Source organism: Planctomyces sp. SH-PL62 (assembly GCF_001610895.1).
In the GTDB taxonomy this organism is placed as follows: Bacteria; Planctomycetota; Planctomycetia; order Isosphaerales; family Isosphaeraceae; genus Paludisphaera.
Genome location: NZ_CP011273.1, coordinates 6,040,745 through 6,097,385, shown reverse-complemented (window position 1 = coordinate 6,097,385; position 56,641 = coordinate 6,040,745). Strand labels below are relative to the sequence as shown.

The 56,641-nt window shown below is 68.4% G+C and carries 50 protein-coding genes, 1 tRNA gene and 1 pseudogene (2 of these 52 cut by a window edge); 23 read left to right on the top strand and 29 right to left on the bottom strand.

Annotated features, from left to right (window positions below):
* The 3 genes from VT85_RS23850 to VT85_RS23840 all read right to left on the bottom strand — a co-directional run.
* On the bottom strand, nt 1-549 hold the 5' portion of the coding sequence (locus tag VT85_RS23850; RefSeq protein WP_082858851.1) for a DUF1559 domain-containing protein. The gene continues 471 nt to the left of window position 1, outside the view; only the first 549 of its 1,020 coding nucleotides appear in the window; the start codon lies at nt 547-549; its stop codon lies beyond the left edge, outside the window.
* Nucleotides 550-1,046: 497 nt separating this feature from the next.
* Nucleotides 1,047-1,256, bottom strand: coding sequence for a hypothetical protein (locus tag VT85_RS23845; protein WP_068420575.1), 210 nt, complete (start codon nt 1,254-1,256; stop codon nt 1,047-1,049).
* 58 nt (nt 1,257-1,314) lie between these two features.
* Complete coding sequence (locus VT85_RS23840) at nt 1,315-2,328, bottom strand: DUF1559 domain-containing protein (RefSeq protein WP_068420573.1); 1,014 nt, start codon at nt 2,326-2,328, stop codon at nt 1,315-1,317.
* A 519-nt stretch (nt 2,329-2,847) separates the two neighbouring features.
* On the opposite strand from VT85_RS23840, the gene VT85_RS23835 reads away from it, so the two are divergent.
* Entirely contained in the window at nt 2,848-3,570 is a 723-nt protein-coding gene (locus VT85_RS23835) for a tetratricopeptide repeat protein (protein ID WP_068420572.1), read from the top strand.
* A 255-nt stretch (nt 3,571-3,825) separates the two neighbouring features.
* On the opposite strand, the gene VT85_RS23830 is transcribed toward VT85_RS23835, so the two are convergent.
* On the bottom strand, nt 3,826-4,296 hold the full coding sequence (locus VT85_RS23830; RefSeq protein WP_068420569.1) for an Rrf2 family transcriptional regulator: 471 nt from the start codon (nt 4,294-4,296) through the stop codon (nt 3,826-3,828).
* 170 nt (nt 4,297-4,466) lie between these two features.
* Between VT85_RS23830 and VT85_RS23825 the strand changes: the two genes are divergently transcribed.
* The 3 genes from VT85_RS23825 to VT85_RS23815 all read left to right on the top strand — a co-directional run bounded on the left by VT85_RS23825 (nt 4,467) and on the right by VT85_RS23815 (nt 7,700).
* Entirely contained in the window at nt 4,467-4,916 is a 450-nt protein-coding gene (locus VT85_RS23825) for a group III truncated hemoglobin (protein ID WP_197490975.1), read from the top strand.
* A 102-nt stretch (nt 4,917-5,018) separates the two neighbouring features.
* Nucleotides 5,019-7,316 carry a nitric-oxide reductase large subunit gene (locus VT85_RS23820; protein ID WP_068420565.1) on the top strand — a complete coding sequence of 766 codons (2,298 nt, stop codon included), beginning with the start codon at nt 5,019-5,021 and terminating at the stop codon, nt 7,314-7,316.
* Nucleotides 7,317-7,355: 39 nt separating this feature from the next.
* On the top strand, nt 7,356-7,700 hold the full coding sequence (locus VT85_RS23815) for a cupin domain-containing protein (protein WP_082858849.1): 345 nt from the start codon (nt 7,356-7,358) through the stop codon (nt 7,698-7,700).
* 37 nt (nt 7,701-7,737) lie between these two features.
* Here the strand turns inward: VT85_RS23815 and def are convergent, their stop codons facing one another.
* The gene (def, locus tag VT85_RS23810; protein WP_068420560.1) at nt 7,738-8,268 is read right to left on the bottom strand and encodes a peptide deformylase; all 531 of its coding nucleotides are present in this window, start codon (nt 8,266-8,268) and stop codon (nt 7,738-7,740) included.
* 196 nt (nt 8,269-8,464) lie between these two features.
* Between def and VT85_RS23805 the strand changes: the two genes are divergently transcribed.
* The 6 genes from VT85_RS23805 to VT85_RS23780 all read left to right on the top strand — a co-directional run bounded on the left by VT85_RS23805 (nt 8,465) and on the right by VT85_RS23780 (nt 15,182).
* On the top strand, nt 8,465-10,135 hold the full coding sequence (locus VT85_RS23805; RefSeq protein ID WP_068420558.1) for a glycoside hydrolase family 9 protein: 1,671 nt from the start codon (nt 8,465-8,467) through the stop codon (nt 10,133-10,135).
* A 187-nt stretch (nt 10,136-10,322) separates the two neighbouring features.
* Nucleotides 10,323-11,351, top strand: a complete 1,029-nt coding sequence (locus VT85_RS23800; protein WP_068420556.1) for a GMP reductase — start codon at nt 10,323-10,325, stop codon at nt 11,349-11,351.
* A 96-nt stretch (nt 11,352-11,447) separates the two neighbouring features.
* Nucleotides 11,448-12,011, top strand: a complete 564-nt coding sequence (locus VT85_RS23795; protein ID WP_068422568.1) for a YqgE/AlgH family protein — start codon at nt 11,448-11,450, stop codon at nt 12,009-12,011.
* Nucleotides 12,012-12,154: 143 nt separating this feature from the next.
* Entirely contained in the window at nt 12,155-13,507 is a 1,353-nt protein-coding gene (locus tag VT85_RS23790) for an NAD(P)/FAD-dependent oxidoreductase (protein WP_231871433.1), read from the top strand.
* Nucleotides 13,508-13,683: 176 nt separating this feature from the next.
* Nucleotides 13,684-14,775 carry a glycoside hydrolase family 99-like domain-containing protein gene (locus tag VT85_RS23785; protein WP_068420554.1) on the top strand — a complete coding sequence of 364 codons (1,092 nt, stop codon included), beginning with the start codon at nt 13,684-13,686 and terminating at the stop codon, nt 14,773-14,775.
* 134 nt (nt 14,776-14,909) lie between these two features.
* Nucleotides 14,910-15,182, top strand: coding sequence for a hypothetical protein (locus VT85_RS23780; protein ID WP_068420552.1), 273 nt, complete (start codon nt 14,910-14,912; stop codon nt 15,180-15,182).
* Nucleotides 15,183-15,363: 181 nt separating this feature from the next.
* On the opposite strand, the gene VT85_RS23775 is transcribed toward VT85_RS23780, so the two are convergent.
* On the bottom strand, nt 15,364-17,847 hold the full coding sequence (locus VT85_RS23775) for an ATP-binding protein (protein WP_197490973.1): 2,484 nt from the start codon (nt 17,845-17,847) through the stop codon (nt 15,364-15,366).
* A 594-nt stretch (nt 17,848-18,441) separates the two neighbouring features.
* Nucleotides 18,442-19,341, bottom strand: coding sequence for a spermidine synthase (locus VT85_RS23770; RefSeq protein WP_068420549.1), 900 nt, complete (start codon nt 19,339-19,341; stop codon nt 18,442-18,444).
* A 345-nt stretch (nt 19,342-19,686) separates the two neighbouring features.
* On the opposite strand from VT85_RS23770, the gene VT85_RS23765 reads away from it, so the two are divergent.
* Nucleotides 19,687-20,115 carry a hypothetical protein gene (locus VT85_RS23765; RefSeq protein ID WP_156513058.1) on the top strand — a complete coding sequence of 143 codons (429 nt, stop codon included), beginning with the start codon at nt 19,687-19,689 and terminating at the stop codon, nt 20,113-20,115.
* A 134-nt stretch (nt 20,116-20,249) separates the two neighbouring features.
* On the top strand, nt 20,250-21,425 hold the full coding sequence (locus VT85_RS23760) for a nuclear transport factor 2 family protein (RefSeq protein WP_068420544.1): 1,176 nt from the start codon (nt 20,250-20,252) through the stop codon (nt 21,423-21,425).
* Nucleotides 21,426-21,450: 25 nt separating this feature from the next.
* Here VT85_RS23760 and VT85_RS23755 read toward each other — a convergent pair whose 3' ends face one another.
* The 4 genes from VT85_RS23755 to menC form a co-directional block, all read right to left on the bottom strand.
* Nucleotides 21,451-22,578, bottom strand: coding sequence for a cellulase family glycosylhydrolase (locus tag VT85_RS23755; RefSeq protein WP_068420541.1), 1,128 nt, complete (start codon nt 22,576-22,578; stop codon nt 21,451-21,453).
* Between the two features lie 118 nt (nt 22,579-22,696).
* A complete protein-coding gene (locus tag VT85_RS23750) occupies nt 22,697-23,506 on the bottom strand; it encodes a hypothetical protein (protein WP_197490972.1) in 810 nt (269 codons plus the stop codon).
* Nucleotides 23,507-23,531: 25 nt separating this feature from the next.
* Nucleotides 23,532-24,671 carry a M20 family metallopeptidase gene (locus tag VT85_RS23745; protein ID WP_068420539.1) on the bottom strand — a complete coding sequence of 380 codons (1,140 nt, stop codon included), beginning with the start codon at nt 24,669-24,671 and terminating at the stop codon, nt 23,532-23,534.
* Nucleotides 24,672-24,692: 21 nt separating this feature from the next.
* On the bottom strand, nt 24,693-25,805 hold the full coding sequence (gene menC / locus VT85_RS23740; protein ID WP_068420537.1) for an o-succinylbenzoate synthase: 1,113 nt from the start codon (nt 25,803-25,805) through the stop codon (nt 24,693-24,695).
* A gap of 357 nt (nt 25,806-26,162) precedes the next feature.
* On the opposite strand from menC, the gene VT85_RS23735 reads away from it, so the two are divergent.
* The 3 genes from VT85_RS23735 to VT85_RS23725 all read left to right on the top strand — a co-directional run bounded on the left by VT85_RS23735 (nt 26,163) and on the right by VT85_RS23725 (nt 29,239).
* Nucleotides 26,163-27,353 carry a heparan-alpha-glucosaminide N-acetyltransferase domain-containing protein gene (locus VT85_RS23735; protein WP_197490971.1) on the top strand — a complete coding sequence of 397 codons (1,191 nt, stop codon included), beginning with the start codon at nt 26,163-26,165 and terminating at the stop codon, nt 27,351-27,353.
* Nucleotides 27,354-27,758: 405 nt separating this feature from the next.
* Entirely contained in the window at nt 27,759-27,998 is a 240-nt protein-coding gene (locus tag VT85_RS23730) for a hypothetical protein (RefSeq protein ID WP_068420533.1), read from the top strand.
* Between the two features lie 128 nt (nt 27,999-28,126).
* Nucleotides 28,127-29,239 carry a DUF1559 domain-containing protein gene (locus VT85_RS23725; protein ID WP_068420532.1) on the top strand — a complete coding sequence of 371 codons (1,113 nt, stop codon included), beginning with the start codon at nt 28,127-28,129 and terminating at the stop codon, nt 29,237-29,239.
* A gap of 80 nt (nt 29,240-29,319) precedes the next feature.
* Here the strand turns inward: VT85_RS23725 and VT85_RS23720 are convergent, their stop codons facing one another.
* The 11 genes from VT85_RS23720 to VT85_RS23670 form a co-directional block, all read right to left on the bottom strand.
* Entirely contained in the window at nt 29,320-29,802 is a 483-nt protein-coding gene (locus VT85_RS23720) for a hypothetical protein (RefSeq protein WP_197490970.1), read from the bottom strand.
* Between the two features lie 326 nt (nt 29,803-30,128).
* Nucleotides 30,129-31,292 (bottom strand): DUF1559 domain-containing protein, encoded by a 1,164-nt coding sequence (locus VT85_RS23715; RefSeq protein ID WP_082858846.1) that lies wholly within the window; start codon nt 31,290-31,292, stop codon nt 30,129-30,131.
* 615 nt (nt 31,293-31,907) lie between these two features.
* Nucleotides 31,908-32,852 (bottom strand): sugar phosphate isomerase/epimerase family protein, encoded by a 945-nt coding sequence (locus VT85_RS23710; protein ID WP_068422556.1) that lies wholly within the window; start codon nt 32,850-32,852, stop codon nt 31,908-31,910.
* A gap of 196 nt (nt 32,853-33,048) precedes the next feature.
* Nucleotides 33,049-33,804, bottom strand: a complete 756-nt coding sequence (locus VT85_RS23705; protein ID WP_082858845.1) for a lysophospholipid acyltransferase family protein — start codon at nt 33,802-33,804, stop codon at nt 33,049-33,051.
* Nucleotides 33,801-34,454 (bottom strand): (d)CMP kinase, encoded by a 654-nt coding sequence (gene cmk, locus VT85_RS23700; RefSeq protein WP_068420529.1) that lies wholly within the window; start codon nt 34,452-34,454, stop codon nt 33,801-33,803. Before cmk ends, VT85_RS23705 begins: the two co-directional genes overlap by 4 nt.
* A 197-nt stretch (nt 34,455-34,651) precedes the next feature.
* Nucleotides 34,652-35,110: a DUF2203 domain-containing protein gene (locus VT85_RS23695; protein ID WP_068420526.1), complete on the bottom strand. Its 459-nt coding sequence runs from the start codon at nt 35,108-35,110 to the stop codon at nt 34,652-34,654.
* A gap of 347 nt (nt 35,111-35,457) precedes the next feature.
* Nucleotides 35,458-37,212, bottom strand: a complete 1,755-nt coding sequence (gene polX, locus VT85_RS23690) for a DNA polymerase/3'-5' exonuclease PolX (RefSeq protein WP_068420523.1) — start codon at nt 37,210-37,212, stop codon at nt 35,458-35,460.
* Nucleotides 37,213-37,710: 498 nt separating this feature from the next.
* Complete coding sequence (locus VT85_RS23685; RefSeq protein ID WP_068420522.1) at nt 37,711-38,934, bottom strand: Gfo/Idh/MocA family oxidoreductase; 1,224 nt, start codon at nt 38,932-38,934, stop codon at nt 37,711-37,713.
* A 257-nt stretch (nt 38,935-39,191) separates the two neighbouring features.
* Complete coding sequence (locus VT85_RS23680) at nt 39,192-40,991, bottom strand: ATP-binding cassette domain-containing protein (protein ID WP_068420520.1); 1,800 nt, start codon at nt 40,989-40,991, stop codon at nt 39,192-39,194.
* An 83-nt stretch (nt 40,992-41,074) separates the two neighbouring features.
* Entirely contained in the window at nt 41,075-41,281 is a 207-nt protein-coding gene (locus VT85_RS23675) for a hypothetical protein (RefSeq protein WP_068420518.1), read from the bottom strand.
* Between the two features lie 16 nt (nt 41,282-41,297).
* Nucleotides 41,298-41,969, bottom strand: coding sequence for a hypothetical protein (locus VT85_RS23670; protein ID WP_197490969.1), 672 nt, complete (start codon nt 41,967-41,969; stop codon nt 41,298-41,300).
* A gap of 179 nt (nt 41,970-42,148) precedes the next feature.
* Between VT85_RS23670 and VT85_RS23665 the strand changes: the two genes are divergently transcribed.
* The gene (locus VT85_RS23665; protein ID WP_068420517.1) at nt 42,149-42,499 is read left to right on the top strand and encodes a hypothetical protein; all 351 of its coding nucleotides are present in this window, start codon (nt 42,149-42,151) and stop codon (nt 42,497-42,499) included.
* Nucleotides 42,500-42,800: 301 nt separating this feature from the next.
* A complete protein-coding gene (locus tag VT85_RS23660) occupies nt 42,801-45,959 on the top strand; it encodes an efflux RND transporter permease subunit (protein WP_068420514.1) in 3,159 nt (1,052 codons plus the stop codon).
* A gap of 270 nt (nt 45,960-46,229) precedes the next feature.
* Here VT85_RS23660 and VT85_RS23655 read toward each other — a convergent pair whose 3' ends face one another.
* From VT85_RS23655 to VT85_RS23635, 5 genes are all read right to left on the bottom strand, one after another.
* Complete coding sequence (locus VT85_RS23655; protein ID WP_082858844.1) at nt 46,230-47,687, bottom strand: sulfatase; 1,458 nt, start codon at nt 47,685-47,687, stop codon at nt 46,230-46,232.
* Nucleotides 47,687-48,151: a DUF1569 domain-containing protein gene (locus VT85_RS23650; protein ID WP_068420511.1), complete on the bottom strand. Its 465-nt coding sequence runs from the start codon at nt 48,149-48,151 to the stop codon at nt 47,687-47,689. Before VT85_RS23650 ends, VT85_RS23655 begins: the two co-directional genes overlap by 1 nt.
* A 96-nt stretch (nt 48,152-48,247) precedes the next feature.
* Nucleotides 48,248-49,297 (bottom strand): DUF1559 domain-containing protein, encoded by a 1,050-nt coding sequence (locus VT85_RS23645; RefSeq protein WP_068420506.1) that lies wholly within the window; start codon nt 49,295-49,297, stop codon nt 48,248-48,250.
* A gap of 261 nt (nt 49,298-49,558) precedes the next feature.
* Complete coding sequence (locus tag VT85_RS23640; RefSeq protein ID WP_197490968.1) at nt 49,559-49,732, bottom strand: hypothetical protein; 174 nt, start codon at nt 49,730-49,732, stop codon at nt 49,559-49,561.
* 264 nt (nt 49,733-49,996) lie between these two features.
* Nucleotides 49,997-50,710: a methyltransferase family protein gene (locus tag VT85_RS23635; RefSeq protein WP_082858843.1), complete on the bottom strand. Its 714-nt coding sequence runs from the start codon at nt 50,708-50,710 to the stop codon at nt 49,997-49,999.
* A gap of 162 nt (nt 50,711-50,872) precedes the next feature.
* Here VT85_RS23635 and VT85_RS23630 point away from each other — a divergent pair, with 162 nt between their 5' ends.
* The 6 genes and pseudogenes from VT85_RS23630 (at nt 50,873) to VT85_RS23605 (ending at nt 55,373) form a co-directional block, all read left to right on the top strand.
* The gene (locus tag VT85_RS23630; protein ID WP_068420502.1) at nt 50,873-51,736 is read left to right on the top strand and encodes a hypothetical protein; all 864 of its coding nucleotides are present in this window, start codon (nt 50,873-50,875) and stop codon (nt 51,734-51,736) included.
* Nucleotides 51,733-52,899 (top strand): hypothetical protein, encoded by a 1,167-nt coding sequence (locus tag VT85_RS23625; RefSeq protein WP_068420498.1) that lies wholly within the window; start codon nt 51,733-51,735, stop codon nt 52,897-52,899. The genes VT85_RS23630 and VT85_RS23625 overlap by 4 nt, the downstream gene beginning before the upstream one ends.
* A gap of 61 nt (nt 52,900-52,960) precedes the next feature.
* Nucleotides 52,961-53,033: transfer RNA gene (locus tag VT85_RS23620), tRNA-Val, on the top strand.
* Between the two features lie 869 nt (nt 53,034-53,902).
* A pseudogene (locus tag VT85_RS27090) lies at nt 53,903-54,302 on the top strand (integrase core domain-containing protein); the annotation flags it as partial.
* 345 nt (nt 54,303-54,647) lie between these two features.
* Entirely contained in the window at nt 54,648-54,893 is a 246-nt protein-coding gene (locus tag VT85_RS23610; protein WP_068420494.1) for a hypothetical protein, read from the top strand.
* Between the two features lie 120 nt (nt 54,894-55,013).
* Nucleotides 55,014-55,373, top strand: a complete 360-nt coding sequence (locus VT85_RS23605) for a hypothetical protein (RefSeq protein WP_068420489.1) — start codon at nt 55,014-55,016, stop codon at nt 55,371-55,373.
* A gap of 21 nt (nt 55,374-55,394) precedes the next feature.
* Here the strand turns inward: VT85_RS23605 and VT85_RS23600 are convergent, their stop codons facing one another.
* Both VT85_RS23600 and VT85_RS27990 read right to left on the bottom strand, forming a co-directional pair.
* Nucleotides 55,395-56,543, bottom strand: coding sequence for a hypothetical protein (locus VT85_RS23600; RefSeq protein ID WP_068420482.1), 1,149 nt, complete (start codon nt 56,541-56,543; stop codon nt 55,395-55,397).
* Nucleotides 56,530-56,641: the 3' portion of a hypothetical protein gene (locus VT85_RS27990; protein ID WP_156513057.1), read on the bottom strand. The gene runs 2,087 nt beyond the window's last position; the window shows 112 of its 2,199 coding nt (coding positions 2,088-2,199); the start codon falls outside the window, past its right edge; the stop codon is at nt 56,530-56,532. The genes VT85_RS23600 and VT85_RS27990 overlap by 14 nt, the downstream gene beginning before the upstream one ends.

Sequence of the window (56,641 nt, the reverse complement as noted above, 5' to 3'; positions counted from 1 at the left end):
GAGCGAGATCTCGGCGCGGGAGAACGGCTGCAACGCGGGGTCGCCGTCGTTCATGACCCGGCCGAAGACGCCGTCCCAGCTCTGGGTGCGGGGCCACCAGGTGCCGCTGTTCCAGGCGTAGTTGGCCGCCCAGGTGTCGTAGCCGTCGCTGGCGCGGTCGCTGTAGACTTCGGAGGGGCAGCTGTAGGTCGCGACCCGTCCCCGGAGGGCGGTGAAGTTCTCGGCGAAGGTCCAGAGGCCGCCGCCGTTGTTGATGCCCGTGTTGAAGGCGGAGAACAGGGCCTGCTGCTCCATGTGGGGCAGGATCGAGAGGTGCGGCGACAGGCCGCCGTAATTCTCGCCCGGGGGCAGCAGGTTCCAGGTGTCGTGGTAGTTGTGGACGCCCAGGCCGATCTGCTTCAGGTTGTTGACGCACTGGGAGCGTCGGGCCGCCTCGCGGGCCGACTGGACGGCCGGGAGGAGCAGGGCGATGAGGACCGCGATGATGGCGATGACGACGAGCAGCTCGATCAGGGTGAAGCCCTGTCGACGACGAATCGGGGTGGACATGAGACGATCGCTCCACGAAGGGGCGCGCCCGGGATCGACGGAAGACCACGAAAAAACATGGTTATGCACACGACTGCATGTTCTTGGCGTCGATGGTCCGGCGCCCGCCCCGGGGGACGACGTCGGCCGCGCGATCGAATGCGGCGCGGGCCTCGACGTCGACGAGACGAGATGCCAAGGCAGGGGAATTCAGGGTGGAAGTCGGCCGGGCGTCTGGAGAGGACTTTCGACCATCAGAACTTGCGTCCGCCGACGTCGGAGTCGATGTGACGCAATCCGTGCCCGGCGTCGGGCGGTCGAGCCGCCTGCGGAAAAGCGGAACGACCACCTTAAGAGTTTAAGATACTCTCGGACGGGCGTGGCGTCAACCGTTCGAGTCGACGAAAAAGGTGGGATCGGTCGGTCGCGTCGAAATGTGTTGATGGGGGCGTGGAGGCGTGCGGGGGCGAGGGAGGGGGCCGCCGCCGCGCGGGGGCGCGGCGGCGGTCGTCTTCGATTCAGGACTTTTTGGCGCCGGACTTTCCGGCCTTGGGGCCGTATTCCTTCTGGATGATCTCCTGCTGCTTCTTCTGGAGGGCTTCGAGATCGTCGGCCTGGATCGGCGGGGGCTCGGCCTCGCCGCCGCAGCCGGGGACCAGCGGCGCGAGGAGCAGGGCGGTCGCCAGGGCCAGCATCGCCGCGGAGGCGGAGGCGGAACGATTCTTCAAGGGGGAGTCTCCTCTCGCGAAAGGGGATCGAGGATGCGGGGCGTCGCCGCCCGGTCGATCAGTAGGAGTCGGACGAGAGGACCTCGCTGCCGGCGCGGGTGCTCAGGCCCATCCAGACGGCCTGGCTGACCGAACTCTTGAACGCCTTGACGCTGCCGTCGCAGAGGGCCGCGTTGACCACGCCGGGGTGGTACGACGAGGCGGGTTTCATGATGTACCACCACGACTGGTCGTCCATCGTGAGGCAGGTCTGGTTGGGGGTGCGGATGGTGTTGAACCAGCTCCGCCACATGCTCCCCTCGACCCAGGGATAGCCCTTGTACCGCCAGCCGCCGGCCCAGGGGATCGGACCTTGGGCCCAGTCGACGGCGTTGGCGGCGGCCGTCGCCTGCGCGACGGTGGAGGTGCGGGTCAGGCCCCGGACCTCGTAGCAGTCGGAGACCCGGGTCCGCGCCGCGCCCGCGTTCAACGGGCCGTTGGCGACCTCGGCGCAGAGCAGGGTGTTGCTGGAGCCGTCGGGGATCGAGGCGAACGTGATGTTGGTCCGCGAGAACGGCTGCACGGCGCCGTCGTCGTCGTAGGTCCGGCCGAAGACGCCGTCCCAGCTCTGGGTGCGGGGCCACCACGTGCCGGCGTTCCAGGCGTAGTTCACCGCATACGTATTCCAACCGTCGCTGGAACGGTCGGTGTAGACCTCGGACGGGCAGTTGTATCCGGCCACCCGGGCACGCAGCACGGTCGTGTTCTCGGCGAGCGTCCAGAGCCAACGGTTGTCGATGCCCGAATTGAACGAGGCGTACAACGCCTGCTGCTCCACGTACGGCAGCATCGCCACGTTCACCGCGATGGCGCCGTAGCCCTCGCCCGGAGGGAACACCCCCCAGGTGTCGTGGTAGTTGTGCAGCCCCAGCCCGATCTGCTTCAGGTTGTTGACGCACTGGGCCCGTCGCGCCGCCTCCCGCGCCGACTGCACGGCCGGGAGCAGAAGCGCGATGAGGACGGCGATGATCGCGATCACCACCAGCAGCTCGATCAGCGTGAAGGCCGATCGATCTCGAGACGTTCGGCGCATGACGAATCACTCCACTTGACGAGGACGAGTGACGTGACGAGAAAACGGCGTGCGGAAACGTTTGGGAATGGACGGGAGAGGAGCCGGGCCGGGTCGACGGCCCATGTCCTGCGGTGCAGCCCAATTATAACACGGTCGGCGCGCGGCTTATCAAGGACTTTCCTCGACGCCCGAAGATTTTGTCGGTCGTCTGTAAACTCTTTTTAAAACCAAAGATGCGCCGAATTCGCGCGGTCGTCCGGACGGGGTCGGCGTCGAAATTCCGAGACCGTATTTATTAGGCCGATGGAATTAGGTGAAGACGCGTGGATGTAAAACATCGTTGATGCGTGGGCGTGTGGGACGCTCGGGCTCGTGAGGATTTTCGACCCTTTTTCAACGGCCGGGAAGGTGCCTGCGCCTTGACAAGCCCACCCGGCGCCGAGGATGATAAGATCTCATATTGAGACTGAATCTCAATTGCAATGCCCGCGGCGGCGGGATCGGGATGGGGAAATCGTGACCAGGGGGACGTCAGCCATGAGCCAGGGCGGGGAGATCCTGAAGCGTTGCTTCGAGCTGGCGGGGGCCGGGGAGATGGACGAGGCCGGCGATCTGGCGGAGCAGGCGCTGGCGAGGGAGGGGGAGAACGGTCTGCTCTGGCGGTTCGTGGGGCTCTTGCGGCATCGCGCCGGGGACTTTTCGGGGGCTCGCGACGCGTTGGAGACGGCGCAGGCGCTGGTCCCGTTCGATCCGTCGACGAGTTGCATCCTGGCCGAGACCCTGGCGAGGACGGGCCATCCCGGCCCGGCGCTGGCGGTGTATCAGGCGTTGGCGGAGGACGACCGATGCCCGGAGCGGCTGATGCCGGCTATCGCCGCCGGCCTGGGCTACCTGGGCGAGTACGGCCCGGCCCTGGACGTCTGCCTGGAGCTGATCCGCCGCCTTCCCGAGCACGCCGAGGCCCATTTCGGCGCGGCGTTCTACGTGCGGCGTCTGGGACGTCCCGCCGAGGCCGCCCTGCCGTTCGTCGCGAGGGCGTGCGAGTTGGCCCCGGATGTGGCCCTGTACCGGATCTCGCTCGCCACGCTCCTCGATCACGCGGGACGTCGCGAGGAGGCGTACGACCTGCTTCGGGGCATCGACCTCGACGGCGTGTCGTGCCGCTGTTGCCTGCGCCGGATGACCACCATCTTCCTCGCCGCCGGCGATTCCGCCCGCGGCGCCGTCTGCCGTCGCAAGGTGGGCGACGAGCCCTGCTGACCGCTCCGCGCCCGAGCCGCCCCCCTCCGGCGAAGAGGCGACCCCGCGTCCTCACGTCCTCGCCCGCGTCGACGGGCGGCCGTTTCCCGAATGCGACGAAGTCCTGGAAGCCGAGGGCGACGCGCGTGAAGGCCGTCGCAGCCTCGCGTCGTCCGCGACGAGGGGCCCCCTCGTCCGGCCCTCCGGACCACCTTCCCCCATCAGGTGTGAAGGAATGCTTGCGCAGGCATGATGTGTTTCGTCCGGTCCCGACGCTCAGTCTGCGTCGGGCTTCGGCTCGGGCTTGCGAGCCAGGGCGAGGTCGAGGAGGGGGATCAGCTCGTCCTTGCGGGTCAGGAACTGGTCGAGCGTGTATTCGTCGAGGACGGCGAGGAACGCGTCGCGCGCCCGATGCAGGGCCCCCTTGAGGCCGCATGCGGGGGCGATGGGGCAGGTGTTGGACTCGGGACGGAAGCATTCCACGATGTCGAAATGGGGCTCGGTGCTGCGGATCAGCCAGCCGATGTTGATCGCCGAGGGCTGCATGGCCAGGCGCATCCCTCCGCCGCGGCCGCGTTGGGCCGTCACCACCCCCAGCTCCGTCAACGTCTGGGCCACCCGCACCAGATGATGCCGGGAGATCCCGTAGGCGCGGCTGATCTCCTCGACCGACGCCAATCGGTCGCCGCGACTCCCCAGGTACAGTACCGCTCTCATGGCGTAGTCCGAGAACTGCGTCAAGTGCATGGTCGACCGTCGCTCCTTCGTCTCCAGTCCGGGCTCGCGCCCCAGCGCCCGATTGACACGGCCCCGCCGGCTCAATAATATGCATGTCGAATGCAGATTAAAAGGCTCGGCCGGCACGTTCGCGACGAGTGCGAGGCGATCGGGGCGGCCTGAGCGGGGAGGGCGAGGTCGTGACGACATCATACACACCAGGTCTGTACGCGCGAGCGGCGGGGCCGGGTTCGGAGCCGGTCGCCGGGGTGACGGAGGCTCGGATCCGCGAGTTGGTGGGCGAATTCTACCGTCGGGCGCAGGAAGACGTTGTTTTAGGCCCGATCTTCGCCGAGCATATCGACGACTGGGACCGGCATCTGGGTCGGATGGTGGACTTCTGGTCGGCGGTGATGCGCGGGACCGGTCGCTACCAGGGCCGGCCGGTGCAGGTCCATCAGGGGATCGACGGGCTGACCGGCGGGCATTTCGACCGCTGGGTGACGCTTTTCGAGGCCACGACCCGCGACGTCTGCTCCCCCGCCGAGGCCGAGGCGTTCCTTGAGCGTGCCCGTCGGATGCGCGAGGCGATGACGAGGTCGCTGGGGCTGGTCGGGCCGAAGGCTCGGCTCGATTCCGAGCGGAGCTGAGCTGGGCAGGGCTGAGGATTCACGGTGGAGCGTCAGCCATCAACGTGAACGTCGAGGCGGCCGGGCGAGGGCTCGGGCGCGGCGGTCGAAAGGGGAGCGAGCATGCGCTATGGCAGGTTGTGGCTGGGGTTGGCGACGGTCATCATCGGATCGTTCGCGGTCCTGATTTATTACGGGACCGAGCTGTATCGGATGGCCCCGCCGGTCCCGGAGCGGGTGGTGACGACGGAGGGGAAGGTCCTCTTCACGGGCGAGGACGTGAAGGAGGGGCAGAACGTCTGGCAGTCGATGGGGGGCCAGGAGGTGGGCTCGGTCTGGGGCCACGGCGCGTACGTCGCGCCGGACTGGTCGGCCGACTATCTCCATCGCGAACTGACGTGGATGCTGGACCACTGGGCCGTGGAGAAAGGGGCCGCGAACTATGAGGCGCTCGACGCCGAGGCTCGCGCGGGCCTTCGAGAGCGGCTCAAGGGCGAGATCCGCCGCAACACGTACGACCCGGCGACGGGCGACGTGACGGTCTCGCCGGTCCGGGCCCAGGCGATGGCGGCGGTCGCCTCGCACTACGACGCCCTGTTCGGCGACGACCCGGAGCTGCACGAGCTGCGCGACGCGTACGCGATCCCGGCCTCGTCGATCAAGACGCCGGAGCGTCGGGCGCAGTTGGCGGCGTTCTTCTTCTGGGCGGCCTGGGCCTGCTCGACCGAGCGCCCGGGCGAGACGATCACGTACACGAACAACTGGCCTTCGGAGACGCTGATCGAGAACCGGCCGTCGGGCCAGATCATCGTCTGGTCGGTCGCCAGCTTCGTGCTGCTCCTGGCCGGCATCGGCGCGCTGGCCTGGTACTTCGCCGTCGAGCGCGGGCGGGAGGATCTGGACCGCCACGAGCCCCCCGAGCGGGACCCGCTCCTGGCCCTGAACCCGACCCCCTCGATGCGGGCGACGCTCAAGTACTTCTGGGTGGTCATCGCGCTGGCGGTGGTGCAGGTGGGCCTGGGGGCGGTGACGGCGCACTACGGGGTGGAGGGCTCGGGCTTCTACGGCTTCCCCCTGGCCGAGTGGCTCCCCTACAGCGTGACGCGGACCTGGCACACGCAGCTCGGCATCTTCTGGATCGCGACCGCGTGGCTGGCCACGGGGCTGTTCATCGCGCCGGCCGTCTCCGGCCACGAGCCGAAGTTCCAGAAGCTGGGCGTGGACTTCCTGTTCGTCTGCGTGCTGATCATCGTGGTGGGCTCGATGTTCGGGCAGTGGTTGGGGGTGCAGCAGCGGCTGGGGAACACCGCCAACTTCTGGTTCGGGCACCAGGGTTATGAATATGTGGATCTCGGCAGGTTCTGGCAGATCTTCCTGACGGTCGGGCTGTTCCTCTGGCTGGCGCTGATGGTCCGCGCCATCGCGCCGGCGTTCCGCCACCCCGACACCAACCGACACCTGCTCGGGCTCTTCCTGCTGGCCTCGGCGGCGATCCCGCTGTTCTACACGCCGGGCCTGATGTGGCACCGGCACACCAACCTGGCGATCGCCGAATACTGGCGGTGGTGGGTCGTCCACCTGTGGGTCGAGGGCTTCTTCGAGGTCTTCGCGACGGTCGTGATCGCGTTCCTGTTCACCCGGATGGGCCTGCTGCGGACGTCGACGGCGGCGGCGGCGGTCCTGTTCTCGACGTCGATCTTCCTCTCCGGGGGGATCATCGGCACGTTCCACCACCTATACTTCACCGGCACGCCGACGGTGGTGACGGCCCTGGGGGCGATCTTCAGCGCCCTGGAGGTCGTGCCTCTGGTGCTGATCGGCTTCGAGGCTTATGAGAACCTGTCGCTGAGCCGGGTGCGGCCGTGGGTCTCGGCCTATCGGATGCCGATCCTCTTCTTCGTCTCGGTGGCGTTCTGGAACCTGGTGGGGGCGGGGCTGTTCGGCTTCTTCATCAATCCGCCGATCGCCCTCTACTACATGCAGGGGCTGAACACGACCCCCGTCCACGGCCATACGGCGCTCTTCGGCGTCTACGGCATGCTGGGGATCGGCCTGACGCTGTTCTGCCTCAAGGGGCTGACGATCCACCGGGCCTGGAAGACGGGCGTGCTCTCGTTCGCCTTCTGGTCCATCAACATCGGCCTGGCGCTGATGGTCCTGCTCAGCCTTCTCCCGGTGGGGCTGCTCCAGACCTGGGCGAGCGTCGAGCACGGGATGTGGTACGCCCGCTCGGCCGAGTTCATGCAGACGCCCACCATGCACACCCTCCGCTGGATGCGCGTGGTCGGCGACACGATCTTCGCCGCCGGGATCGTGGCCCTGGGCTGGTTCGTCCTGGGCCTGAAGGGGGGCTGGTCGCTCGAACCCGGGCCCGACGCCGTGGGTCGCACTTACCCCGTCGAGGAGGCGGCCGTCCGCTGAGCCGTCTCCGATTCCCCCAGCACCTGAAATGAGGTCGTCATGTCCGCGCATTCCGAACCTGGACCGTTTCTCGGCGTGATCGACCTGCTCGGGGGGGCCGCGGCCCCTCCGGGCGGACGCAAGGTCGAGACCCTGGCGAAGACCGAAGCCTTCGAGCTGAAGCGGCTGTCGCTGGCGAAGGGCGCCGACGTCCCGGAGCACCACGCCCCGGGGCCGATCACCGTGCATTGCCTCTCCGGCCGGGTCGCCTTCAAGGTCGGCGGGGTCGACCACGACCTCGCCGCCGGTCATCTGCTCCACCTCACCCCGCGCGAGCCCCATTCGCTCGTCGCGGTGGAGGACTCCGTCGTCCTGGTCACCAAGCTGGCGTCCGCCGGCTCGTGATCCGATCGACTCCGACCTGAATCGAACCGACGCCCGGTCAGCCGGGCGCGAGCCGTCTCCGGTACTCGCGCTCGGCGACCACGTCGCGGGGGCTTTCCAGGCGGTCGAGGAAGACCAGGCCCCGCAGGTGGTCGTCCTCGTGCTGGAAGATGCGGGCGACGAAGTCCTCGAACTCGCGGACGACCTCCGCGCCGTGGACGTCCCGATACCGCGCGACGATCCGCCGATGGCGGGGGACCTCGCCGCGGAGGCCGGGGATGCTCAGGCAGCCTTCCCAGCCCTTCACCATCTCGTCCGAGCGCTCCACGATCTCGGGATTGATCGCGACGATCGGGGCCTCCTCGACCGCGTCGGGATAGCGCGGGTTCGGCTTCGGCGCGACCAGGAAGATCTGGAGCGGTTCGTGGACCTGGGGCGCGGCGATCCCCACGCCGTCGGCCTCGCGAAGCGTCGCCAGCATGTCGTCGATCAGCTCCCGCACCTCCTCCGAGAGCGGGAACGCGACCTCCTCGGCCGGCGTCCGAAGGACCGGGTTTCCCAGTTGCGCGATCTGTCTCAGCACGGGCATCGGCCGTCGTCCTCCACGGTGGCGTCCCCAAATTTCGTCGAGGCCGAGAGCCGTCGAGCCCCCCTGGTTCTCGCCTTTCCCCGATGATGGCCCGACGAGACGCCCGGCACAAGGCGAGTCGCCGCGCGGGGGGCGTGGTATCCTCGAACCTGCCGAACTGGGTGAACACCGGGGAGAGGAAGGGGGGGGATTCGTGATGAGGCATCTCGCCGAGCGGAAGTTCGCCGTGGCCGTGGCCGTGTTCGTGGTGGCGTCATCGGCCGTCTGCGGGTCGCTCCACGCCGAGCCCCCCGCGCCGGGGCCGGGCCCGTGGCTCCGGGTGAATCAGGTCGGCTACCTGCCGGACGATCCCAAGATCGCGGTCCTTTCCGGGCCGGAGCCGCTGGCGGGCTCGTTCCGCGTGGGCGACTTCGCGGCGGAGATCGGGCCGGACCAGGGGGCGTGGGGGCCCTTCGCGCACAATTATCGGCTCGACTTCTCGGCCGTCCGCGGACCGGGGCGGTACCGGGTCCGGTTCGGCGCGGCGGAGTCGGCCGAGTTCGCGATCGGCCCCGACGCCTACGCTGGGGTCCCGGACGCCTTGCTCCGCTTCATGCAGATCCAGCGCTGCGGGGACGACCCGATCGCGGGTGAGCCGAAGTGCCACTTGCAGGATGCGATCGACGTCAACACCGGGGAGAAGGTCGATCTCGTCGGCGGCTGGCACGACGCAGCCGACCGGCTCAAGCATATGATCACCACCTCGTACTGCGTCGCCGCGCTCCGGCTCGTCGAGCACGAAGGGGCGCAGGCCGAGGCCCGCCACGGCGCGCCGCTCATCAAGAAGCTGCATCCGAAGCCCGACGTCATCTACGTCCAGATCGGCGACGATCGCGACCATCGCCCGCCCCAGACGCTCTGGCACGACGACCGTTCCGACTACGGCTGGGGCCCCGGCGGGCCTCGCTCCGCCTGGCCCGCGACCGGCAAGCCCGAGGGGCCGAAGTACAAGAACGCCTCCACCGGCAAGGCCAGCCTCGCGGGCCGATGCGCCGCGACGATGGCCCTGATGGGGGACCTCGACGCGGCCCGCTCGATGTACAAGCTCGCCCAGGACAGCCCCGGAGTCGCGATGTCCGTCCCGGTGCTCGCGCCCCATTATTACGGCGAGAGCACGTATCTCGACGACCTCGAATGGGGGGCCGCCGAGTTGTACCGGGCGACCCGCGAGCCGAAATACCTGGCCGAAGCCCTCGACTACGCCGACCAGGCCGGCGACAACGCCTGGATGGGCCGCGACGCGCACGGCCACTACGAGTTCTTCCCGTACGTCAACCTCGGCCACTGGCGGATCCACGAGTTCGCCGACGAGGCCGCGAAGGCGAGGCTCGCCGGCTACTACCGCACGGGGCTGGAGCGGATCCGCGACCGGGCCATGAAGAACCCCTATCGCATCGGCACGCCTATCGTCTGGTGCTCCACCAACGACGTGATCGCGTTCGCCACCCAGGCGCGGCTGTACGAGAAGATGAGCGGCGACGACCAGTTCCGGAGCCTGGCCGCCGAGGCCCGCGACTGGATCTTCGGCCGCAACCCCTGGGGCGTCTCGTTCGTCATCGGCGTCCCCGAGGGGGGGGTCGCCTCCAGCCGGCCGCATCATATGTTCCACCGCCTCGCCAACCGGTCCCCCGTCGGCGGCCTCGTCGACGGCCCGGTCACGAAGGCGATCAACGACTCCCTGAAATTCTCGGCCTTCGAGAACGACCCGCTCGCCCCCTTCCAGTCGGACTTCGCCGTCTACCACGACGAGTTCGCCGACTTCTCCACCAACGAGCCGATCATCGACGGCACCGTTTCGCTGTGGCTGCTGCTCGACGTCTGGCGCTAAGAACCCTCGACCCTCACGGATTTTCGGGGGACCTCATAACGTCCTTCCCCCGCGAGGGGGGAGACCGTTCGCGTCGACGTCCCCCAAAGATCCGTGACGTTCAGGAAAGCGAGGAGGCCGGCGCGGTTCGGCCCGGAATTCGCTGTTACCCCGCCGGCCCGATTGGGGGCCCGAGGACTCCTCTTCCATGCGCATCGACAATGATCCCAAGCTCGATTTCGACGACGTGCTGATCCGTCCCAAGCGGTCCGAGGCCCCGAGTCGGGCGTCGGTGGAGCTGGAGCGGGAGTATCGCTTCCTGAACGGCGGGACGTGGCGAGGGGTGCCGATCGTCGCGTCGAACATGGACACGGTGGGGACGTTCGCGATGGCCCGGGCGATCGGCCCTCCGATGCTCACCTGCCTGCACAAGTATTACCCGGAGGACGCGCTCGTCGACTTCTTCGGCGACGAGGCCCGCGCGCGTTCGACCTTCTTCACGGTCGGGCTCAAGGACGACGAGTTCGACAAGCTCGTCGCGGTGAAGAGGAAGGCCGACGTGCGGATGGCCTGCGTCGACGCGGCCAACGGCTACACCAAATACTTCGTGGAGCGGGTGAAGCGGATCCGGGACACGTTCCCGGAGCTGACGATCATGGCCGGGAACGTCGCCACGCCGGACATGGTCCAGGAATTGCTGATATCAGGGGCGGCCGATATCGTGAAGATCGGGATCGGGCCGGGGAGCGTCTGCACGACCCGGCGGACGACCGGCGTCGGCTACCCGCAGCTCTCGGCGATCATCGAGTGCGCCGACGCCGCCCACGGCCTGCGCGGGCACGTCTGCGCCGACGGCGGCTGCCGATACCCCGGCGACGTCGTCAAGGCGTTCGCCGCCGGGGCGGACTTCGTGATGCTGGGCGGGATGCTGGCCGGGCACGACGAATGCGAGGGGGAGTGGGTCGAGGAGGACGGCCGCCGCATCGCGCTGGAATTCTACGGGATGTCCAGCCGGGAGGCCCTCGACAAGTACGCCGGCGGCCGTCGAGACTACCGCGCCTGCGAAGGTCGCGCCGTCAGCGTCCCCTACAAGGGACCCGTCGCCGAGACCATGCAGGAGGTCTGCGGGGGCATCCGAAGCGCCTGCGCGTACGTCGGCGCGACGCGGCTGAAGGACCTGTCGAAATGCACCACGTTCGTCATCTGCCAGCGGCCCCACGGCAGCATGTTCTCCTAGCGGAGGCGGTGGACGGACGAACCCATCCAGGAGCCTCGACGTAGAAGGGGGATGGAACGCCTTCCTCGCTTCTCCACGTCGGGACGACGCATGAACATGAACCATAAATCGCTCAAGGGACGACTGCTGATCGCCTCGCCCGACCTCCAGTCGCCGATGTTCGCCCGCTCGGTCGTGCTCGTGCTGGAGCACTCGGAGGGGGACGGCGCCCGGGGGATCATCCTCAACCTCCCCACCAGCGCCACGATGGCCGACCTGGCGGGAAAGCTGTTCGACGAGGACTTCGCCTGGGACAAGCCGCTCCACCTGGGAGGCCCCGTCGCCGGCCCCTTACTCGTCCTCCACACCAGGCCCAAGCTGGCCGACCTGGAGGTCGCCTCCGGCGTCTACATCGCGCTCGACTCCGCCAAGTCGCAACACCTGATCACCCAGGAGATCGAGCCCTCGCTGGTCATCGCCAACTTCTCCGGGTGGGCGCCGGGCCAGCTCGAACAGGAACTGGCCGACGACGCCTGGGTCGTCGCCCCCGCCAACATGGGCCGGATCTTCGACGGAGCGGACCAGGACCTCTGGTGGACCACCCTGCGCGACTTCCGGACTTCCGTCCTCACCGACATCCTGAACCTTCGCAACCTTCCTGAAGACCCCAGATTGAACTAGGGGTCGGATGTTTTCGTTGATTCCGAACAATCCGTAGGGATTGCCCTCTGTAAAAGCCTTGGTCCGGCTCTATGATTGGGTGAGACGGCGGCGGGGCTCGACCGGGTCCTGGAGCGTCGTCGGCTCTCAAGGAGGCAGCGACCGTGTGCATCTGGGGCCGGAAGTCGGATGAGCGGACCTTTGGGGACCGCCCGCGTCGGATCGTGGTGATCGGCGCGGGGTTCGCGGGGCTGGCGGTGATCAAGGGGCTGCGGAAGTCCTCGGCGTATGTCTCGGTCATTGATCGCCAGAATCACCACCTGTTCCAGCCCTTGCTGTATCAGGTGGCGACGGCCTCGCTGAACCCCAGCGACATCGCCGGGCCGATCCGTCGGATCGTGCGAGGGCGGAAGAACACGGAGACCTTGCTGGCGGACGTGACGGGGATCGACCTCGACCGCCGGGTGGTGACGCTGGCCGACGGCGAGGCGCCGTACGACGTGCTGGTGCTGGCCTCCGGGGCGACGCATTCGTACTTCGGCCATCCCGAGTGGGAGGAGCACGCGCCGGGCCTGAAGTCGGTGGAAGACGCGCTGGAGATCCGCCGTCGGATGCTGCTGGCGTTCGAGATCGCCGAGCGCGAGACCGACGAGACGCTGAGGCGCGAGTGGCTGACGTTCGTGGTGGTCGGCGGCGGGCCGACCGGGGTGGAGTTGGCCGGCGCCCTTCGCGACGTGGCCCGGATGACGCTGGCGAAGGACTTCGTCCACATCGACCCCGCGACGGCGCGGGTGATCCTGGTGGAGGGCTCGCCGCGAGTTCTGACCCCCTATTCGCCCAAGCTCTCCGAGAGCGCCAGGAGGCAACTGGAAGGGCTGGGCGTCGAGGTGCGCACCGGCTCGATCGTGACTCACATCGACGCCGAGGGGGTCCATATCGGCGACGAGCGGATCGCGTCGCGGACCGTCTTGTGGGCGGCCGGCGTGGCGGCGTCGCCGCTGGGTCGGACGCTGGGCGTGCCGCTCGACCGCGCCGGGCGGGTGATGGTCCAGCCCGACCTGACCATCCCCGGCCATCCCGAGGTCTACGTCATCGGCGACCTCGCGCACCTGGAGCAAGACGGCAAGCCGGTCCCCGGCGTGGCCCCCGCCGCCGCGCAGATGGGCAAGCACGCGGCCGCGAACATCATCCGGACGTTCCGTGGCCAGCCGACGGAGCCGTTCCGATACGTCGACAAGGGCTCGATGGCGACCATCGGCCGAGGCGCGGCGGTGGCCCATCTCGGCAGGTTCCAGTTCTCCGGCTTCCCGGCCTGGATGCTCTGGCTGTTCGTCCACGTCCTCTTCCTGATCGGCTTCCGCAACCGGCTGCTGGTGGTGATCCAGTGGGCCTGGTCCTACCTCAGCTACGACCGCGGGGCTCGGCTCATCACCGGCCGCGCCGAGGGTCCGCTGGTCCGGGGCCTGACCGACAGCCGCCTCCCCTCCACGAGCGAGGCCGAGGCGATCCAGGGCTGACCGCGTACGCCGCACGCCGGGGCGGGGGGTTGTCCTCGGCCGGGGCGCGCGTTATCCCGGAAGTCGGTTCGAGGTCGACCGATCGCCGGGGCGCATCGCGCGACCGGCGTCTGGGGACGAAGGCGTCTCCGCCGGCGGGGGTCGGCCGGCCTCGCCGAACGAGGGAGGCTCCCGCCATGCGTTCGCTCGCGAGGTTCGCGCTCGTCGCCGCGTCGCTCTCCGTCCTTTCGCCCACCAGGGCCGCTCCGCCGGCGGTGGAGACCCGGGCGAAGGTCGGGGCGTACTACTTCGACGGCTGGTCGGGGAAGACGTACCACATCACCGAGCGGTTGACGACCGAGTTCGCCGATCGCGAACCCGTCTGGGGCTGGCGCGACGACACCGTCGCGATCATGGAGAAGCAGATCGACTACGCGGCCGACGCCGGGCTCGCCTTCTTCAGCTTCTGCTGGTACTGGCCCGAAGGGCCCGACAAGGTCGTGCCGCTGAACCAGGCCCTTGGCCTGTTCCATCAGGCCGGGAATCGCGAGCGGATGGAGTTCTGCCTGCTCGTCGCCAATCACGGCGGCTTCCGGGTCGGCCCCGACGACTGGGACGAGGCGTCGGCCGCCTGGATCGACCAGTTCAAGAAGCCCGGACACCTGAAGGTCGGCGGCGAGCCGCTGCTGATCTTCTTCTCCCCTCGCGAGCTGCTCAAGGCGTTCGGCTCGCCGGACGCCGTGCGCGGGGCGTTCGAAGCGCTCAGGAAGCGGGCGAAGGCGGCGGGGCTGGCGGGCGTGAAGGTCGCCGGCTGCGCCACGCCCGGCCCGGAACACGGCTGGGACGACCTGGCCGAGCTGTCCGCCTGCGGTTTCGACCTGTTCACCGGCTACAACTATCCCGGCGCGGGTCGGAAGGGGCCCGAGCTGGAGCGGCCGTTCGCCGAGTTGATCGAGGGGAGCGAAGGGGTCTGGGACGGCTTCGCGCGCAAGAACTCACTCCCCTACGTCCCGGTCGTCACCGCGGGCTGGGACATGCGGCCGTGGGAGAAGCCCGGAGACGCCAGGCCGCCGTCGCTCTATTACGTCGACCGGACGCCGAAGGCCGTCGGCGAAGCCGTCGAGCGCGGCCTCAAATGGCTCGACGCGCACCCCGACCGCACCCCTCCGGAGCGTCTGCTGCTGGTCTACGCCTGGAACGAGAACGGCGAAGGGGGCTACCTGACCCCCACCAAATCGGGCGGGACCGCGTTCCTCGACGCCTTCCGCAAGGCCGTCGTGAAGCCCTGATCGATCCGGCCTGACGGATTGCGCCGACTGTGCGGCCGGCCGTCTTTATCGAAGCCGGAAATCCGGCGCGATCCGTCGTCTTTGCCCAGGTTCGCGTGTTAGATTTGGGTCGACACCACCTGGGAGCGGCACCGATGAACGCGACGAGCACTGAAACGACGAAGGCGGGCGTGCCCGCCGAACTGGCCGCACTCCGGGAAAGGATTCGGGCCCTGCCCCCCGACGCTCGGGCCGAGCTGGAGCCGATGATGGACGACGTGCTGGAACAAGCCCTGTTCCGGTCGCGCGTGCTGACCATCGCGAAGGATGCGCTGGAACGCTATCGGCTCGAGCTGGCGGCGACGCGGTTCGACCTGGAGGCGACCCGTCGAGAGCGCGAGGCGCTCCGAGCGGCCTCGCGAGCCTGAGCGCTTCGACGGCCCCGGTCCCTCATACGTCATTGCTTTGATCACTCGCCTTTGCCAAGCGGCCTCGGGCGTCGCGGGTTCATCCCCGGACCCGTGTCCATCCGAAGCCTTGCGGCCCGGGTTCAGGGACGAACCCGTGGCACCCAAGGGTCGGTGATCGAGGCGATTCGGTATCACTTCTTCAAGAAGCCGAAAACGGCTCGGCGTCGTCGCGGGCCAGGGGGAGCCGGACCAGGAATTCGCTCCCCTGACCGGGGCCTTCGCTCCGGGCCTCGACGTGGCCGTGGTGCAGCTCGACGATCCCCCTGGCCAGGGCGAGGCCGATCCCCAGGCCCGCATGCGGGCGATGGAGGACCGGGGTGAGCTGCGCGAACATCTCGAAGACGTGGGGGAGCTGCTCGGCGGGGATGCCGACCCCGCGGTCTTTCACGAGGATTTCGACGTCGCCGTTGCGGCGGGCGATCCCGAGATCGATGCGGGTGCCTCGCGGCGAGAACTTGGCGGCATTGTCCAGCAGGTTGGCGAGGACCTGGGCCAGCCGGGTCCGGTCGCCGTCAAGGTGGAGCGGCCCGGCGGGGAGATCGAGCCGCAGGTCGTGGCCCAGGTCGTCGAAGATGGGCCGGGCGGTCTCGACCGCGTCGTGGACGGCTTCGGACAGGTCGATCCGTTCGAGCCGAAGCTCCAGCCGGTCGCGGGTGAGTCGCGACACGTCCAGGAGGTCGTCCACGAGTCGCGAAAGGTGGCCGATCTGCCGCTCGATGACCTCGCGCGCCCACTTCGAGTCGGGGTCGGAGTCGCCTCGCATCTTGAGGATCTGGACCGAGTTGCGGATCGGCGCCATCGGGTTGCGAAGCTCGTGGGCGAGGGTGGCGAGGAAGTCGTCCTTGCGGCGGTCGGACTCGCGGAGCCGGTCGTAGAGCCGGCCGTTCTCCAGCGCGATCGCGGCCCGGCCGGCGACGTCGACGGCGAGGTCGAGGTGGGTCTGATCGAAGCGGCGGCCGGAGTGGGTGGTCGCGAACGAGAGCGCGCCCAGGACCCCCTCGCGGCCCACCAGCGGGACGCACAGGTACGATCGCGGGGCGAACGCGCGGAGGGCCTCCAGGTGCTCGGGGTTGCGGGCGCCGGAGATCAGGTGTTCCTCGGTGACCTCCTCGATCAGGGCGGGTTTTCGGGAGGCGACGACTTCGAAGAGGCCGCGAGGCATGTCGGCCCTGAGCCGGTAGCGGTGCGAGACCAGGTCGATCACCCCGGCCGCGTGGGGCGAATCGTGCGCCACGGCGACGCGGCGGAGGTCGCCCGTACCTTCGAGCACGTCGACGGCGCACCAGTCGGCGAAGAACGGCACGGCCAGGCCGGCGACCTCGCGGAGCGTGGTCTCGGCGTCGACGACGGCCGCGAGCTTGGCCCCGGCGTCGGCCAGGAACCGCGAGGCTTGCTCGGCGCGCTTCCGGTCGTCGATGTCGGTCGCCGTGCCGAAGCGGGAGAGCAGCGCGCCGCGGTCGTCGCGGATCCACATCGACCGGCCCAGGAACCAGCGGTACTCGCCCCCCGCGCCGCGGACCCGGTACTCGATTTCGGTCGGCCCGCCGTCTTCCTTGGACTTCGCCCGCGCGGCCCGGATTCGAGGCGCGTCGTCCGGGTGGACGGTCTCCAGCCAGGCGTCCTTGGTCGTGAGGTGGTCGCTCGACGCCCCGGTGTAGTCGAACCAGCGACGGTTCAGGTAGGCGATCGTGTCGTCGGCCCGGGTGATGTAAACGATCTGGGGGATGGCCTCGGCGAGCCGCCGGAACTGTCGCTCGCTCTCGGTCGCGGCGGTCTCGGCGGCGCGACGCTCGGTCACGTCGTCGAGCGCGGCGACCGCGGCGATCACCCGCCCATGTTCGTCGACCGCCGGACCCGAGTTGACGCTGATCCGGCGGCTGGAGCCGTCGGCGAAGACCAGCTCGATCTCCTCGTCCGACACCACCTCGCCGTTGCGGAGCGAGCGGCTTAGGGGCCAGTCGTCGGGCTCGTAGCGCGAGCCGTCGGGACGGCGGCCGATCAGATCCCCCGGCTCGGCCTGGCTCCCCATCCCAAGCCCCGGTTGCAGGCTCCCCCGGATGATCCGCTCGGCCTCGTCGTTGCGAAGCAGGAGGTTCGACGTGCCGGCCTCGGCCACGATGATTCCCGAGGGGACCTGGCGGAGGGTCGCCGACAGGAACGCGTTCTTCTCCCGAAGCTCCTTCAGGAGCTCCTCGAGCCGTCCGGCCTGGCTCTCGGACGTCTCTCGCAGGGCCTCCTGCTCCCGACGCAGTCGTTCCGCCTCGGCCTGTTCGAGCCGGCGAAGCTCTTCCAACTCCGATTGCCGATCCATCGCGGCGCACCATGCGGATTCGGAGCGACGCAGGTCGGCCCGCATCCGGGCCACCAGCCAGGCGAGCCCTGCCGCCGCCAGGGTGTAGGTCCCCAGCCCCAGGACCGGAGCCGTCCCGACGCCGATCGCGCGTTGCGGCGGAAGCAACGTCCAGAGCCCGCCCACGACCGTCACGCCGAGCGCCGCCAGGGCGGGGCCGAAGCCCATGAGACACGACGCGGCGACCACCACCGGGAAGTACGTCAGCAGCGGAAATTCCAAACCCAGCGTCGGATGCAAGGCCGACCGAAGCCCGACCGCCGTCAGCCCCATCGCCAGGCCCGCCGCGTAGAGGGGCCACGCCGACGCGCGTGCGTCCGAATCGATCCCGCTGCGGCCCGGTGGGGGGACGCCTCCGGGCTTCCCGATCCTCGACCCGAGCCGCCAGAACGTCCGGCCGCGCCGGGGGCCGGGGGGCGAGCAGGGGTCCCGATGACCATCCGAGGATGTCGGGGGGAGACGGACGCCCATGACGGAAAGCCAGCGACGCCGCGACGCGGAGGCATCCATAATGTCAGATTACCCCACTTGATCCATCAAAACGCCGACCCGACTCGCTCCCGCGACGAGGTCTCCCCTCGCGGGCCTCGTACTTCCTCCGCCACGCCCAGCGTCTACGGCGACTCGTTCGCACGTTCCGCGACAGGAAGTTCCGCTGCACTGAAGCAAATCGGATGCCTTTTTTCGCTTCAGATGGTTCGTTGAGAACCGATCGATCGGTTTCACCTTAAAGTCGGCCCCGTTTTCGTGAGGAGCCTTGGCGGATCGCTCCTGGAAAGAGTCTCAATCGCGATGGCCTGGGAAGCCCGCTTCGCGGCCTGGCGCGAATGTTTGCGCATCAAGGCGGGCGTGTGATCATCCCTGCGGTCAGCGTCGGTTGAGGCGGCCGGCCATCGCGCGGAAGGAGAAGGGGGCCTTGAGCCGACGGTCGAGGCGGGCGGCCTCGGCGCTGATGGCGGTGGGGGTCATCGGTTCCTCGGCGGTGGAGGCGATCACCACGAAGCCTTCGTAGCCCTGGAGTCGGAAGACGTAGGTGTTCGGGAACGCCTCGCGGATGGTCTGGATGTCCTGGCGGATGGACAGGTGCGGGTTCAGGTTGAAGACCACCGCGCCGTCGGGGGTGAGCCGCTTCTTCATCTGTTCATAGAAGGCCAGCGTCTTCAGGTGGAGCGGGACGCCCGTCGTGTCGGTGCCGCCCGAGGGCCGGAGGAAGGCGTCCATGTAGATGACGTCGTACTTGGCGTCGGTCTCCTGGAGGTAGGCCAGGCCGTCGGTCACCTTGACGTCGACGTTGCCGCCCGACTTCACGCCGAAGTAGCGGTCGGCGATGCTGACGATCAGGGGGTCGATCTCGACGACGTCCACCTTGACCTTGGGGTCGTGGATCTTGAGGAAATGGACCATCGACCCGCCCCCCAGGCCGACGATCAGCACCTTTTGCGGCTCGGGGCGGAAGACGTAGCTAAGGAACATGAACCGGGTGTATTCGATCAGCAGGTCGTCCGGCCGTTCGAGGTCGAGCTTGCTCTCGACCACGTGCTCGCCGTTGTCGCGGACGAACCAGAGGGTCCGCGTCCCGCGATCGCGCGTCACCTTGACGTGGGAGTAGTTCGACACCTGATCCAGCTCGAGTTGGCCGGGGACCTGGAGTGCGGCGGCTCGGGCCTCGCCCGAAGGGGAGGGCCAGGCGGCGGCGAAGGCCAGGACGAAGGCCGTCGCGGTCGCGGCCCGCGACGGGGCCTTGCGGAAGAACCGGACCAGCGGCATGCCACCCTCCTCAGCGCTCGTCGAACCTGCCCTCGGACGCCCCGAGGCCGGCCGCCCGTCCCGACGGGCCCGGCGCCCCGATCGTATGGGAGACCGCGAGGGTCGGTCAAGGCGGGACGGGCCTTCGAGTTCGGGTCGCCGAGTTTTTTTCTCGACGAACGTCGGAGGCCGCGGCCAGAATTTCGGCGTCACCTCTGCCCGCGGCACCGCCGGGTCGTTCGACGAGACGTTCGATCATTTCGACACAGGAGTCAAATCCAGATAAATTTGATCCGAGAAGGTCGGTCGGGGTTCGCGCGAGCGGTTGCGGTCGCGGCGGCGGTCCTGGCCCTCGGGACGGTCGCGATGGTTGTCGACGACGGGCCGGAGAAGTCCGGGGCCGCGTGCTGCGAGGGCTGCGCTTCGAAGCCCGGCGCGTCGTCCGGGATCTGGTCGGGCGAGTACAGGTGCCCCGAGGGCTCGGGGCGGAGGCCCGTCGCCTTCACGGCCTTCCTGCTCCAGGAGCGGGACGGGATCGAGGCGATGATCCGGGAGGCGAATACGTTCGGCGACGACCGTTCGCCCCGGCTCCACGCCACGGCGGAGGGCCGCTACGACGGCGCGACGAGGACGCTCCAATTCGTCAAGTCGTACGACGGCACCGGCGGCGTCAGCCACGACGTCGGCTACAAGGGGACCGTCTCGTCCGACTCGGCCCAGATCCTCGAAGGGACCTGGGATATCGCGGGCTATCAGGGGACGTACACGATGAAGCGGAAGGCCGTCGTCGAATGATCGGGGGCCGTCGGCGCCGACGCCGGGGCCGGCGCGGCTTGCGTCCGGCCCGGCGCTCTGCTCCAATGACTTTCGATCGGCCTCGGCCCGGACGCCGGGCCGCCCCGCGACCCGAGCCCTCGGGAGCCCCGCCCGTGACGTCTTCGCCCCCCCGCCGCGCGCCTCGCGCGGCCTGCCTGCTGCTCCTCGCCACGATCTTCGGCGTCGGGCTCGATTCCGGCCTGGCCCGGGTCGAGCCGGCGCGGGTCGACCCGCCGGTGATCCTGCTGACGGGCTTCGAGCCGTTCGGCAAGGACAAGCCCCCGAACCCGTCGTGGGAGGGGATCAAGGGGCTCGACGGCCGCGAGTGGAACGGTTATCGGCTCGTCGCCCGGCAGCTTCCGGTCGTCTGGGACGAGCCTCTCAAGCGGCTGGAAGCCCTGGTCGCCGAGCACAAGCCGGTCGCCGTCTTCGCGTTCGGCCAGGGGAGGCCGGATTCGTTCACGATCGAGGCCCTGGCCCGACGGGACCGCTGGCCGTTCCCGGACAACTCCGGCGAGAAGCCGAAGGCGCCTCGGATCGCGGCCGACGGCCCGATCGCGTTCGTCGCCTCGTACGACGTCGAGCCGCTCGTGAAGGCGCTCGTCGGCAAGGGCCACGCGGTCAAGCTCTCCGACGAGGCCGGCCGCTACCTCTGCGAGGAGATGCTCTACAGCCTCGAATACCTCAAGAAGACGGGGAAGATCCGCGGCACGGTGCTGTTCAGCCACGTCCCGCCGCTCGGCGCAAAGGTCCAGGACCAGGCCGTCGATGCCCCCCGCGTGGAGCGCTACGTCATGGACCTTCTGGAAGCCTGGCGCGAGCTTGAACCGGGCGAGCCCCGGCCCAGGCCGGACCCCGTCGCGCGGCCCGCCTCGTTCCGATCCGAGGCCGCCGAGGCTCCTGCGTCGGCCGTCGAGAAAGAGGTCCGGGCGTTCGTCGAGCATTACTTCCGCGTCTGGTCCGCTCAGGACATGGACGGTTACGACGACTGCTTCATGACCGACGCCGCGATCCAGCACATCAACGATCAGGGCCAGCTCTTCACGATCCCTCGCCCTCGCTTCATCACCAGCCAGCGCGACGCCCACCGCCGCTCCCCCTCCCGGATGGTCGAGGTCCCGGAGTCCATCGAGATCCGCTTCGAACAGAAGCTCGCCCGCGCCGTGGTCTCCTGGAAGCTCACCGCCGGCGCCCGCGTCGAGAGGGGCTACGACCACTTCACCCTGAAGCAAGACCGCGGCCGCTGGCGCATCGCCAACCTCCTCTTCTACTCCACCGGCGACGAGTGACGCCGCCCCGCGGAATGGCCGCGGCTCAGGGGCGGGAGTCGGCGGGGGCCAGGTCGCGGAGGCGTTTGAGCCAGGCGGCGGTGACGGCGTGGGGGATGTCGGCCGTCTTCTCGCATTCGGCGATCGTCTTGCCCCAGTAGAAGCTGACCCAGCCGTCGACGTGCGATTTCGAGCGTTCGATGAACGTCTCGGTCTCTTCGAGGCTCGCGCCGAGCGGAAAGATCTCCTCGATGACAAGCGGCTTGCCGACCTCGTAGACCTTGAGCGCCTCGAGCGTCTCGTCGAGCTTGCCGGCCTTGGGGTAGAAATGGACGGCGACGAAGTCGAGCGACTTGCCGACTTCAGGGTCGTGAAACAGCGGCTTGGCCCCCTTGAAGACCTGGGCCCAGGGGATCACGCCGACGGTGATCAGGGTCCGGTCGTCGACCTGCTTGATCGCCGAGGTCAGCCGTTCGATCCAGGCCCCGACGATCTCGCGATCCTTGCGGCCCTTCATGTCGGTCGTGATCCGCTGGACGAAGTACTTGTCGCCCAGCGGGTCGCCGGCGAGCCAGCTCTCGGGGTTCTTGCCGCCGGTGAGGACCGGCTCGTTCATCAGGTCGTAGCAGAAGACGGCCGGGCTCTCCTTGCAGACCCCGGCGACGGCCTTCCAGAAGACCGCCTGGGCGTCCCAACGGGCGCTCTCGTCGAGCGCGTCGTACCACGCGGGGACGTCCTGCTTGTGGTAGCAGCCCAGGCCTGTGAGGTCGAGATAGAGCCCCGTCGCCTCCGCGAGCTTCACGAGGTCGCCCAGCCGCTTGAGGCTCGCCTCGTCGGCCGCGTCGGCGGACTTGAGGAATTTGCCGGTCTGGAGATGGACGCGGACGACGTTCGCGCCCAGCTCCTTCATCTCGCGGAAGTCCTCGACGACCGTGTCCCACTCGTCGGCCCAGTAGTCTTCCAGAAGCCGGCCGGCGTCGTCGTGGTCGTAGTTGAAACCCCAGAGGACGAACCGACGATTCGAGCCTTCGAGGACGAAGTGCGACTTGTCCTCGCTCACCCGGATGCGGGCCAGCGGCGGCGCGGAGGCCTTCGGTTCGTCGGCCCGCCCCGAGGGCGCCGGGCCGATGCAGGCGAGCATGAGGAGCACGGAGGCGAGACGTCCACTCGGCATGGCGATGACTCCCGGTCGGTTGCGGGGGGGGGGGCGGGGCACGACTTCCGAGTCTAAATCGAGGACCGGCCGTGGTACACCGAGCGGCGGCGCGACTCCGGTCGAGGTGCCGGTTTCGTCACGTCCCGGCGCGGCGCCGCAGGATGTAGCCGCAGCGGGGGTCGGCCTGGCGGTGGAAGCCGACGGCCTCGTAGCCGAGCGAAAACGCCGTCCCCAACGCCTGGCGGACGGCCTTGCGCCAGGCCTCGGCGGTCTCGGGAGCGTCCCGGCGAAGGCGGGCGACGTCGTGCGGGATCGGCAGCCAGAGGAGGTCGGCGGCCGGCGCCGAAACGACCCGGGGCAGGCCCTCGTGAAGTTCGATCAGGCTGGGGGCGTCGCCGGGGTCGGTCAGGGGCTTGAGGTCTTCGAAGACTTCCCACTCGGCGATGACGCGGTCGGTGGGGACGCCGGCGTTGAGGGCGTCGGTGCGGGGTCCGTACATGTCGTCGACGTGCCGGCGGACCCGGGCCCCGAGCTTCACGAGGTTGAACCGGGCGTTGCCGGACTGGAGCGGGTCGAAAGCCCAGGCGATGACCGGCAGCCCCTCGGCGCGGGCGAATTCGCGCTGGAGGAGCTTCATCTCGCGGCCCAGGCCGAGCGACTGGCGGCCGGGCACGACGCCCGTGAGCTGCGAGTACAGGCCGACGCGGCCCTCGATCCGGCCCAGGAAGCCGAACGACATGGCGACGGCCGTGCCGTCCGCCAGGAACGCCCCCAGCACCAGGCCGCCGTGCAGGTTGGCGCCGACCATCGTGGCGACCGGGATGATGTAGCCGTCCTCGGTGATCCCCCAGGCCTTGCGCTGGGCGTCCTGGCAGGCTCGATAGTCGGCGGGGCTCTCGGCGCGTCGCAGGACGACGCCATCGAGCACGCGGCGCAGGTTCGTCATGGGCTTCCTTCGGGTTGGCGCGAGGTCAGATTTCCAGGAGCAGGGCGGCCAGCAGCGCGGCGCGTTCGGGGATGGAGCCGATCTCGATATGCTCGTCGTCGGCGTGGGCGCCGCCGCCGGCCGCGCCCAGGCCGTCGAGCGTCGGCGTGCCGACGGCCGCCGTGAAGTTGCCGTCGCTGCCGCCGCCGGTTGAGCCTTCCGTCAGGGCCAGCCCGAGCCCTTCGCCGACGCGCCGGGCCTTCGCGAACAGCTCGGCGACGGCCGGGCTGCGTTCCATCGGCGGGCGGTTGAATCCCCCTTCGACCGTCACGCGGGTCCCGGGAGTGACCGCCGACAGGCCGAGCAGGGCCTTCTCGACCGCCTCGGCCCCGGCGATCGTCACGGCGCGGGCGTCGATCTCGGCCGAGGCCCGCGCGGGGACGACGTTCGGAGTCGTCCCCCCTTCGATCAGGCCGACGTTCAACGTCGTCCCGGCGGCCGGATCGTTCAGAGCGGCGACCTTGAGGACCTGATGCGCCAGTTCGACGATCGCGCTGGCCCCGAGTTCGGGCGCCACCCCGGCGTGCGCCGCCTTGCCCTCGACCGTCAGGGTGAACCGCCCGACCCCCTTGCGCGCCGTCTTGAGCGAGCCGTCGGCCAGCGGGGGCTCCAGGATCAGGGCGTGGGCGCTCTCACGGGCCAGGGCCTCGATCCGGGTCCGCGAGGTCTTGCTGCCGACCTCCTCGTCCGAGGTGAACAGGACGGTGATCGGCCGGGCGGGCCGCAGTCCCAGGGCGGCGAAGGCTTCGAGCACGCCGGCGACGAGGATGAGGCTGGTCTTCATGTCGTACACGCCGGGGCCGAACAGCCGCCCCCCGTCGCGTCGCAACGGCAGTCTCGCCAGCGTCCCCACGGGCCAGACCGTGTCGAAGTGCCCGACCACCAGCGCCGGGGGGCCGGGCGCCGCTTCGAAGAACCGGCCGACGAGGTGGTCCCCCCCCGCGTCGTTGGCGATCCGCTCGACGTTCCCCCCGAGGCCCTCCCAGCGGTCGGCGATCGCCCCGGCCAGCAGGTCGAGCCGGCCCTTGTCGCGGCTGGGGGATTCGTGCTCGACCAGCGACTTCAGCTCGGCGATGTAGGTTTCCAGCCGGTCGTCGACGAACGTGCGGACGGCGTTCGAGTTCATGGCGGGGACTCGGGCTTGGGGTCAAACGCCGGCGCGGAGGGTCGCGGCGCGGAGCGTATTCTTGCGGATGCGGTCGACCACCGGCTCGACGCCCAGGCCGGGCCCCTCGAAGACGGCGATCGAGCCGTTGGGGGCCAGGATCGCCGGCTCGACGACGTCCTCGCGATAGTACTTGTCCGAACCCGAGACGTCGCCGGGGAGCGAGAAGCCGGGGAGGCTCGCGACGGCCACGTTGGCCGCCCGGCCGATCCCGAACTCATGCATCCCGCCGCACCAGACCGGCACCCCGCGCTCGCGGCAGACGTCGTGGATCCGGCGGGCTTCGAGCGGGCCGCCGACCCGGCTGACCTTGATGTTGATCACCCGGCAGGCCCCCAGCTCGATCGCCTTGCGGGCGTCCTCGGCCGAATGAATGCTCTCGTCCAGGCAGACCGGCGTCTGGAGCGCCGCCTGGAGCTTCACATGGTCGATGATGTCGTCGTGGGCCAGCGGCTGCTCGATCAGCAAAAGGTCGAAGTCGTCGAGCCGCTTCAGCAACTCCACGTCGTCGAGCGTGTACGCCGAATTGGCGTCGACCTGCAACGCCACGTCGGGATACCGCTCGCGCACCCGGCGAACCACGTCGACGTCCCACCCCGGAGCGATCTTGAGCTTGATCCGACGGTAGCCCTCGGCCAGGTACTGGTCGATGTTCTCGAACAGCGCGCCGACGTCCGACTCGATCCCCAGGCTGACCCCCGAAAGCACCTCGCCCCGGGTCCCCCCCAGCAGCCGATGCAGCGGCAGGTCCCGCGACCGGGCCAGGGCGTCCCAGCAGGCCATCTCCAGCCCCGCGCGGGCGAAGCCGTTCCCTTTTACCTTCTTATATAAGCCCGTCAACTCCTCGATCGTCGTCCAGGGCTTCCCGAGCGTCATCGGCGCGAGGAAGTCGTGGAGGAGATGCCAGCAGGTCTCGGTCGTCTCCGGGCAATAAAAGGGGTCCGAAGGGCTCGCGCACTCCCCCCAGCCTTCCACGCCGTCGGCGACGATCCGCACCAGGATGTGATCCAGGTGGACCTTGCGGCTGGAACTCGTCTGGAACGGGCGGATCAAGGGGAGGCGTACGATGGCGAGGTCGATCTGTTCGATGCGCATCGTTCCAGCTTCGTTCTCCGGCCGGGGAATGTCAAGGATCGCCGGCGACGGCTCGATCCCAGGCCCCAGCCCCGCGCCGGGGGCCGTCGGCCGGGCCCGGACGGAGGGGTTTCGGGATGGGGACGAATTGACAACTAAAGAGTTCGGACTGATGAAAAACCGCATCGGGGCGATCGGGTGCGTTGCCCGCGTCTGGGGGACTCGTTAGGATCGGTCGCGCCGGGGTCCCGAGGTCTCAGCTTCCCCCCGCGCGGTCTTCCGCATCGCCTTGCATCAAATCGAGGGTCGTCCATGAGCGCCGCCCCGTTATTCAGTCCGGCCCCACCGACGCCGTCCGCGCCGACGCGGATCGTCTCGATGGACCAGTTCCGCGGCTACACCGTGGCCGGGATGTTCGTGGTCAACTTCGTGGGGGGGCTGAAGGCGTTCCCGGAGGTGTTGAAACACCACGACCATTATTTCAGTTATGCCGACACGATCATGCCCGCCTTCCTGTTCGCGGCGGGCTTCTCCTATCGGCTGTCGGTGCTCCGGCGGCTGGACCGCTTGGGGGCGGCGGCGACCTACGGGCGGTTCTTCTTCCGCAGCCTGGCCCTGATCCTGATCTCGATGGTGATGTACGGCAGCGAGGACTTCGAGGTCGGCAAGTGGGACGAGCTGGCCGGGGCGCCGGGGAAGTTCCTCCTGGGGGTCTTGAAGGCCGACCTGTGGGAGACGCTGGCGATCATCGGCGTGGCCCAGATCGTGATCATGCCGGTGATCGCGGCCGGGTTCCGGGTGCGGCTGGCGGCGACCGCCGCGTGCATGGCGCTGGCCTTGTTCCTGGCCTACTCGTTCAACGTCTTCTTCATCTACGGCCTGCCGAACTGGATGGACGACCTCTGGGGGATGACCGGCAAGGGGGCGTGGGACGGCGGCTTCTTCGGTCCGCTGAGCTGGGCCGTGCCGATGCTCTTCGGCACCCTCGTCTACGACGTGATGAACTCGCACGCCCCGGCGGCGGCGACGCGGAAGCTGCTGGCGGCGGGGGCCGTGCTGATGGTCCTCGGCTATGGGCTCAACGGCCTGACGACCCTCTATGACACGCGGTACGGCAGCGTGGAGGTGGCGGGCAAGAACGTCGCGGCCTCGCCGGTGATCCCCCCCTGGTCGAACGCCCAGGGGCGATCGCTCGGCAGCCTGCTGGCGACCCCGCCGTTCATCCAGCCGCCGCCGAAGGACGTCCTGCCGGTGAACTACTGGCAGATCAACAAGAAGCTGGTGAGCGTACCGTTCATGCTCTTCTCGTCCGGCATCGCGATCGCGCTTTACGCGCTGTTCATCCCGGCCTGCGACGTCGCGGGTGCCCGCCTGGGGCTGTTCGGGACCCTGGGGCAGAATCCGCTCGCGGCCTACATCATCCACCACTACGTCGAGGGGGCGGTGCTGGCGGTGACTCCCAAGGACTCGCCGTTCTGGTACGCCTTCGCAGCCCTCGTGCTGTTCTTCGGCGTCTCCTGGATGTTCGTCCGCTCCCTGGAGAAGCGAGGGATCTTCCTGAGGCTCTGATGATTTGCGAGGATTTCCGTAAAAATCGATTAAGGATCAAAAATCTGATTTCGTTTCCCAGGTAAGTAGGGTACGATTTTCTACGTTCTTTGATCCAGTCTCGTGCAGTCGACGCGTCGATCGATCAAGGCGTCGCGCCGCATAGCATCGCGGTCGCTCGCTCATCTCTTTCGACGGGCTTTCTCTCTAATCCGATCCGAATTCGTTCCCAACCTTCTCAGCGGAGCATCCGGGGGCGTTTCGAGTCGATGCCGACTCGTCCGCGGGGGCTCTCCGAAGAGGTTCGGGCCCTGCGCGGGAGATTCGGGGTCAATTTCGTATCGCTCCGCACGGCTCTCGACGTGAGGCGTCGAGGCTGTGCGGCGGGGTCCCAATCGCGCGGTCCATTAGGAGGCATCGAAACTGATGGCATTCAGTCGCTCATGGAGAGAGGCGGCGCCGGGGCTGATCGTCGCCCTGGCCTGGACCCTGGCGGGCTGCGGCGAACCGGCTCCCGCCCCCGCGCCGGAGACGCCCCAGGCGCCGGTCGAGACGCCGAAGGTCACCAAGGGCAAGGGCAAGAGAGCTCCCGATCCCAAACTGGAAATGGGGATCGCGGAACTTCGCGAGCAGCGTCGCAAGGAGGCGGCGGGCAAGGCCCCCTGACCAGGTCCGACGACCTCGAAGCCTCCCAATCTCGGGCCGGACCTCCCGCGTTTCGCGACGGTTCGGCCGACGTACACGTCCTGACTTCCCTTCGCTCGTTATATCTAACTTTCTCGTGAGGAGTTTCCATGGATCGTTCGCCTTCCCCGGCCGAGGCTCGTCGCGGCTTCACGCTGATCGAGCTGCTGGTCGTGATCGCCATCATCGCCGTGTTGATCGCGCTGCTGCTGCCGGCCGTCCAGGCCGCCCGCGAGGCCGCCCGGCGGGCCCAGTGCACCAACAACCTGAAGCAGCTGGGCCTGGCCACGCACAATTATGAGAGCTCCAACGGCTCGTTCCCGATGGGCGACCACATCGGCCGCTTCAACGACGGCACGGCCATGCGTCAGGACTTCGGCCAGTTCGTCGCCCTGCTGGCTTACTACGAGGGCGGGACGGTCTGGAACGCGCTGAACTGCAACCTGACCAACTGGGTCGGCGCCAACACGACGGTCACCGCCATCGGCATGAACACCCTCTGGTGCCCCAGCGACGACGTGACGGGCCTCCGCGCCCCGAACCTCGGCGGCGACACGACGGGTTGGGACGACGCCTACCAGCCCTTCACCTACAGCAGCTACGCCGCCAATATGGGGACGCTCGCGTATCGCTACGGCGACCCCAAGGTCGGCCAGTCGGACGGCATCTTCAACCACAACGGCGGACGGGTGCCCAGCCCCGGCGAGAGCAACCCCGCCGGTTGGGGTTATGATTCCAGCTTCCGGCCCACGACCATCGCCGCGATCACCGACGGCACCAGCAACACGATCCTCTACGGCGAGCACGCCCACAGCCGGATCGTCCCCTACGCCGGCACCGAGAACGACCGCTACACGACCAACATGTACATCTCGGGCGACTGGGGCGACACGGCCTTCTCGACGTTCTTCCCCCCCAACTACTTCAAGGACAATCGCCAGGCCGACCCCTCGCTGAACCCCGGCGCCCCGGCGAACAAGTTCCCCCGCAGCGACAACTTCAAGATGACGTCCGCCAGCAGCCACCCCGGCGGCGCCAACTTCGCTTTCTGCGACGGCTCGGTCCGCTACATCAAGAACTCGGTCAACTCCTGGAACCCCGGCGCCCAGGGCGCGTCCGGCGGCGGCAGCAACTGGGTCTACGCCCCCACGACCCAGATGGGCGTCTTCCAGGCGCTCGGCACCAAGGCCGGCGGCGAGATCGTCAGCGCCGACCAGTATTGATCCGATCGACCCGCGATCGTCGCGACGCATTCGACCGGGGCGGCGCTTCCGGCCCGTCCCGGTCGAACGGACGTCTCTCTTCATGGCCGGCTCGAGGCGACCTTCTTCGGGGTCGCCCTGGAGCCGGTCAGTTCGTAGGTGAACTGGTTTCCGCCCCCCTGGACCACCTCAGCTCTCAGCTCGGACTTCAGGTTGTATCGAGCGGGGATGACCTCCACCCGCTCTTCCACGAGGTTCTCGGGGTCGTCGGCGTCCTTGAGGGTCTTCCCGGTCGCCTTCTTCGACCAGACGTCGACCCGGTGGGGGCCGAGGCCGGGCCCCTCCTCGCGGGGCAGCGCGAAGGTCCCGTCGACGATCAGGCCGCTCACGACCAGCTCGCCGCCGGCGGCGGGCGTGAAGGTGATCAGCCCCTTCTCCAGGGGCTCGCCGTCGAGGGTGACGACCCCTTCCACGGGCTCGCGCGGCGGCCCCTCCTGGCCGCCACACCCCGCGGCGACCAGGGCGATCAGGAAAGTCGAGGCGCGGAAGGAGGACGACGCGCGAAGGGCGTTCAGTCGCAACACGATATCAGGCTCCATCGAGATAGAGGTCGAAGTTCGAGGCCGGGCCCTTCCGGGCTCAGAGCCTGCCCCATAAGGGCAAAGGCGAGCTGAAACGGTCTTCCCCCCCGGCGGGGGAAGTCAGACGCAGAAGGCGTCAGATGAGGGGGGGGACGCCCGCGGCGAGCTTCGGATTTCGGGGCCTCCCGCCCGGGCCGACGGCCTCGGGACGGCCCCTGGAACTCCGAGGGGCGAGTCGCTCGTCCCCCCCCGTCCGGCACTTCGGGCCACCTTCCCCCGCCGGGGGGAAGGCCGTCGATCGGACCGCGGCACGCTTCCGGGACGGACTCTCAGTAGGAGTCGGACGAGATGATCTCGCCGCCGGCCCGGGTGCCGAGCGCCCAGACGGTCTCCAGCGCCACGGAATCCTTCAGGAACCGGACCGAGCCGTCGGCCAGCAGGATGTTCGCACCGCCGGGGTGCAGGCTGCTGAGGCCCCAGACGCCCGGCGACTGGAGCGTGCCGGTGGCGTGGGTGGAGCAGTTCGGGTACTTCGGATTGGGGCCGAGCAGGATATTGCCCATCGAGTAGGCGACCAACCCGAGCGACCAGTTCTGGCCGAGCGTGGTGCTCTTGCCGTAATAGCCGTCCCTGTCCTTGGCGGCCGCGGCGCACTGGGAGGCCCAGGCCAGGAAGTCGGGGCGCTGCAGATTCGGCGACCCGAGCGAGCCGTTGCCGCGCTGGGTTCCGGCCGGGAAACTGCCGACGAAGATGATGTCGGTGGGGATCGTCGTGACGTTGGGGTTGCCGCTACCGGTCCGCCACTCGCCGAAGGCGATGGTGTTGCTGGTGCCGTCGCTGATCTCGCTGATGCCGTGGCTGCGGCCGTACTGCCCCACGTACTCGAAAACCCCGTTGGGCGGGCCGTTCACCTGATGCCCGGCGAACTCCAGCGTCGCGCCCACCGACGCGAAATAATTCCCCCCCGGCGCCCGCTGCGAGTTGAACGGCGCTCCCGACGCTTGATGGTTCCACGACGGCGGGGGCGACGACGGGCAGAGCATCAACGCCAGCCGAGTCGTCGTCGTGGTCGAGTTGACGTGGTTGCCGTACGGCTGGTCGTTGAAGCACGCCAGCGCGAAGTTCGCGGCGTTGTACAAGGCCGGCTGCTCGGTGAAGCCCAGCAGTCGCACATGGGCCGAGAAGTCCCGGTTGTTCCCCAGGGTCAGGTCGGCGCGACGGCCGTAGAGCGAGCCTGGGGGAAATGACTCGAACACGCTGTGGTAGTTGTGCAGCCCCAGGCCGATCTGCTTCAGGTTGTTGGTGCACTGGGCCCGCCGGGCGGCCTCGCGGGCGGCCTGGACGGCCGGCAGCAGCAGCGCGATCAACACGGCGATGATGGCGATCACGACCAGCAGCTCGATCAACGTGAAGCCGCGTCGACCGCCCGACGCGAGGTCGGAAGCCGACGGACGCGACAGGCCGCGACGACCAGGGGACGTGGAAAGTTTCATGGCTCGACTCGACTCCCAGGCAGGACCTCCCCTCGTGGGGTTGGTCGCGTGCCGGCGAAAGCGCGATACGCCTCTCGTGGTCGAGTCGGCCTGGTTTTTCCAACCGTGAAAGGATGAGGCGGCGGGAGCGTTCCGGGGACGCGCCTCTTGGTGCGACTCGTCCCCTCGGGGCATGCGCAGCGGACGCAGCCTCGCCCTCCATTGCGACGGCGAAACGTCGCGAGATCGGCCCATTGTGCAGCCTATCGGCGACCGGGTCAAGGCTAATTCAAACAAAGTCCATAGATATAGTATGAATTACTGGAAGAGCAAATCCTCGGGGTATGACCGGCGAGATGTTTCGATTACGGCGAAGCGGCAAGGAAACTAAGCGAGGCCTGGGCGTTCCAGAACTGGGGGCGAACCACGGGTGGTCGGCGGCTCACGGCGAGCCCAGCCGGGCCGAGGCGACGTCTGCTGGAGGTCGCAGCCGATCGCCTGGCCCGTCGGCCCTTTCCGAGCCGCCCGGATGGCCGTGTCCCGACGGCTGACCGCGGCGTCGAGCGCCGATCGCCCGGCTCCAGGGCCCGTTCGACCCACGCGTGGGCCTGGCCGAGGATGGGGTGGGACAGGGGCTTACGACCCGACGCGGGCGGGGGCCGAGATCCCTTCGATGAGTGCCTGCATCTTGCGAACTCCGGTCGCGGCGACGACGGCGGGGTCTTGCTCCCAGTAAGCCTTGTTGAAGACTTCCAGCGAGAGCATCACCTGGAAGCCTCGCGAGGCGAGCGACTCCAAAATCCGGCGGATCGGCGCGACGCCGTCGCCGGGGTAGACGCGGTCCGAGTCGTTCAGGGTCGTCGGGTCGGCGACGGCGGGGTAGTCGTTCAGGTGCAGGACGGGGATCGCCGCCGGCCCCAGGAGGTTGAGCCCCTCGAACGACGAGCCCCCTCGGTGGAGGTGATAGACGTCGGGCAGGACGCAGGCCCTGGGATGTCCCGCGGCGATCGCCACGTAGGAGGCCTCGGCCAGGTTCCCCAGGGTCTTCGAGAACCCCCAGACCTCGACCTCGGGCACGATCCCGAACTGGTCTCCCAACTCCAGCAGCGTCCGGTAGCGTTCCGCCAGGCGGGGAAGCTCGACGACCACGTCGGTGGCCCCGGCGGCCGGCGCGGCGACTCGTTTGGCTCCGATCTTCTGGAGCGTGTCCATCGAGCGCTTCGCCGCTTCCAGGCCCTTGCGGCGGCGTTCGGGGTCGTCCACCCCCCATTCGAAGAAGTCGATGGCGCTCTCGACCGAGAGGCCGGCGTCGCGCAGGCGCTTGCCCAGGTCTTCGAGCGAGCCACCGCCGTCTCGGTAGCGGTTGATCTCGTCGAGCCAGGGCTCCAGCCCTCCATAGCCGGCCTTCGCGACCAGGTCGATGATCTCGACGATCCCCAGCTTCTGGCCCCGGATCGTGGCCGTGTTCAGGCCGAGCAGGAACGGACCTCCGGTCGGGGGAGCCTGGGCGACGGCCTTCCGGGGGGAGAGCCCCAGGAGCGTCGAGGCCGCGACGCCCGCCAGGGCCGCTCGTCGGTTCATCGCGATCGGGTGCTTCGCGGTTGGTCGCCGGGTCGAATCTTCCGGGGTCATGAGGCGCATCCGTTTGGCTGGAGGAGGAACTCGACGCGCCCCGCTCCCCCCTCGGCTGAGGCGTGGAGAGACGACGGCGCCCGCCCTCGGATTCTAATCCACGCGCCGATGCGGCTCTAGCGGGGAGCCCCGGGGCTTTCGAGGCTCAGGCGCCCAGGTCTCGGGCGAGGCCCCGACGCGCCTCCTCGATGGATTCGGCCATGCGCTCCCGGATCAGGGCGGTCACGGCGCGGGGGTCGAGCCCTTCGAGGTCCGTCGGCAGGATGGGGGGGCCGTAATGGACGCGGATCGGATGGGGGCGGGGGAGGAGTCGGCCGCGGGGCCAGGCGCGGAAGGTCCCGGCGAGGCCCACGGGGACGACGGGGACCGCCGCCCGGGAGACCAGCAGCGCGATGCCCGACTTCATCTCGCCCAGCTCGCCGTCGCGGCTGCGGGTCCCTTCGGGGAAGAGGGTCACCACGCCGCCGGCCCGGAGCCGCTTGAGCGTTTCCTTCATGCCCGAGGCCCCCATCCCCTCGCGCTGGATCGGGAACCCGCCGACCGAGCGGATCAGGGCCCCGAGCCCCGGCAGGAAGAGGGTCGACCGCGCGACGTAGTTCAGCGGCCGGCGGACGCCGATCCCCAGGATGAAGACGTCGAGGTAGCTGAGATGGTTGGAGACGAGGATCACGCCGCCGGATTCGGGCATGTTCCGCCAGCCGGTCGACCGACAGCCCCCGATCGCGGCCATCCAGGTGGAAACCACCGCCTTCACCCCCCGATACCAGAGCAGGCCGATTCGGGAGCGATCCCCCTGGGGACGCTCGCGACGGACGCGGGCGGTGGGTGCGGCCGTCGGCGCCGGGTCGCCGGCGGGGGGCGTGGGGGCGTCGTCCAGGTTGGTTGGTGCGTCGGCGTTCATGGGGAGGGGAGGACTTTCCGGTGCAGGAGGGAGACCACCTCGTCGATGGTCATCCCGGTCGTGTCGAGGGTCTCGGCGTCGTCGGCCGGCTTCATCGGGGCGATGGCGCGGGAGGCGTCGCGGGCGTCTCGGGCTCGCTGGTCGGCGAGCACGGCGTCCAGTTCGGAATCGGCCCCCTTCGCCCGAAGCTCTGCATGGCGACGGCGGGCGCGCTCCACGTCGGACGCGGTGACGAAGAATTTGCGGAAGGCGTCGGGGAAGACGATGGTCCCCTGGTCGCGGCCCTCGGTGACGACGTCGTCCTGCTCGGCGAAGGCTCGCTGCCAGGCGACGAGGCGGGCGCGTACGGCCGCACAATCGGCGATGAACCGCGAGGCCCGCGTCACGGCGGGGTCGCGGACGGCCAGCGAGACGTCCTCGCCGTCCAGGATGGCGAGGCCGGGGGGGAATGAGGCGTCCAGGCCGGCGGCGAGGCGGTCGAGCGCCTCGGCGTCCTCAAGGTCGGTCCCGGCCCGGAGCGCGGCCAGGGTGACGACCCGGTACATGGCCCCCGTGTCCAGGAACCGCCAACTCAGACGTTCGGCCAGGAGCCGGGCGACCGTGCTCTTGCCGGCCCCCGCGGGGCCGTCGATGGTTACGACGCGATACACGACGGGCGAGTCCTGATCCGGTTGCGTCCAGCCCGATCCCGCCGCCCTTCCCCGCGACTCGAAGGGGGAAGCGATGACGCCGGCGGCCTGGCTCCACGCCCATTGTCCTAGACTGGCCGCGAACTTCAAGGAGCCGCCCCGCGAGGCCGGTCGGCCGCGCGGGGCGGTGGGGGTCCAGGATGCGGATCGAGGGGGGCTCAGGCCGCGGGGCCGGCCCCGCCGTCGGGCCGATCGGCGATCCGCTGACGGCCGGCGAATCCGGCTTCCAGCTCGTGCCAGTGGGAGACCTGGGGCTCGCCCAAACGCCAGCAGAGGTAGACCTCGCGGCCGTCCATGAGGCTGGGGAAGTCGCAGAGCCCGTCGAGGTTCCGCAACTCGACTCCCAGCCGCTTCAACTCCTCATGGAAGGTGTTCAGGCGCTCTTCCTCCGCCTCCAGCTCGCCCTGAAAATGGGTGAGCTCCTCCGAGTAGAGGTCCTCGGAGTCCTGTCGGCGTTCCCGTCCCATGCGGGCGAGGCGCTGTTGCAATTCCTCGACCACGCCGTTCTGGCGGACGATGTCGGCCACGATGGCCCTGACCAGCGTCAGGGCCCGATTGGCCTCCTCGACGGTGTAATATCTCTTTCGCGTGTCCCGAAGGGGTTTCGTCGCGGCCATGAGAACGTCCTCGCAACCAAGGGATGAAGGCGGATGAAACCGGGCCCGAAGGACCGAGGCGTCGCGATCACGTCGGTAAGCGAATCAGGCGCCGAACGTCCGAGCGATATGGCGATTGGGCGTCGGGCCTGGGTCGCGATGAATTCTTCCTCTCCGGCAGGGCGATCGGGGAGAACCGAAGGGTTCAATCCCAGGTTCCCAGATCCAGCGGGGATTCCGACCACCTTCCTGGTTGATTCACCAGTTCATTATAGGACCGGCGGCCCTCACAGCAAGGATACGGGAGAGATCCTGCATGCGTGTCGCCGGTCTCCGAAAGTCACCTTCGGATTCCCGGTCGGCCGGCCTCAGCCTCCTCGTCGCCGCAGGCTTTCGAGCCGTTCGGCGATCTGGGGGAGGGGGGCGGTGTTGAAGACGTCGTCCCTGGTCAGCCAGGCGCGGCGGGCGACGCTCACGCCGTAGCGGAGGTCTCCCAGGCCGGCGACGGAGTGGGCGTCGGGGTTGATGACGATCATCACCCCTTTCTTGCGGGCGCGTCGGCAGTGGGCGGCGTCGAGGTCGAGACGGTACGGGCTGGCGTTGATTTCGATCATCGTGCGATGCTCGGCCGCCGCATCGATCACGGCGTCCAGATCGACCTCATAGGGCGAGCGGGACAGGAGCAGCCGGCCGGTGGCGTGTCCGAGCATGGTGACGTGCGGGTTGGAGATCGCCTTGATGATCCGCGCCGTCATCTCGTCGCGAGACATCTTGAACCGGGAGTGGACGCTGGCCACGACGTAGTCGAAGCCGGCGAGGACGTCGTCGGGGAAGTCGAGGGAGCCGTCGCCGAGGATGTCGCACTCGGTCCCCTTGAACAGGCGGAAGGCGCCGCCGTAGCCGGCGTTGAGGGCGTCGATCTTCGACCACTGGTCGCGGACGCGTTCGATCGTGAGGCCGCGGGCCATGGCGAGCGATCGCGAGTGGTCGCCGATGCCGAGGTATTGCATCCCCATCGCGCGGGCGCCTTCGGCCATCTCCTCCAGGGTGGCGTCGCCATCGCTCCAGTCGGAGTGGCAGTGGAACGTGCCGGTCAGGTCGTCGGGCTCGATGAGTTTGGGGAGCGTGCCGGCCTCGGCGGCCTCGAACTCCCCGGCGTCCTCACGAAGCTCGGGGGGGACGTATTCCAAACCGAGGGCGCGGAACAGCTCGGGCTCGTCGCGGCAGGCGACCCCCTTCGCCCCGTCCTTGACCGGGTTCAGCCCGTACTCGTTGAGCGAGAGCCCCCGCGCCAGGGCCCGTTTCCGCATGGCGATGTTGTGGGACTTGGAGCCGGTGAAGTAGTGGAGGGCGAAGGCGAACTGGTCGTCGGCCACCCCGCGCAGGTCGCACTGGACGAACTGGTCGGTCTTGAAGCCGGGCAGGAGCACGCTGGCCTTGGTGGGCCCGTGGCCGAGGACGCGGGCGACCTGCGGGAGCTTCACGAACTCGTCGAGGACCGCCGAGGGATCGGCCGAGGCGAACAGGACGTCGAGGTCGCCGATGGTCTCGGCCCGTCGTCGGAGGCTGCCGCAGACCTCGGCCCGGATCACGCCGGGACGGCTCCGGACGAAGTCGAGGATCGGCGCGACGAGCGCGAGCGCCTCATTCTGGAGGATTCGTCCGCCGGCCGTTTCCAGGAAGCCGATCCCTTCGAGGATGTTGGCCTCGGTCTTGGCGCCGAAACCCTTGACCTTGGCGATCCGCCCCGACTCCCCGGCGGCCCGGAGGTCGGCCAAACTCTCGATCGCGAGCGCCTCGTGGAGCGCCTTGATCTTCTTGGGCCCGATCCCCGACACCCGCAAGAGCGCCAGGAGCCCCGGCGGGGTCTGGGCGCGGAGCTGCTCGTAGGCCGGGAGCCGCCCCGTGGTGGCCAGCTGGACGATCTTGGAATAGAGGGTCTCGCCGATCCCCGGCACCTCGGCGAGGCTGCCGTCGGCGATCATCTCCGTCAGGTCCCCCGGCATCCCGTGCAGCGCCTGCGCCGCGTTGTGGTACGCGCGGCAGCGGAAGGGGTTCTCCCCCTGGACCTCCAGGATCGTCCCCATCTCATCCAGCACCTGGGCGATCTTCGCGGTCTCCATCCCTGAGCGCTCCGTTTCAGAACTTCGGCCCCTCGCGAGGCGGGCGGCTTACGCCTCGTCCGGTCCGGTTTCAGTCGCGTGAAGGCCATCCCGGCGATTGCGGCTGGACGGAGTCGTCTTTCCCCCGCCAGCACTGCATCGGCTCCAGGCGATGATAGTTCAGATCGCGTTCGAACTCACGTCAGGTACGACAGGAACCGGGCAGCCACCCGAGAGGGAAGGGGAAGAGCAGCCTGGGGCATGGTCTTCGATCTGAGTGGACGGGGGTCGGGCCGGGCAAGACGAAGGCGGTCGCCATTCCGCCCGACGTGCCGATCGATCGGTGTCGACCCCCGATGACATCCTCGCATCCGACGCTCGCCCCTTTGCCGGGACGCAAGAGGCCAGGCACCAAACCTGGAGGAACCAGGCGGTCCCTGGAAGTCTCGGAATGGTCCAGATTCCCACGATTTCCCGGTTTCAGCGCCTGGCCGGGCCGATAGGCCCGTCGATCGGGAGTTACAGGGAGTACTGCGGGATTTTCAGCGTTTCCCCGTCCTTCATCGCGGACAGGTGGGCGTAGTAGCCGGGGACGGTCATGTTGAGCGCGTCGATGACGTCCACCGCCGGCTTTCGGCCTCGGAGGATGGCGTCGATGAAGTCGTCGCCGAGGTAGCCGTGCGAGCCGCCGTGTCCCCCCGCCTGGACGCCCGGCGGGAGCGCGGGCTTCTTGAGTTGCAGGCCGTTCTTGAGCGCTTCTTCATAGCGCTTCCGCCCGGTCTCGTCTCCGGTGAACGTGTGGTTGTATCCGGCGTATTCGCCACGGATGCGGCCCGCTTCCAGGTACTCTCCCTGCGATTTGCAAACCATCATCCGGGAGATGCCGCCTTCCGCGGTGCGGAACAGGCCGACCTCGGAAGTGAAGACGTTGCCGATGCTGTTGGGGACGCGCCGAGATTCCTCGAAGTCGGCGGTGCCCTGGCACGAGACCTCGAGGAAGCTCTTGTGCGTCACGCCGACGTAGTAGGCCGTCGCGTGCGTGGGGTACCACATCGGGCAGCCCTTCTTCCGCCAGTCCTTGTAGGAGCCCAGCGACGGCGAGCCCAGGCTGTGCGGGTGGCAATACTCCCCTTCCGAATAGACGAGGCGGCCGAACACGCCGGCGGCGTAGAGCCTCTCCATCGCGTAGAGGTCGTCATGGAACTGAGACGTCTCGAACATCGCGTAGACCAGCCCCGGGTTGCTCTTGCAGCATTCCAGGAGCTTCTCCGCGTCCTCGATGTCGCCGCGGAAGGCAGGGACCGCGGTGGCGACGTGCTTGCCGTGCTGGAGGCAGAGGATGGCGTGCTTGGCGTGCGACGGCGCGTCGGTGGCGCAGTAGATGGCCTCGATCGAGTCGTCCTTCACCATCTCTTCCAGGGACGGATACGTCTTTTCGCACTTCGCCTGCTGCGCCATCTCCGCACAGCGATCCGGGAACAGGTCGCTGACCGCGACCAGCTCGACGTTGGGATGGTTCTGGAGGTCGAAGGCCAGGCCGAACTTGCAGATGCCGTGGCCGACGATCCCGAGGCGAATCTTGCGGTCGCTGAAGGGCTTCCACTCCTTCGTCGGGTCGTAGTCGGTCTTGGTCTGGTCGAAGCCGGGAATCGTCTTGGGGTCCTGAGCGGCCCCGAGCGCGGAAGTCCCGGCCGCGACCGCCGCGGACGTTGTCAGGAACGATCGACGGGAGAGGTGCGACATCTCAGATGCGTCCTTCCATCAAAGCGAGGGGCGAAGACGAAGACGGGGCCCCGGCCCTATCCGCTCCCAGGGAGGGCCGCCCCGCCGCCCACGCTATCGCCCCGCCCCCTCGTCCGCAATGCCGCCGTCGCCCGACGACGGCGAGAAAGTCATCCGAGCAGGACCGGGCCCAGGACGCCGCCCTGGTCAAGGCCGGCCGCGCGGCCACTGACGAAATCGAGGAGCGGCCGAGTGCCGCAAGTGGACCGTCCAGACGTTCAGCCGCCGATGGCGTCGAGGGCCTCCCAGCGTTCGTAGGCGGAGGCGAGGTCGGCTTCGAGGGCCTGGAGTTTGGCGTTGGTCTGGGCGATGGCGTCGCGGTCTTGCTTGTAGAAGGCCGGGTCGGCCATGGTCTCGTGGAGGGCGGCGAGCTCGGTTTCCAGCTTCTCGATCTTGCCGGGGAGCGTTTGCAGCTCCTTGCGCTCCAGGTTGGTGAGCTTCTGGACCTTGGGAGCGGCCGACTTGGCGGCAGCCTTCGGGGCGGCGGGCGACGACGACGGCGGGGGGGAGGCTTCGGCGGGACGCTCGGCGGAGAGCTGGCGGAGGTAGTCGTCGTAGCCCCCCTCGTACTCCTTGACGCGGCCGTCGGCCTCGACGGCGAGGACGCTGGTGGAGACGTCGTTCAGGAACGCCCGGTCGTGGCTGACGATCAGGACCGTCCCCTGATACTCGACCAGCAGCGATTCCAGGAGTTCGAGCGTCTCCAGGTCCAGGTCGTTCGTCGGCTCGTCGAGCACCAGCACGTTCGAGGGCTTCGTGAACAACTTCGCCAGCAGGAGCCGGCTGCGCTCGCCGCCGGAGAGGTATTTGACCAGCGTCCGGGCCCGGTCTGGGGTGAACAGGAAGTCTTGCAGGTAGCCCAGGATGTGCTTCTCACGACCGTCGATCGTGATCATGTCGTAGTCGCTGATGTTCTTCTGGACCGTCTTCTCGTCGTCCAGCGACGATTTGAGCTGCTCGAAGTAGGAGACTTCGAGGTTGGTCCCCTGGCGGATCGTGCCGGAGCGGGGGGCGAGCTGGCCGAGCAGGAGGCGGAGCAGGGTGGTCTTGCCGGCGCCGTTGGGGCCGATCACGCCCACCTTGTCGCCTCGGACGATGGTGGCGGAGAGGTCGCGGACGATCGACCGCTCGCCGTAGCCGAACTCGACGTCCTCGGCTTCGATGACGAGCATGCCGGAGCGCTCGGCTTCCTGGGCCTGGATGCGGGCGGTCCCCTGGCGGTCCCGGCGTCGCTGGTGGGCCCTTCGCATGGCTTCGAGGGCCCTGACCCGCCCCTCGTTGCGGGTGCGGCGGGCCTCGATCCCCTTGCGGATCCACTTCTCCTCCTCGGCGAGCTTCTTGTCGAAGAGGTCGCGTTCGCGGTTCTCGGCGGCGAGGAGCTGGTCGCGACGGACGAGGAACGTGGGGTAGTCGCAGGCCCAGTCCATCAGCCGGCCCCGGTCCAGCTCGACGATCCGGGTCGCCAGCTTCTGGAGAAACACCCGGTCGTGGGTGACGAAGACGATCGTGCCGGGATAGCGCAGGAGGAAGCCTTCGAGCCAGCCGATGGACTCGATGTCCAGGTGGTTCGTGGGCTCGTCGAGCAGCAGGACGTCGGGCTCGGCGACGATCGCCTGGGCCAGCAGCACCCGCCGCTTCATCCCCGAGGAAAGCTCCGAAAACTTCGCGTCGGGGTCGAGCCCGACGCGGGAGACGACCGACTGGACGCGGTGGTCCTCGCCGCCGAAGCCGTGGTCGTCGTGGGCCAGGCCCTCGGCGACCTCGTCGGCCACGGTGCCGCCGTGCCCGGCCGGCACGTCCTGGAGGAGCCGGGCCACTCGCAGGCCTTGCTGGCGAATGATCGACCCCTCGTCGGGCCCGATCTCGCCGCTGATGAGCCGCAGCAGCGTGCTCTTCCCCTCGCCGTTGCGGCCCAGGAGGCAGATCCGCTCCCCGGCCTCGATGGTCAGGTCCACCCCGTCCAGCAACTTCGGGCCGCCGAACGACAGCCCCACCCCGCGAATGCTCAGTAACGCCATGTTTGGATTTCGACTCGGACCTTCGTAGGCGACCGCGACCGGCGACCCGGACGCACCGGGACATTGTACCGGAAACCGAGGGCTCAGGGCTCTGGGGCGTGGAGGTCGACTTCCCCGAAGCAGCCCGCGCCCCGGAGGATCGTGGCGGTGTCGCAGCAGCCCCGCCGGAACGAAGGCCGCAGCGGAGCCTGAACCTCGCTCGCCCGGAGGAACTCGCCGGCGACCGGCTCGAGAATCACGCCGAACACCGTGATCAGGGGGACGAGCTTCACCGGGCTCGAATCGGCCATGCGGCCTCCGCGCGTGTCAGAGCCATCGGTAGTCGAAATCCGGCGATCGATCGGCCAGCAGCTCGGCGTACACCCAGTCGATCGTCTCCGCGACGGTCCCCAGCAGGTGGACGTGACCGTTCTCGTGGCAGAGCCAGCCGCCCCGGTCGTGGTGGGTGTAGATCAGCATATCGCCGCCCAGGCTCGAGCCGAAGGCGTGCACCTGCGATGGGTCGACGTCCAGGCCGGAGTTCTCAAGATAGAAGGGCGCGATGGACCCATGACCCCCGGCGCCGCCGAGCCCCCCCGCGCACCCGAAGGGCATCCAACCGACCTTGTCCACGAGCGAATAATACGTGCGGAGCGTTGCGGGCAGGCCCGGCGGGACCTGGCCGGAGGGGGGCGTGATCTCGGCGCAGGCGACCCCTTCGGGCCACCAGCGGAAGCCCGCGTCGGTGTACTCCCGGGGCGATCCTTGATGCAGGGCCAGGTCCCAGAGGCCTCCCGCCACCAGGGCATCCAGCCAGGCTTTCATGTTCGGGAACGGGCATCGGTCTGCGATCCGCCCAAAGTAGGCGAGGGGGTCCCGGAACGCCTCGCGGATCGCGGGGGTGATCAGGGCCTTATGAGACCTGGGGACCTTTTCGAGGGCGTCCCCCAGGTTGAGGATCACCGACGTCCCGCGCCCCTCGTTTTCCTCACTGCGCATCGATGGCGCCTCCCTCCCGAGGACGGTCCGCGTCCGCAAGACGGCCACGATAGCCGATCCCCCGCCCGGATTCGAGGCGAGGCGGCCTCGGCTTTACCGGAAATCCCCTCAACGCCCGAGGCCTCGCCCGGCTATAATGACCCGGAGACGCATCCTGACGTAATTCTGAGTATATATTCATGCTCGCCCCGCTCGTCTTCTTGCTCGGCCTCGCTCTCGTCGGCCAGGACGGCCCGTCCGTCTCGGCTCTCGTCAGCGCGCCGGGGTCGCCGACGGTCGAGGCGGCGATGAGCCCGTGGGACGTCGACCCCGTCCGCCCCGCCGCGACGTCGCACGTCCACGAGGTCGAGGAGTTCCCCGAGGAGCCCGAAGGGGACGACGAGGACGACCCCGGCGAGGCGATGGATTCCAAGGGGCGGCCCTCCGCCTTCGCCCTCGTCGCGGGCTTCGACCGCATGCCCCTGGACGCGCCTCCCCCCCCGCCTCCCCCTTCGCCGCCTCCTCCGCGCGGCCCGGAGGCTCCTCGCTGAGCCTCCTCTGTCGGCTCCGATTCTGAGGCGCCCCGCCATGCATCCCGGGTGAGTCCGCGCGCCCGTCGCCTTCCTCCCCCGCGGGGACGGACGGGGCGGCGCGCGGGGACTCCGTCGGCTTCGCGGCCCTTCGGCCCCGACGATCCGCCTGATCCCGCCTTCGGCCGCCTTTCCCTCCGCGAGATGGGGAGATACGGGCCCGCCCTCGCGCGTCCGTCGCGGCCGCCTCGCACGCCGCCCCCATCCTCCCGGAATCCTTCCCGACGTCGCACCTTCGATACGCCGGAGACCCCCCCGAATCATGTTCGATCAACTGATCACCTGGTCCTTGCGCAATCGTCCCCTCGTGGTCCTGTCCCTCTTCGCGCTGGTCGCGGTGGGGACGAACTCGCTCCTCAACCTGCCGATCGACGCCGTGCCGGACGTCACCAACGTCCAGGTCATGGCCCTGACCAACGCCCCGGCGCTGGGGCCGGAGGAGGTCGAGCAGTTCATCACGGTGCCGGTCGAGAACGAGATGAACGGCATCCCCTACGTCCAGGAGGTCCGCTCGTTCTCGCAGCTCGGCATCTCGGGCGTGACGGTCGTCTTCGAGGAGGGGACCGACATCTACTGGGCCCGCCAGCAGGTGGGCGAGCGACTCTCGCAGATCACCGCCGACATCCCCCCGGATTTCGGCCGGCCCGAGATCGGCCCGGTCGCCACCGGCCTGGGCGAGATCTTCCAGTTCGAAGTCAAGAACGCCCCCGACGCCGCCAAGCCCCACTCCCTGATGGAGCTGCGGACCATCCTCGACTGGGACGTCGCCCGGCCGTTGAAGACCGTCCCCGGCGTCGTCGAGGTCAACCCGTTCGGCGGCGAGTTGAAGACGTACGAGGTCACCATCGACCCGACGCGGCTGACCGCCCGGAACATCTCGATGGACAAGGTCTTCGACGCCATCCGTCGCAACAACGCCAACTCCGGCGGCGGCTACATCGAACGGAGCGGGCAACAGCGGGTCATCCGCATGGTCGGCCTGATCGGCGACCTGGAGGCGCTGAACAACGTGGTGATCGACGCCAGCCGGTCGGGCACGCCGATCCGGGTCCGCGACGTCGGCGAGGCTCGGTTCGCCCCCATGATCCGCACCGGGGCCGTCACCCGAGACGGCCGGGGCGAGGCCGCCACGGCCACCGTGCTGATGCTCTCGGGACAGAACTCCCGCGTCGTCGTCGAGCGGATCAAGGCCAAGATCGCCGAGATCCAGAAGACCCTCCCACCCGGCGTCGTGATCGAGCCCTTCTACGACCGCGCGGCGCTCATCGAGCGGACGATCTCGACCGTGACCCACAACCTGACCGAAGGGGGCGTGCTGGTCGTCGCGGTCCTTCTGGTCCTGCTGGGCAACCTGAAGGCGGGCCTGATCGTGGCCTCGGCGATCCCGCTGTCGATGCTCTTCGCGGGCAATCTGATGCTCGCCTCGGGGATCGCCGGCAGCCTGATGAGCCTGGGCGCGCTCGACTTCGGCCTGATCGTCGACAGCGCCGTGATCGTCATCGAGAACTGCGTCAGCCGGCTCTCCCACGCCGATCCCCGCGAGAAGTCGGTCGACGTGGTGCGGCGGGCGACGCTGGAGGTCCGCAAGCCGGTGGTCTTCGGCGTGGCGATCATCACGATGGTCCACCTCCCGATCCTGGCCCTGGAAGGGGTGGAGGGGAAGATGTTCCGGCCGATGGCGCTGACGGTCGTCTTCGCCCTGATCGGCTCTCTGATCCTCAGCCTGACGGCCACGCCCGTGCTGGCCTCGTTCTTCCTGAAACCGGGGACCGCGGAACGCGACACCTGGCCGATCCGCGTCGCCAAGCGACTCTACGCCCCGACCCTCGGCTGGGTCGTGAAGCGCCCCGTCGTGGTGGCGATGGCGGCGGCGGCGGGGCTGGCGGCCACCATCCCCTTCGCGATGCAGCTCGGCGGCGAGTTCATCCCCCAGCTCGACGAGGGGGACCTCGTGGTCGTCCTCATCCGTCCCCCGGACGCCTCGCTCACCGAGGGCCTGGAAGGGACCACTCGATTCGAGGCCGCCTTGCACGAGCAGCTCCCCGACGTCATCCGCACGGTCGTCAGCCGGACCGGCCGGCCCGAGATCGGCATCGACCCGGCGGGCGTCAACCTGACCGACGTGTTCGTCCTGCTCAAGCCGTCGGACGACTGGAAGTCGGTCCATTCGAAGGACGAGCTGATCGATCGCATCAACGCGATCGCCGCCGACGTCCTCCCGGGCACGTTCCTCAGCTTCACGCAGCCGATCCAGCTCCGGTTCAACGACCTCCTCGCCGGCGTCCGCGCCGACGTCGGCATCAGCCTGTTCGGCGACGACCTCGACGTCTTGCAGGAGAAGGCCGACGCGATCGCCGCAATACTCCAGAAGATCCCCGGCGCGACCGACGTGAAGGCCCAGGCGCTCGGCGGGCTGCCGTTCCTGAAGATCACGATCGACCGCGACCGGATCGCCCGCTACGGCATCGACGCGTCCGACGTGCTGGACGTCGGCACGGCGCTCGGCGGCAAGATCGTCGGCCAGGTCGTCGAAGGCCCGCGCCGGTTCGACTTGCAGGTCCGCGTCTCCCCCGAGATGCGCAAGGACGCCCAGGCCATCGGCCAGCTCCGCATCCGCGACTCCCAGGGCCGGCTCATCCCGCTGGAAGACGTGGCCGACGTCGAGAACGTCGACGGCGTTTACGAGATCTGGCGGAAGGACCGCCGCCGCCGCGTCATGATCCAGGCCAACGTCCGGGGACGCGACCTGGCGAGCTTCGTCGGCGAGGCCCAGAAGCAGGTCGAGGCCCAGATCCAGCTGCCGCGCTCCTACACGCTCGAATGGGGAGGCACCTTCGAGAACCTCCAGTCCGCGACCAAGCGGCTGACGATCGTCGTGCCGGTGGCCCTCCTGGGGATCTTCCTGCTCCTGTACGCCACCTTCCAGTCGGTCGGGCTGGGGCTCCTCATCTTCCTCTCGGTGCCGCTGGGCGCCATAGGCGGGGTGATGTCGCTCTGGGCGCGCGACCTCAACTTCAGCATCTCGGCGGGCGTCGGCTTCATCGCGCTTTCGGGCGTGGCGGTGCTCGACGGCCTGGTCCTCGTCTCGGCGATCCGCCAGCTCATCGAGACCGGCACGCCGACCCGCGACGCCGTCCGCGAGGCGTCGATGTCGAGGCTCCGGCCGATCCTCATGACCGGAATGGTGGCGAGCCTCGGCTTCGTCCCGATGGCCTTCTCCCACGGCTCCGGCGCCGAGGTCCAGCGCCCGCTGGCGACCGTCGTCATCGGCGGCATCCTGACGAGTACGCTCCTGAAGCTCGTCGTGATCCCCGCCATCTACCCCTGGTTCGATCCGGGCCCGCCCCGGCCCCCCGAGTCGGCCCTTCAGGAAGAAACCTTCGCCGACGACGAGGCCGGCAGCGAGGACGACGCGGTGTGACCCTCGCCGCCTCGCGGTCGAGGGCGAACCCGAGCGCCGTCGGAATCCGCGTCCGAGACCATAAAGTCCTTCCCCCCTCGCGGGGGAAGGTGGCCCACAGGGCCGGATGAGGGGGAAGACGAGCAAGACGACCTACGGCGTTATGGTCGGCCGGACTGCGGATTCCGACGGCTGGCGTGCTCGTCCTCCCCCTCATCTGACCCCTGCGGTGTCTGTCTTCCCCCGCGAGAGGGGAAGACTTTCATCCGGGCCGGATGAGGGGGGCTCGCTTCATTTCCCCTCGGCGGCCCAGGCTTTCATCAGGGCGATGTTCGCTCGGATGACCGCCGCTTCCTCGGGCTTCGGGGAATCGACGTACGCTTTCATGTCGCTGTCGTACATCGCGGTCGGTTCGGGATTCGCGCCCTGATCGCCGGTCTCGGTGATCCAGTCGTCGAGCCGCTTGCGCAGGGTCTCCAGCGTCTCTCGGCGCGCGGGGTCGGCGGCGAGGTTGCGGGTCTCGTGCGGGTCGGCCTGGAGGTCGTAAAGCTCCTCCTCGGGCCGGGTGGGGGCGAACAGGAGCTGCTCCTGCAAGGCGTCGAGTTTCCCCTCGGCGTGCAGATCTCGGAGCCGCTTGACGATCGACTTGGCGTCCTTGTAGCGGTTTGGCTGCAAGTGGGGGCGGCCCGGCAGGAAGTTGCGGATGTACTTGTAGCGATCGGTGCGGACGCTTCGAATGTGGTCGACGGTCTCGTCGCAGCGGTCGCGGGCGCTGAAGACGGCGTCGCGCGGGGCGAAGTCCTTCGCGAACAGGTCGCGCGACTGCATGGCCTTCGGGACCGGAATGCCGGCCATCGCGAGCGAGGTCGCCGCAAGGTCGATGTGCGAGACGAGATCCTCGCGGACCATCCCGACGGGGACGCCGGGGCCTCGGATCACCAGCGGCACGCGGATGCCCTCGTCGTAGAGGAACTGCTTGCCGCGCGCGTGGCTGATTCCGTGGTCGGTCAGGAACATGACGACCGTCTGATCGAGGATTTCCTCGCGCCGCAGCCTCGCGAGGACGTCGCCGACCTGGCGATCGGTGTGGCGGACGGCGTCGAGGTATGCGGCCCAGTCTTCGAGGAGGACGGGGTCGCGCGGATAGTACGGCGGCAGCGAGACCCCGTCGGCGCTCGTGGCGACGAACCGCTTGCGGACGGTCGCGAGCCAGTTCCGGTTCTCGCGCTGCTTGCCGCCGCTGAGCTGGACCTGCATGAAGAACGGCTGGCCAGGCTTGCGTCCGGACCAGTCGGCCCCGTCGTACATCGCGCGGTCCCACTCGAAGTTGTAGTCGGTCTTCCCGAGCGGCCCCTGGCCCTGGCCCGGGCCGACGGCCGTGTAATACCCGTGGCGGCGGAAGAGGGCCGGGAGGGGCTCGACCCCATCGGGGAGCCGGATCTTCTCGACTCCCCGGCCGCTGCGATGGTTCTGCGCGCCGATGCTGGTCTGGTACATCCCCGTGATCAGGGCCGACCGACTGGCCGAGCAGACGGGCGCCGTGACGAACGCGCTCGCGAACCGCGTCCCCTCGCGGGCGAGGCGGTCGACGTTCGGCGTCTGGATGAGCGTCTCGCCGTAGCAACCGAAGTTCGCCGACATGTCGTCGACGACGATCCAGACGATGTTCGGCCGCGCGTCGTCGCCTCGGGCGGCGAGCGACGGGAGCAGGGCGGCGGCGAGGACCGCGACGAGGAACCCGCGGCGCATCAGACGGTCCCCCCGTCAGCGGGGATGATGAAGCTGAGGTGATGGGCGCAGTGGATGCAGGCCAACCGCCGCCACTGGTCCTTGGTGAGCGGGCCGAACAGCCGGTGAGGGGCGGCGGGGCCGGGCGAGGCCTCCAGAGCAGCGAGGGCCTCGCGCAGCCGCCCGGCCGCCTCGCGCGGGTCGCCGTCCTCGGGGGCGGCGGCGCCCGCGGGCATCGGGATCCCTTCGGGCAGGATCCCGGAGGTGAGGACCTGATCGCGCCGGGCGTCGCCGACGCGGAGCGAGAGGTCCTGGGGGGCGTCGGCCGGGGTCTCCACCGCCCGGCGGGTCGTCGCGGCCAGGTGGTCGCAGACCTGCGAGAGCGACCAGGCGCCGAGCTTCGTGTGGCCCTTCAAGAGCCGCTCGACGTCGGCGTGGATCTCCTGGAAATCCTGGAATTGCAGCGTGCGTCGTCCCGGGGTCATGGTGGTCGTCGTCTCCTCGGAGGACGGGATGGGGGTCGAGGCCCATGCTATCCCATCCTCCGAGGCGCCGTCATCCCCGCGGCCGATCGCCGCCGGTCAGAAGCTGTCGGAGCTGACGACCTCGCCGCCGGCTCGGGTGCCGAGGGCCCACCAGGTCTGGCGGTTGATCGAGTCCTTGATGAACCGAACGCTGCCGTCGCCGAAGGCGACGTTGACGCCGCCGGAGTGGTTGCTGGAGGTCCCGTAGGAGTAGCCGTAGCTCGGGTCGCAGCCGCCGGAGCAGCCGAAGCGGCAGCCGTTGAACTTCAGCTCGTTCGGCGTCTGGAGGACGTTGAACATCGAGTAGCCGGTCGCGGAGTAGGCCCAGCGATAGCCTCGGTTGCTGGCGATCCCGCCGCTGCCCGTGTTCCGGAAGGCCAGCGCGCAGGACTGGAGGTCGGCGATCACGGCGACCATCTGGGATTGGGCGTCGCGGAGGTAGCCCGCCACCTGCGGGCCGCTGGCCCCCAGGCCCATGTTCCCCCGGTAGGGGCTGGTCGTGCCCGCGTTGTCGCCGACGAGCGCCTCGCCGAAGGCGACGGTGTTCGACGAGCCGTCGGTGCAGTCGGCCAGCGAGTAGACCGTGTACTGGCAGAAGAGGCCGCTGCTCTGCGAGGGCTGGATCGATTCAAAGCCGCCCTGCTCCACGGTCGTGCCGTACGACGCGTGGTAGTTGTTGATGTTCGCCTTTCCGGCGAAGCCGTCCGAGGGGCAGAGGAAGGCCGAAATGATGGCGTTCGAGACCGTCGTGTTCAGGGCGTAGCCCGCCCCGCCGGACGTCGGCGACCAGTCGAAGTTGGCGGCGTTGTAGAGCGGGGCCTGCTCCATGTAGCTCAGCAGCATGCCCTGGGCGCTCCAACCGGTCCAGGGATGGTAGTCGGTCGGCCCGCCGAACGCGTTCTTGCCGCCGGCCAGGGGGAACGAGCCCACCGCGCTATGATAATTGTGCGCCGCGAGTCCGATCTGCTTCAGATTGTTGATGCATTGCGAACGCCTCGCCGCCTCGCGCGCCGACTGGACGGCGGGCAGCAGCAGGGCGATCAGAACGGCGATGATGGCGATCACCACCAACAACTCGATCAAAGTGAATGCTCGACGAGATCGCACGTTGACGTCCTCACGCAGACAGGGGAGGGGAAGTGATGAAGCGGCCGAACGGGGACGCCTCGCGAGCGGCCCCCACGATCAAGCCGTGCGGCGCAATGGGAAAAAGCGACGTATACGCCGCCGGACGACCGAAATTCTTCGGATTTTCCGAAATCTCGCGACGACGCGGCTCGCCCCCGAAGCGAGGGGTGGGCGCGCGGGATCCCGGCGCCGCGAACACGGTTCGAAGCGATGCGTCGTCCCGTGATCGAGCGGCTCAGGTCACTGGCCGACCATGTTCGCGGACTTCTTGCCCGCCGACCCGTAGGCCCCGCCCTTCATGGCGTTCTGCAACTCCTGGTTCTTCGCCTGGATCTCTTCGGGGCTCGAATACACCGTCGTCCCGGTCTTCGGCTGCTCGGAACCGCAGCCCGCGACGAGGCCGACGATTCCCAAACCAAGGATCCCGAACGAACTCACTCGAATGATCGAACGCGGCAACGACATGGAGCGTCACTCCTGGGCCAAAGGACGATCGGGGCGCACGCCGAACCCTCGCCGACGAGGTGCGGCGCGACTCAAGTGGAAGCAGTATCGGCAACGGAGGGCGACGAGGCCCGATTCTTTACCGATTGGTGATCTGAACAATCGGCACTATAGTGATGTCACCGATCGAAGGATAGGGCCTCGCGCCGACGGGGTCGCCCGTCGCGAGCCTCGTCACCAGACTCCGGGGACGAGTCGATAACGCACCCGTCGGGCGTATTCCCGGTAGCCCGGCAGCTCCTCCTGAAGCGTCCGATCTTCGCGGGCCGTGCGCACGATCAGCAGCAAATACGAGGCTGCGGCGGGGACCAAAGCCCAGTACGACCCCAGGGACAGGGCCATCCCCGGCACGAGTGCGCCGACCGCGACGTATCCCGGATGCCGGACGAGCGCGTACGGGCCGGCGTCGACGACGCGATGACCCCGGTCGGCCTGGATTCGAACCGTGGGCTCGAAGAATTTGTTCACCGATTCGGCCCAGGTCAGGCCCGCGATCCCGGCCAGGAACAAGGCGTACCCGGTTGCGCACCCCCACCAGGGGACGTGGGACCAGTGGTATCGGCCGCCGTCCAGCGCCGCGATGGGGATGATCGAGATCAACGTCGGGAAAAGGAGGCTCACGAGCCGCCGATTCCACGGCTTGGTCCCTTCGTGATGGTTGACCCGGGCGGCGATGACCTCCGGATTGACCCGCTGGAGGTAAACCGAGATCACGGACCCGGCCGCCACCGTCACGGCGAAGAACAGCCAGCCGTTCGGCCAGGCCCAGGTCCCGGCGGGGAGGAACAGGCAGAGGGCCAGGACGAGCACCGAGCACGCGGTACTCACGACCAGGCGGCGGCGGTCGACGTGCTCGGGCCGTGGGGAGGAAACTCCGTCCGTCGTCATGGCGAGGACCTCCTCTGCGCCTGGATGTCTCCGAGGAGCGTCCGGCTGACGCGGCGTATTCATCTTATCGGGGACCGCGACGATTATAATGCGAGAGGGGCCGACGAGGACGATTTCGCCGTCGCGATTCCCCGACCCTTCTCGGGACGTGTTGGAGGCCACATGAATTCGTCGCCGCGCTACACCTCGATCCGGACGGGCGGCCGGGCCCTGGCCAGGCTGGCGCCGGTCGTGCAGCTTGGCGTCGCGGCGTTCGGGCTGGCGTATTTCCTCAGCCAGGCGCAGGTACTGTTGTCGGACGCCCAGTTCACCTGGTCCGAGCGGCGGATCACCGCCCTGATCGCCCTGGCGACGGTCGTCGGCTTCGGTCTGGCGGGATGGGTGCTGGGGACGACGCTCAAGGTCGTCGCCGGGCTCCTGGACGTCCTGGCCGACGGCGCCGAGGCGTCGTGGCGGACGGTCGACCTGATGGAGATCCACGTCATCCCCACGCTCGGCAGGATCGCCGCCGGGCTGGAGGCGGAAGCTGGAGCGACGCCCGCTCCCGCGTCCGCCCCCACGACGCCGAGGCCGACCACCGCGCCGGAACCGCGACGCCTGACGACGGGCCGCGCCGAAGGCCTCCGTCGCGAGCTGGACGCGGCGAAGGCCGAGGAGGAGGTCGAGCGCGCGATGGAACTTCGCGACGAGCTGACGCGGCACCTTCGCGGCGAGGCCCTGCACGCGCTCGATCGCGGCCTGGCGGCCTGGGTCAAGGCGCTGGTGGAACGTCGGGTGCGGGCGAAGGACGTCGACTGGGAGGTGGCCCGCTGGATCGCCCGCGTCCTCGACAGCCTGGGCGACGAGCCCGAGGCCGCCCCGCTCCGCGCCGCGCTCCCCGAGATCCGCCGCCGGGCGGGCCTCTGCCGCGTCTGCGGCCGGGCCGTCGCCGGCGGTCGCGACGTCTGCGGGCGGTGCGCGACGGCCGTCGACGAAGACTCCGCGACTCCTCCTCGAACCTCCTCTCGCGAAGGCGACCGACCATGAGCGTCCGCGTCCGATGCACGAAATGCCAGACGGCCTTCCTCGCCCCGGACGAGCCCCAGGGGGGCACCGTCGCCTGCCCCAAGTGCGGCACGCTCCACAAGGCCCCCCCCCCGAAACCCGAGCCCCGGCCCGTCCCGGTCGCGATCCGCGTCGGCGACGACGAGCCCGACGAGGTCGCTTCGGTATTCCGGCCCTCGCCGGAGGCGAAGGAGCGCAAGTCCTCCCGCCGCTGGTTCGTGCTGATCGGCCTCCTGCTGCTCGTACTGGCGGGCGTCGCCACGTACCTGGCCGTCTGGCCGAGGTTCCGCAAGCGGACGACGGACCCGGTCGCGCGGGTGGCCGAGGCGTATCTCCAGGCGCTCGTGGACCATGACGAGGAAGTCCAGAAGCGGCTCGCGGTCGTGGAAGATCCGCCGGCGATCCGCAGCTTCTCCCAGCCTTCGCGGGACAAGGCGAAGACGACTTCCCTGCGCGGCTCGTTCGCGCCGATCGCGGCTTTGAATCGACGGATCGAGGGGGAGTACAGCTACGATCCGGCGATCGGCCGGTTCACCCCGCGCAACCCGCTCGGCCCAGCGGCGGAGACCCTCGACGCGCTGCACGAGGCGAAGGCCGACGCCGAGAAGTCCGGCCTCTATGACAAGATGGCCAGCGGCGACCCCGACGACATCTTCGACGCCGCCGAGGGCCTGGGCCAGGTCTTCCAGAAGCTGGCCGAGGGGACCCTCGCCCCCAAGAAGATCCTGCCGACCTACAAGATGCTCATCGACGAGGCCCAGCCGCCGCTTCCCGCCGAGCCCCGCAAGCTGGCCCTGGAGGTCGCCGAGTCCCCCAAGATCTGGGACGCCCTGCTCAGGCGCCCCTTCCTCACCCTCAAGGCCGACGGCCCCTTCGTCTACGACCGCGCCGAGGTCGACGCCCAGGTCGTCGACGAGTTGGGCTCCCCCGGCGATCCGCCGACCCCGATGCGGCTGACCCTCGTGCGTTTCCGCCTGGAAGGCATCGACACCTCCTGGCGCATCGTCGAAGCCCGCCGCATCCTCCCCAGCCTCCCCGAACCCACCCCGATCCCCGCCGATTCCTCCCCGCCCGCCGCCCCCGAAACCTCCCCCGCGCCGCCGACGCCCCCATCCCGCTCCCTCGGCGACCCTCCCGCCCCCTGACCCCACCTTTTCCCGAACCGCGCTCGCGCCGGACGAATCTTCGGCTAGAATATCCCCCGAAGGGCGATTAACTCAGCGGTTAGAGTGCCTGCCTTACACGTAGGAGGTCGGGGGTTCGAATCCCTCATCGCCCATTCGATAAGGTTTTTTGGCTAAAGGCTTTGCATCAAATTGATCTGGGGTCGAATTGAGTGGTGCACGAGGGTAGAAACCGGGGTGCAAACCAGCCCGGTTCCTCCTCGCAATCCCACCCTAGACCTAGCCCCACAGCTCCACCTTGGGACGCACCTGGACGATCCCGATCCTCATGAACCTCGGGATGTACGGCCCCGCCAAGGATTCGGCGAGTTTCACCCTCGGGTCGACCCACCTGACTGGCAACCCGTCCCTGGTCGGAGGGAAATCTAAGATGACTCCGGCGTAGGCGCGGAATGCATTGGATTTCCCGCCTGCGAAATCCTGAACCGGAATCCCCGGAGCTGTCCTTCCGACGGCTCGAGGCGATCCTGGGGATGCGACGACTGATCCTCGAAGGCCGGCAGGGGCGGCGTCGCAAGTGGACGCGGCACTGATCGCCGGCGTCCCGATCGAGGTCGCCCGCGAACGATGTGGGCTTGTCCCGGCATACCGTCGATCCCGATATGATTCGCATATAGAGATCGCTTTGCCCTGATCCGCCAGGCTGATGGGGGGGCTGCCGGCTGATAGCCATCCAGAATCTCGAGGAGACCACTACCGCCAAGGGTATCCGTATCAGCCGCCCCCTGGCGCAGCCGGATCGGCGGCCTGGAATTCGCCATCGGCTTACGCCGGAAGGAGCGTGGCCGTAGTCTCTCCCAGGCGGGATGGGCAATGCTGACAGGATTTGGTGTCCAGGGTCAGCATCCGTGACCGTTCACGCCTCGGCCGGGGCGAGCGAAGCCGGCTTGCCGTCCGAGTGGTGGGCCCGGAGCGCTTCGGCGAGGAAGCCGAGCAGGTGACAGGATCGGCCGCGGCGGGGTTCCTGGAGCGGCTCGCGGACCTATTCGTGCGGCGGGGCGTCCCCGCGTACGTCCGCTCGGACAACGGGCCGGAGTTCACGGCCAAGACGGTGCGCGAGGCGGCTCGGCCGAGTCGGCGTCGGGACGCTGCTCATCGAGCCGGGGAGCCCCTGGGAGAACGGCTACGTCGAGTCGTTCAACGGCAAGCTTAGGGACGAGCTGCTGGAGGGGGAAGTCTTCGACACGCTGCTGGAGGCCAAGGTCCAGATCGAGCGGTGGCGGGTGGCATACACCGTGCGGCCGCACAGCAGCCTGGGCTACCGGCCGCCGGCCCCGGAGACGGTCGCGCCGCGGACGCCGACCCTTGGAGCTTCGCTCCTCGGCCCGGCGGCTATGGCCGAATTGGCCCAGACACTAACATAGTTCGTGGCAGCATCGACGGGGGCAGGTCAGCGTTCGCGACCCTCTCGGCCCGCTTGCCCGCCGCGACGGCGATGTAGCAGGAGCGGTCGCTCAGCCCTGCGGCCCGGATCCAGGTCGTGACGTTTCCGCCGGCCACGACCGCTCCGATGAACAAGAGGGCCAGCCTCGGCGCCGAGCGCCGGTCGAGGATCGAAGCGAGGCGGACGAACCACTGGCAAGGGGCGAGCGTCGGATGCGAGGATGTCATCGGGGGTCGGCTCCGCTCGGGACGTCAGGCAGTCGTGATAACCGCCATCGTCCCGCCCGGACCGGCCCCCGTCTATTCAACGCCTGGAAGGCGGCGTCATGCTTCACCCGGCACACATCGACGGCCGTTCCGTCGTCATCCTCAGGCAGGGCCGCCGGGGCTTCGACGCCTTGGAGAGCGGCATCCTCAGCTATGACGGGAGAACGCTCTCGCTCGGCGAGGGTGGATTGCGACGCACGCTGTCAGACGACGAGTTGAAATCGCTCATGACGGTCGCCCCGGGCAATCGCATCCCGGAATGTCGGGGATTCGACTTCTACCTGATCGCGGAGCCTGGCGTTTAGACGCACCCGCAGAGTTCACCCGCGGCTGTCCATATTCAGCAAATCACGGAAAGTGCAGCTTCTGGGCAGCCCCAGAAGAGTCTCAGCGCCTGCGACAAGAAGTGCCAGGATAGCACAATATTGAAGGACGCTCACAGGGTCATCAAGAAGCTCAACGAAGACTATGCAAAACGTATAGAGCAAGCCGAGTCAGGTGAAGGCTTGGACTGGAAGGAGTTGATGCACGTAGTGCGTGTCTGCTATGAGGCCCAGGAGCTTTTGTCGGATCACCGGATGAGCTTTCCCCGGCCAGAAGCGGAGTTGCTGCTTCGCATTCGAGCCGCTGAATTGAGCTGCAAGCAGGTTGCCGATCTTATTGACGATGGGCTGCAACGCATCTTGGAATGCCAATGCCGCTCCAGCCTGCCTGAGGCCCCAGATCAGGGGGCGGCAGAGCGGTTCGTGGCCGACGTCTGTCGGAAACACGTGCTCAGCGCGTGACCGACGAGGTCCGCCTCGCGGTCACCTTGCTTCGGCCATCTTCTCCTCGGCTGCTTGGCGAAGCCGATTGAGGTAGGCTCGGTGCGTGACGCCCTTGACGCCTTGGTCGGCGGAACCCCGAATCGCTGTTTCGAAGATTCTCGATATCTCGGCTCGCGTGAGAACGGGCTCACGCCCGGCAGCCCAATCTTTGGAGACTGAATCCTGCTGAGCCTTGGCCTTCGCGTTTGCCTCGTAGAAGCTCGCCAGATTCTCAGCCTCTTCGAACTGACGGATGGGGTTAAGAATAATCTTGTTTTCGAGGCGGCTAGCGATGGCGGGAAGCATCTCGAAGTAGCGCCTTCTTGCTTCGCTGGTGATCGCGAGCATGAGAAACAGGCGTCTTGGTAATGCGTCAATCAGTGCTCGGATGGCCGAAAGATAGCGAAGCACGGGGGTCTTTGTGAGTGAATAGTCCTGCTTCTCCAGCTCGTCAAGCAACAGGAAGATGCCCTTAAGGAGTTCGAGCTTTTCGCTAATGAAGACGATATCGCGCAGCGCTTGTGTCTTCGATTCAACCGTATCCAACCTGAATTGGACGCCAAGAAGATCGCGGTGCTTGTTGAGAAGCCTAAGCCCGACGAGCCACTCCATCGCGGTATCGGCGACTTTGGCGAGAGTCGCGGCATCCTCCGCCTGGCGAAGTTTCTGGAGAACGATACGGATCTCGTAACTCCTCGCCAGTTCTCTAACTTGCTCCGCCTGGGCGTCGTTCAGCTCCTTCAACTTAGTTGCGATTTTGATGAGATGGTTCTGGTTCAATTCCTGAAACACACGACGCACAATTGCGTCAAACGTTGGTTCCGGATCCGGGTAGTAGCGGATGATATAGAAGGTGTTGTCTTCGCGATAGAGATCCTGAAGCTCCTGCTGGTAATAATTCAGCAAGTTGGTTTTGCCGATCCCCTGCGTCCCTTCCACGACGAGCACCTGCGTGGCGTAGTCTCGCTCGAACTGCCTGATCGACTCGACAACCTCCTTGTCGCCTTCGGTGTAGTCGAGGCGAGGGTGCCCTGTGGGCTGCCCAGCGGATGGGAACGGGTTCTCGAGGATGCCGAACCGCTCGAAGAGCCATTTACGCGGATCGGCCTCCCTAGGCGCATCGCGTTGGAGTTTGTCACGCAGTCCCATGCGTTTTATCCTCCAGGCGAATGCTTACACTCGCTTTCTCGGGGATGATGAAATTGCCGTGGTATAGATTGAGCTTCTTAGTCTGCGGTTGCCCGTTG

Excerpts from the sequence above, each read along its gene's own strand:
- VT85_RS23820 (WP_068420565.1), top strand. The coding sequence starts at position 5,019 with ATGCGCTATGGCAGGTTGTGGCTGGGGTTGGCGACGGTCATCATCGGA.
- VT85_RS23840 (WP_068420573.1), bottom strand. The coding sequence starts at position 2,328 with ATGCGCCGAACGTCTCGAGATCGATCGGCCTTCACGCTGATCGAGCTG.
- VT85_RS23830 (WP_068420569.1), bottom strand. The coding sequence starts at position 4,296 with ATGCACTTGACGCAGTTCTCGGACTACGCCATGAGAGCGGTACTGTAC.
- VT85_RS23630 (WP_068420502.1), top strand. The coding sequence starts at position 50,873 with ATGAATTCGTCGCCGCGCTACACCTCGATCCGGACGGGCGGCCGGGCC.
- VT85_RS23780 (WP_068420552.1), top strand. The coding sequence starts at position 14,910 with ATGAACGCGACGAGCACTGAAACGACGAAGGCGGGCGTGCCCGCCGAA.
- VT85_RS23725 (WP_068420532.1), top strand. The coding sequence starts at position 28,127 with ATGGATCGTTCGCCTTCCCCGGCCGAGGCTCGTCGCGGCTTCACGCTG.
- VT85_RS23800 (WP_068420556.1), top strand. The coding sequence starts at position 10,323 with ATGCGCATCGACAATGATCCCAAGCTCGATTTCGACGACGTGCTGATC.
- VT85_RS23775 (WP_197490973.1), bottom strand. The coding sequence starts at position 17,847 with ATGGGGCTGACGGCGGTCGGGCTTCGGTCGGCCTTGCATCCGACGCTG.
- polX (WP_068420523.1), bottom strand. The coding sequence starts at position 37,212 with ATGGAGACCGCGAAGATCGCCCAGGTGCTGGATGAGATGGGGACGATC.
- VT85_RS23815 (WP_082858849.1), top strand. The coding sequence starts at position 7,356 with ATGTCCGCGCATTCCGAACCTGGACCGTTTCTCGGCGTGATCGACCTG.
- VT85_RS23735 (WP_197490971.1), top strand. The coding sequence starts at position 26,163 with ATGGACCAGTTCCGCGGCTACACCGTGGCCGGGATGTTCGTGGTCAAC.
- VT85_RS23600 (WP_068420482.1), bottom strand. The coding sequence starts at position 56,543 with ATGGGACTGCGTGACAAACTCCAACGCGATGCGCCTAGGGAGGCCGAT.
- VT85_RS23745 (WP_068420539.1), bottom strand. The coding sequence starts at position 24,671 with ATGAACTCGAACGCCGTCCGCACGTTCGTCGACGACCGGCTGGAAACC.
- VT85_RS23680 (WP_068420520.1), bottom strand. The coding sequence starts at position 40,991 with ATGGCGTTACTGAGCATTCGCGGGGTGGGGCTGTCGTTCGGCGGCCCG.
- VT85_RS23795 (WP_068422568.1), top strand. The coding sequence starts at position 11,448 with ATGAACCATAAATCGCTCAAGGGACGACTGCTGATCGCCTCGCCCGAC.
- VT85_RS23705 (WP_082858845.1), bottom strand. The coding sequence starts at position 33,804 with ATGAACGCCGACGCACCAACCAACCTGGACGACGCCCCCACGCCCCCC.
- VT85_RS23610 (WP_068420494.1), top strand. The coding sequence starts at position 54,648 with ATGCTTCACCCGGCACACATCGACGGCCGTTCCGTCGTCATCCTCAGG.
- VT85_RS23655 (WP_082858844.1), bottom strand. The coding sequence starts at position 47,687 with ATGCGCCGCGGGTTCCTCGTCGCGGTCCTCGCCGCCGCCCTGCTCCCG.
- VT85_RS23805 (WP_068420558.1), top strand. The coding sequence starts at position 8,465 with ATGAGGCATCTCGCCGAGCGGAAGTTCGCCGTGGCCGTGGCCGTGTTC.
- VT85_RS23765 (WP_156513058.1), top strand. The coding sequence starts at position 19,687 with ATGGTTGTCGACGACGGGCCGGAGAAGTCCGGGGCCGCGTGCTGCGAG.
- VT85_RS23715 (WP_082858846.1), bottom strand. The coding sequence starts at position 31,292 with ATGAAACTTTCCACGTCCCCTGGTCGTCGCGGCCTGTCGCGTCCGTCG.
- VT85_RS23755 (WP_068420541.1), bottom strand. The coding sequence starts at position 22,578 with ATGCCGAGTGGACGTCTCGCCTCCGTGCTCCTCATGCTCGCCTGCATC.
- VT85_RS23650 (WP_068420511.1), bottom strand. The coding sequence starts at position 48,151 with ATGACCCCGGGACGACGCACGCTGCAATTCCAGGATTTCCAGGAGATC.
- VT85_RS23730 (WP_068420533.1), top strand. The coding sequence starts at position 27,759 with ATGGCATTCAGTCGCTCATGGAGAGAGGCGGCGCCGGGGCTGATCGTC.
- VT85_RS23695 (WP_068420526.1), bottom strand. The coding sequence starts at position 35,110 with ATGGCCGCGACGAAACCCCTTCGGGACACGCGAAAGAGATATTACACC.
- VT85_RS23670 (WP_197490969.1), bottom strand. The coding sequence starts at position 41,969 with ATGCGCAGTGAGGAAAACGAGGGGCGCGGGACGTCGGTGATCCTCAAC.
- menC (WP_068420537.1), bottom strand. The coding sequence starts at position 25,805 with ATGCGCATCGAACAGATCGACCTCGCCATCGTACGCCTCCCCTTGATC.
- def (WP_068420560.1), bottom strand. The coding sequence starts at position 8,268 with ATGCCCGTGCTGAGACAGATCGCGCAACTGGGAAACCCGGTCCTTCGG.
- VT85_RS23675 (WP_068420518.1), bottom strand. The coding sequence starts at position 41,281 with ATGGCCGATTCGAGCCCGGTGAAGCTCGTCCCCCTGATCACGGTGTTC.
- VT85_RS23835 (WP_068420572.1), top strand. The coding sequence starts at position 2,848 with ATGAGCCAGGGCGGGGAGATCCTGAAGCGTTGCTTCGAGCTGGCGGGG.
- VT85_RS23660 (WP_068420514.1), top strand. The coding sequence starts at position 42,801 with ATGTTCGATCAACTGATCACCTGGTCCTTGCGCAATCGTCCCCTCGTG.
- VT85_RS23710 (WP_068422556.1), bottom strand. The coding sequence starts at position 32,852 with ATGAACCGACGAGCGGCCCTGGCGGGCGTCGCGGCCTCGACGCTCCTG.
- VT85_RS23685 (WP_068420522.1), bottom strand. The coding sequence starts at position 38,934 with ATGTCGCACCTCTCCCGTCGATCGTTCCTGACAACGTCCGCGGCGGTC.
- VT85_RS23785 (WP_068420554.1), top strand. The coding sequence starts at position 13,684 with ATGCGTTCGCTCGCGAGGTTCGCGCTCGTCGCCGCGTCGCTCTCCGTC.
- VT85_RS23625 (WP_068420498.1), top strand. The coding sequence starts at position 51,733 with ATGAGCGTCCGCGTCCGATGCACGAAATGCCAGACGGCCTTCCTCGCC.
- VT85_RS23750 (WP_197490972.1), bottom strand. The coding sequence starts at position 23,506 with ATGACGAACCTGCGCCGCGTGCTCGATGGCGTCGTCCTGCGACGCGCC.
- VT85_RS23635 (WP_082858843.1), bottom strand. The coding sequence starts at position 50,710 with ATGACGACGGACGGAGTTTCCTCCCCACGGCCCGAGCACGTCGACCGC.
- VT85_RS23665 (WP_068420517.1), top strand. The coding sequence starts at position 42,149 with ATGCTCGCCCCGCTCGTCTTCTTGCTCGGCCTCGCTCTCGTCGGCCAG.
- VT85_RS23770 (WP_068420549.1), bottom strand. The coding sequence starts at position 19,341 with ATGCCGCTGGTCCGGTTCTTCCGCAAGGCCCCGTCGCGGGCCGCGACC.